This is a genomic window from Streptomyces sp. MAR4 CNX-425 (genome assembly GCF_048656465.1).
Lineage (GTDB): Bacteria > Actinomycetota > Actinomycetes > Streptomycetales > Streptomycetaceae > Streptomyces.
In genome coordinates this window covers 1-57,671 of sequence record NZ_JBMDLF010000006.1, presented here as the reverse complement: position 1 = coordinate 57,671, position 57,671 = coordinate 1, and the positions used below count along the sequence as shown (strand labels likewise).

Annotated in this window: 24 protein-coding genes and 2 pseudogenes (1 of these 26 running past the window's edge); 14 read left to right on the top strand and 12 right to left on the bottom strand. The window is 74.3% G+C overall.

Annotated features, from left to right (window positions below; all coding sequences use genetic code 11):
• From ACHZ99_RS18355 to ACHZ99_RS18340, 4 genes and pseudogenes are all read right to left on the bottom strand, one after another.
• A pseudogene (locus ACHZ99_RS18355) lies at positions 1 to 1,601 on the bottom strand (SDR family NAD(P)-dependent oxidoreductase) (its annotated part extends 15,370 nt beyond the left edge of the window); the annotation flags it as partial.
• A gap of 122 nt (positions 1,602 to 1,723) precedes the next feature.
• Positions 1,724 to 18,517, bottom strand: coding sequence for an SDR family NAD(P)-dependent oxidoreductase (locus tag ACHZ99_RS18350; RefSeq protein WP_420305710.1), 16,794 nt, complete (start codon positions 18,515 to 18,517; stop codon positions 1,724 to 1,726).
• A 64-nt stretch (positions 18,518 to 18,581) separates the two neighbouring features.
• On the bottom strand, positions 18,582 to 20,624 hold the full coding sequence (locus ACHZ99_RS18345; RefSeq protein ID WP_420305709.1) for an SDR family NAD(P)-dependent oxidoreductase: 2,043 nt from the start codon (positions 20,622 to 20,624) through the stop codon (positions 18,582 to 18,584).
• A gap of 254 nt (positions 20,625 to 20,878) precedes the next feature.
• Positions 20,879 to 33,841: pseudogene (locus ACHZ99_RS18340) on the bottom strand (SDR family NAD(P)-dependent oxidoreductase); the annotation flags it as partial.
• A gap of 384 nt (positions 33,842 to 34,225) precedes the next feature.
• Here ACHZ99_RS18340 and ACHZ99_RS18335 point away from each other — a divergent pair.
• The 4 genes from ACHZ99_RS18335 to ACHZ99_RS18320 are packed head-to-tail and all read left to right on the top strand — an operon-like array spanning position 34,226 to position 37,629.
• Positions 34,226 to 34,501, top strand: coding sequence for a phosphopantetheine-binding protein (locus ACHZ99_RS18335; protein ID WP_420305708.1), 276 nt, complete (start codon positions 34,226 to 34,228; stop codon positions 34,499 to 34,501).
• Positions 34,498 to 35,451 (top strand): thiamine pyrophosphate-dependent dehydrogenase E1 component subunit alpha, encoded by a 954-nt coding sequence (locus ACHZ99_RS18330; RefSeq protein WP_420305707.1) that lies wholly within the window; start codon positions 34,498 to 34,500, stop codon positions 35,449 to 35,451. Before ACHZ99_RS18335 ends, ACHZ99_RS18330 begins: the two co-directional genes overlap by 4 nt.
• Positions 35,442 to 36,446, top strand: coding sequence for an alpha-ketoacid dehydrogenase subunit beta (locus ACHZ99_RS18325; RefSeq protein ID WP_420305706.1), 1,005 nt, complete (start codon positions 35,442 to 35,444; stop codon positions 36,444 to 36,446). The genes ACHZ99_RS18330 and ACHZ99_RS18325 overlap by 10 nt, the downstream gene beginning before the upstream one ends.
• Positions 36,439 to 37,629, top strand: a complete 1,191-nt coding sequence (locus ACHZ99_RS18320; protein ID WP_420305705.1) for a 2-oxo acid dehydrogenase subunit E2 — start codon at positions 36,439 to 36,441, stop codon at positions 37,627 to 37,629. The genes ACHZ99_RS18325 and ACHZ99_RS18320 overlap by 8 nt, the downstream gene beginning before the upstream one ends.
• 304 nt (positions 37,630 to 37,933) lie before the next feature.
• Here ACHZ99_RS18320 and ACHZ99_RS18315 read toward each other — a convergent pair whose 3' ends face one another.
• Together ACHZ99_RS18315 and ACHZ99_RS18310 are read right to left on the bottom strand one after the other, a co-directional pair.
• On the bottom strand, positions 37,934 to 38,725 hold the full coding sequence (locus tag ACHZ99_RS18315) for a thioesterase II family protein (protein ID WP_420305704.1): 792 nt from the start codon (positions 38,723 to 38,725) through the stop codon (positions 37,934 to 37,936).
• A 187-nt stretch (positions 38,726 to 38,912) separates the two neighbouring features.
• A complete protein-coding gene (locus ACHZ99_RS18310) occupies positions 38,913 to 41,618 on the bottom strand; it encodes a LuxR C-terminal-related transcriptional regulator (protein ID WP_420305703.1) in 2,706 nt (901 codons plus the stop codon).
• Positions 41,619 to 42,038: 420 nt separating this feature from the next.
• On the opposite strand from ACHZ99_RS18310, the gene ACHZ99_RS18305 reads away from it, so the two are divergent.
• Positions 42,039 to 42,287, top strand: coding sequence for a DUF6059 family protein (locus ACHZ99_RS18305; protein WP_420305702.1), 249 nt, complete (start codon positions 42,039 to 42,041; stop codon positions 42,285 to 42,287).
• Between the two features lie 30 nt (positions 42,288 to 42,317).
• Here ACHZ99_RS18305 and ACHZ99_RS18300 read toward each other — a convergent pair whose 3' ends face one another.
• Together ACHZ99_RS18300 and ACHZ99_RS18295 are read right to left on the bottom strand one after the other, a co-directional pair.
• Complete coding sequence (locus tag ACHZ99_RS18300; RefSeq protein ID WP_420305701.1) at positions 42,318 to 43,100, bottom strand: class I SAM-dependent methyltransferase; 783 nt, start codon at positions 43,098 to 43,100, stop codon at positions 42,318 to 42,320.
• 331 nt (positions 43,101 to 43,431) lie between these two features.
• The gene (locus ACHZ99_RS18295) at positions 43,432 to 43,932 is read right to left on the bottom strand and encodes a pyridoxamine 5'-phosphate oxidase family protein (protein ID WP_420305700.1); all 501 of its coding nucleotides are present in this window, start codon (positions 43,930 to 43,932) and stop codon (positions 43,432 to 43,434) included.
• 158 nt (positions 43,933 to 44,090) lie between these two features.
• Between ACHZ99_RS18295 and ACHZ99_RS18290 the strand changes: the two genes are divergently transcribed.
• Entirely contained in the window at positions 44,091 to 46,970 is a 2,880-nt protein-coding gene (locus ACHZ99_RS18290; RefSeq protein WP_420305699.1) for an ATP-binding protein, read from the top strand.
• A gap of 10 nt (positions 46,971 to 46,980) precedes the next feature.
• Here ACHZ99_RS18290 and ACHZ99_RS18285 read toward each other — a convergent pair whose 3' ends face one another.
• The gene (locus ACHZ99_RS18285) at positions 46,981 to 47,433 is read right to left on the bottom strand and encodes an iron chaperone (RefSeq protein WP_420306052.1); all 453 of its coding nucleotides are present in this window, start codon (positions 47,431 to 47,433) and stop codon (positions 46,981 to 46,983) included.
• A 279-nt stretch (positions 47,434 to 47,712) separates the two neighbouring features.
• Between ACHZ99_RS18285 and ACHZ99_RS18280 the strand changes: the two genes are divergently transcribed.
• Positions 47,713 to 48,099: an SH3 domain-containing protein gene (locus ACHZ99_RS18280; RefSeq protein WP_420305698.1), complete on the top strand. Its 387-nt coding sequence runs from the start codon at positions 47,713 to 47,715 to the stop codon at positions 48,097 to 48,099.
• An 82-nt stretch (positions 48,100 to 48,181) separates the two neighbouring features.
• On the opposite strand, the gene ACHZ99_RS18275 is transcribed toward ACHZ99_RS18280, so the two are convergent.
• Complete coding sequence (locus ACHZ99_RS18275) at positions 48,182 to 49,207, bottom strand: squalene/phytoene synthase family protein (protein WP_420305697.1); 1,026 nt, start codon at positions 49,205 to 49,207, stop codon at positions 48,182 to 48,184.
• A 663-nt stretch (positions 49,208 to 49,870) separates the two neighbouring features.
• Between ACHZ99_RS18275 and ACHZ99_RS18270 the strand changes: the two genes are divergently transcribed.
• The 5 genes from ACHZ99_RS18270 (at position 49,871) to ACHZ99_RS18250 (ending at position 54,396) form a co-directional block, all read left to right on the top strand.
• Positions 49,871 to 50,458 (top strand): hypothetical protein, encoded by a 588-nt coding sequence (locus tag ACHZ99_RS18270; protein WP_420305696.1) that lies wholly within the window; start codon positions 49,871 to 49,873, stop codon positions 50,456 to 50,458.
• Positions 50,459 to 50,592: 134 nt separating this feature from the next.
• Positions 50,593 to 51,234 carry a superoxide dismutase family protein gene (locus ACHZ99_RS18265; RefSeq protein ID WP_420306051.1) on the top strand — a complete coding sequence of 214 codons (642 nt, stop codon included), beginning with the start codon at positions 50,593 to 50,595 and terminating at the stop codon, positions 51,232 to 51,234.
• 13 nt (positions 51,235 to 51,247) lie between these two features.
• Complete coding sequence (locus ACHZ99_RS18260) at positions 51,248 to 52,138, top strand: DUF3152 domain-containing protein (protein ID WP_420305695.1); 891 nt, start codon at positions 51,248 to 51,250, stop codon at positions 52,136 to 52,138.
• A 530-nt stretch (positions 52,139 to 52,668) separates the two neighbouring features.
• The gene (locus ACHZ99_RS18255; protein WP_420305694.1) at positions 52,669 to 53,361 is read left to right on the top strand and encodes a transglutaminase-like domain-containing protein; all 693 of its coding nucleotides are present in this window, start codon (positions 52,669 to 52,671) and stop codon (positions 53,359 to 53,361) included.
• A gap of 261 nt (positions 53,362 to 53,622) precedes the next feature.
• Positions 53,623 to 54,396: an indole-3-glycerol-phosphate synthase gene (locus tag ACHZ99_RS18250; protein ID WP_420305693.1), complete on the top strand. Its 774-nt coding sequence runs from the start codon at positions 53,623 to 53,625 to the stop codon at positions 54,394 to 54,396.
• Between the two features lie 9 nt (positions 54,397 to 54,405).
• Here ACHZ99_RS18250 and ACHZ99_RS18245 read toward each other — a convergent pair whose 3' ends face one another.
• Positions 54,406 to 54,804, bottom strand: a complete 399-nt coding sequence (locus ACHZ99_RS18245; RefSeq protein ID WP_420305692.1) for a VOC family protein — start codon at positions 54,802 to 54,804, stop codon at positions 54,406 to 54,408.
• Between the two features lie 69 nt (positions 54,805 to 54,873).
• On the opposite strand from ACHZ99_RS18245, the gene ACHZ99_RS18240 reads away from it, so the two are divergent.
• Entirely contained in the window at positions 54,874 to 55,143 is a 270-nt protein-coding gene (locus tag ACHZ99_RS18240) for a hypothetical protein (protein ID WP_420305691.1), read from the top strand.
• 42 nt (positions 55,144 to 55,185) lie between these two features.
• Here ACHZ99_RS18240 and ACHZ99_RS18235 read toward each other — a convergent pair whose 3' ends face one another.
• A complete protein-coding gene (locus ACHZ99_RS18235) occupies positions 55,186 to 57,003 on the bottom strand; it encodes an alkyl/aryl-sulfatase (RefSeq protein ID WP_420305690.1) in 1,818 nt (605 codons plus the stop codon).
• Between the two features lie 209 nt (positions 57,004 to 57,212).
• Here ACHZ99_RS18235 and ACHZ99_RS18230 point away from each other — a divergent pair, with 209 nt between their 5' ends.
• A complete protein-coding gene (locus ACHZ99_RS18230; RefSeq protein ID WP_420305689.1) occupies positions 57,213 to 57,485 on the top strand; it encodes a hypothetical protein in 273 nt (90 codons plus the stop codon).
• The last annotated feature ends 186 nt before the right edge of the window (positions 57,486 to 57,671 follow it).

The following is a 57,671-nucleotide window of genomic DNA, read 5'->3' as shown; positions in this document are numbered from 1 at the left end:
GTCTCCTCCGCCACGGCGGCGAGCCCGGCGAGCAGCTCCTCGCGGTCCCCACCGAACACCACCCCGCGGTGCGCGAGCGCGGCCCGCGTCCGCAGCAGCGCGGACCCCACGGCCCGCGCGTCGGCGTCCGGGTGCTCCGCCAGCCAGTCGCGCAGCTTCCCGGCCTGGGCGGCGAGCGCGTCCGGCGTGTGCCCCGACAGCGCCCACACCACCGGCCCCGGCACCGCCTCGGCCGCCTGCTCCTGCTCCACCGCGGCCGGCGGGCCCTCGATCACCACGTGCGCGTTCGTGCCGCTCATGCCGAACGAGGACACCGCGGCGCGCAGCGGCCGCTCCGGGTGCGACCACTCCCGCTGATCCGTCAGCAGCCGGACCGTGCCCGTGGACCAGTCGATGTGCGGCGACGGCTCGTCCACGTGCAGCGTGCGCGGCAGCACGCCCTCGTGCATCGCCATGACCATCTTGATGATGCCCGCGACCCCGGCCGCGGCCTGGGTGTGCCCGAGGTTCGACTTGACCGAGCCCAGCCACAGCGGCGCGTCGCCCGAGCGCCCCTCGCCGTACGTCGCCAGCAGCGCCTGCGCCTCGATCGGGTCGCCCAGCGTCGTACCCGTGCCGTGCGCCTCGACGACGTCGACATCGGCGGCGGTGAGCCCCGCGTTGGCGAGCGCCTCCCGGATCACCCGCTGCTGCGACGGGCCGTTCGGCGCCGTCAGCCCGTTGGAGGCCCCGTCCTGGTTCACGGCCGAGCCGCGCAGGACCGCGAGCACGGGGTGCCCGTTGCGCTGCGCGTCCGACAGCCGCTCCACCAGCAGCAGCCCGACACCCTCGGACCACCCCGTGCCGTCCGCGGCGGCGGCGAACGGCTTGCAGCGCCCGTCCGGCGCCAGCCCGCGCTGCCGGCTGAACTCCACGAACGTACCCGGCGTGGCCATCACCGTCACACCGCCGGCCAGGGCGAGCGTGCACTCGCCCTGCCGCAGCGCGTGCGCGGCCAGGTGCAGCGAGACGAGCGAGGAGGAGCAGGCCGTGTCCACGGTGACCGCGGGCCCCTCCAGGCCGAAGCTGTACGCCACCCGGCCCGAGGCGATGCTGCCCGCGCTGCCGTTGCCCACCTGCCCCTCGAACCCGGCCGGCACCTGGTGCATCAGCCGCGAGGAGTAGTCGTTGTACATCACGCCGGTGAAGACACCGGTCCGGCTGCCCTGCACCGACTGCGGGTCGATCCCGGCCCGTTCGAACGCCTCCCAGGCCGTCTCCAGCAGCAGCCGCTGCTGCGGGTCGGTGGCCAGCGCCTCGCGCGGGCTCATGTGGAACAGCTCGGCGTCGAAGTCCGCGGCCTCGTGCAGGAACCCGCCCTCCCGCACGTACGACGTGGCCGGGTGGTCCGGGTCCGGGTGGTACAGCGACTCCACGTCCCAGTCGCGGCCGGAGGGGAACTCCCCGACCGCGTCCCGGCCCTCGGCCACGAGCCGCCACAGGTCCTCCGGCGAGCGGACGTCGCCGGGGTAGCGGCAGGCCATGCCCACGATGGCGATCGGCTCGTGCTCCTGGGACTCGGCGTCGTGCAGACGCTGCCGGGTCTGGTGCAACTCGGCAATGACGCGTGCCAGGTAATCCCGCAGCTTGTCTTCGTCCGCCATCTGTCCTGCTCCCATGCCTTGCCGAGCCTTACCGATTGAAATGCCGAAGTTGATCGCGGCCCGGGCCGGGCCGTGCGGGCTCAGAGCCCGAGATCCTTCTCCACGAAGCTAAAGAGCTCCTCATTGCTCGCTTTGCGCAGCGAGTCGAGGACTTCCTCGCCGCTCTCGTCGGACGCGCCCGGGGCCGCCAGCCGGGACAGCAACGCCTCCAGCCGCTCCACGAGAACCACCCGCTCCGGGTCGTCCGACGGCCGCGCCGACAGCGTCGCGCCGAGCCGGTCGAGGTCGTCGGCGGTGACGACCCCGCCGCCCGCGCCGCGCCCGGGGGCGAGGCGCGTGGCGAGGTGGTCGGCCAGCGCCAGCGGCGTCGGATAGTCGAAGATCAGCGTCGCCGGAAGCTGCTGCCCGACCAGCGTGCCCAGCTTGTTGCGCAGCTGGACGGCGGTGAGGGAGTCGAAGCCCAGCTCCGAGAACGGCCGGTCCGCCTCGATGCCGCGCTCGCCGCTGTGCCCCAGGACCAGGGCCACCTCGCGGACCACCAGCGCCCGGACCCGCTCGGTCCGCTGATCGGGGTCGAGCCCGGCCAGCTCCGCGGTCAGTGTCGCCGCCCGGTCGGCCCCGGCGCCGCCGCCGTCCGCCGTCGGCCGGCGGGAGCCGCGTACGAGCGTGCGCAGGAGCGGCGGCGCGGACGCGGGGTCGACCCGGGTGGTGTCGAGGGCGACGGGCAGCAGGTGGGCGCGGGCGGCGGAGATGCCGGTGTCGAGGAGGGCGAGGCCCTGCTCGGTGGTCAGCGGCGTGAGACCCCCGCGGGTCAGGCGGGCGACGTCGTCGTCGCCCAGCTGCCCGGTCATGCCGGACTGTTCGGCCCACAGGCCCCAGCCGAGTGAGGTGGCGGGGAGTCCGTGGTGGTGGCGGTGGGTGGCGAGGGTGTCGAGGAAGGTGTTGGCGGTGGCGTAGTTGGCTTGGCCGGGGGCGCCGAGGGTGGCGGCGGCGGAAGAGTAGAGGACGAAGGCGTCGAGGTTGAGGTGTTCGGTCAGCTCGTGCAGGTGCCACGCCGCGTCGACCTTGGGGCGCAGGGCGGTGGTGAGGTGGTGGGGGGTGAGGTTGTGCAGGGTGGCGTCGGCGAGGGTGCCGGCGGTGTGGAAGACGGCGGTCAGGGGGTGGTCGTCGGGGATGGTGTCGAGGAGGGTGGCGAGTTGGTCGCGGTCGGCGGTGTCGCAGGCGGTGATGTGTACGTCGGCGCCGAGGGCGGTGAGTTCGTCGTGCAGCTCTGTGGCTCCGGCTGCGTCGGGTCCGGAGCGGCTGGTGAGAAGCAGGTGGCGTACGCCGTGCGCGGCGACCAGATGGCGCGCGGTGTGGGCCCCGAGGGTGCCGGTGCCTCCCGTGACCAGGACCGTGCCCTCGACGTTGAGGGAGACCGCCGGACCGGCGTCGGCGGAGTGGCGGATGAGCCGCGGTACGAGCACGTGGCCGCCGCGCAGGGCGAGCTCCGGCTCGTCCAGCGTGAGGACGGCGGGCAGGGCCGACCGGCTGTCGGGGTGCCCGTCCGTGTCGACGAGCGTGATCCGGCCCGGGTTCTCGCTCTGCGCGCTGCGCACCAGACCCCACAGCGGGGCGTGCGCCAGGTCGGCGCCCTCCTCGTCGTCGGCGGTGGCGACGGCCCCGCGGGTGAGCACGACGAGGTGCCGTTCGGCGTTCGCGTCGTCGGCCAGCCACTTCTGTACGTGCCCGAGGGCCTGCGCGGCGGCGCGGTGCACCCGCTCGGCCACCGGAAGGTCCGGGTGCTCGTCGAGGACCGCGACCACGTCCGGCGCCCCGGCACCGTCCGGCGCGACCTCCGGGACCTCCGCCCCGGCCGACAGCACGGCCCACGGCGTCGACGGGACCGCCGTTCCGGCCACGGACGCGGGCGTCCACTCCACGGCGAACAGCCGCCTGCCCTGCCCGTCCGCGCCGAGCGCCGCGAGCTGGCCGCGGTCGACCGGCCGCACCGACAGCGCCTCCACCCGGGCGACCGGCGCGCCCGCCGCGTCCGCCAGCGTGATGCGCGCCGTGTCCGCGGACTCGCGCCGCAGGTGGACCCGGAGCGCCGTGGCACCGGTGGCGTGCAGCTCCACACCGGCCCAGGCGAACGGCAGCCGGGCGTCGTCGCCCTCCTCCGCCAGCAGGCCCAGCGCGTGCAGCGCGGCGTCCAGCAGCGCCGGGTGGAGCCCGTAGCCGGTGGCGTCGGCCCCGGCGCCGAGCGAGACCTCGGCGTACACGTCGTCGCCGTCCCGCCAGGCCGCCGTCAGCCCCTGGAAAGCCGGGCCGTACCGGTAGCCGCGCACGTCGAGGTCGTCGTAGACGGAGTCGACGCCGATCGGCTCGGCCCCGGGCGGCGGCCACACGGTGAGGTCCGGCGCGGCACCGGGCTCCGTGCCCGCGGCCGTGAGCCGGCCCGTGGCGTGCAGCGTCCACGGCTCGCCCCGCCCGGTCCGCGAGTGGACGGTGACCGTGCGCCCGCCGTCGCCGTCCTCGGCCGCGACGAGCACCTGGAGGTGCACGGTGCCCTGGTCCGGCACGACGAGCGGGGCTTCCAGCGTCAGCTCCGCCAGCCGGAGCGCGCCGACCTGCTCGCCCGCGTACAGCGCGAGTTCGACGAACCCGCTCCCCGGAAGCAGCACCGTCCCGAAGACGGCGTGGTCCGCCAGCCACGGGTGCGTACGCGGCGAGAGCCGCCCGGTGAAGGTGACGGCGCCGCCGTCGGCGTGCTCCACTGCCGCGCCGAGCAGGGGGTGGTCGGCCGCCCCGAGCCCCAGCCCCTCGGCGTCCCCGGCCGCGGGCAGGGCGTCGAGCCAGTAGCGCTGGTGCTGGAAGGCGTAGGTGGGGAGGTCGCCGAGCAGCGGCGCCGCGGCGGTCGGCCAGGCCACGGGGGCGTGCACCGTGTGGACCGCGGCCAGCGCGCCGGTGAAGGCGTCGACCTGCCCCCGCTTGCGCTGCTGGGCCGCGACCGCGGTGGCGGGCGCGGTGAGGGTGTCGGCGGTGAGGGTCGTCAGGGTGGTGTCGGGGCCGAGTTCGAGGTACGCGGTGGTGCCGGCCTGCTCCAGGTGGGCCGTGACGGCGGCGTATTCGACGGTGTGCCGCAGCTGCTCCGCCCAGTAGTCGGGCGAAGCGGCCTGGTCCGGCGTGAGCGGCAGGCCGGTGCGGCCGGAGACGACCGGCAGCGCGCCGCGCCGCGCGGACGTATCGGCGACGGCCGCGCGGAACTCCGCCAGGATCGGGTCCATGTGCGCGGAGTGGAAGGCGTGGCTGACCCGCAGCCGCCGGGCCGGCACCCCGATGTCGGAGCAGCGCTCCGCGACCGTGTCCATGGCGTCGGCGTCGCCGGAGACGACCGTGGAGACGGGCGAGTTGTGCGCGGCGACCGAGGCGCCGTCGACGTCCTTCAAAACCCGGGTGACGGTGTCGCGGTCGGCGGCGACGGACAGCATGGCGCCGCCCGCGGGCAGCGTCCCCATGAGCCGCGCCCGCGTCGCGACGAGCCGCGCCGCGTCGGCGAGGCTCCATACCCCGGCGACGTGGACGGCGGTCAACTCCCCGACCGAGTGACCGGCCAGGAAGTCCGGCCGGATCCCGAACGACTCCGCCAGCCGGAAGAGGGCGACCTCGTAGGCGAACAGCGCGGGCTGCGTGTACGTGGTGTCGTTGAGCAGCCCGGCCTCGGCACTCTCGGCCGCCGCGAACAGCAGCGGCTTGAGCGGCCGCGGCAGGTGGGCGTCCAGCGCCGCGCAGGCTTCGTCCAGCGCCTCGGCGAACACCGGGTACGTCTCGTACAGCTCCGCGCCCATGCCCGCGCGCTGCGCGCCCTGGCCGCTGAACAGCACCGCCAGCTTCCCCGCCCGGTACCGCCCGGCGACCGCGCCGGGCGCGTCCTCGCCGCGCGCGACAGCGTCCAGCCCGGCGAGCAGCCGGGCGCGGTCCGTACCGAAGACCACCGCCCGGTGGTCCAGCACCGCGCGCGAACGCACCAGCGAGGCGGCCACCGCGCGCGTGTCGGCCCCGGGGTGCTCGTCGAGGTACGTCCGCAGCCGCCCGGCCTGCGCCGCCAGCGCCTCCGCCGTGTGCCCGGACACCGGCCACACCACCGGCCCCGGCACAGCCGGCGCATCGGCGGCGGCCGCGTCGTCGGCCGGCGGCTCCTCGATGATCACGTGCGCGTTGGTGCCGCTCATGCCGAACGACGACACCCCCGCCCGCCGCGGCTTCCCCGCCCGCGGCCACGGCACCTCGTCGCGCAGCAGCTCCACGGCACCCGCCGACCAGTCGACGTGCGGCGACGGCTCGTCCACGTGCAGCGTCCGGGGCAGCAGCCCGTACCGCATGGCCTGCACCATCTTGATCACACCGCCGACCCCGGCCGCGGCCTGGGTGTGGCCGATGTTGGACTTGACCGAGCCGAGCCGCAGCGGCGCGTCCGCGGGCCGGCCCTGGCCGTACGTGGCCAGCAGCGCCTGCGCCTCGATCGGGTCGCCGAGGCTCGTGCCGGTGCCGTGCGCCTCGACGGCGTCGACGTCGGCGGCCGACAGCCCCGCGCCCGCCAGCGCCTGGCGGACGACGCGCTCCTGGGACGGCCCGTTGGGCGCCGTCAGGCCGTTGGACGCGCCGTCCTGGTTGACGGCCGACCCGCGGACGACGGCGAGGACCGGATGGCCGTTGCGCCGCGCGTCCGACAGCCGCTCCACGAGCAGCAGCCCCACGCCCTCCGACCAGCCCGTGCCGTCCGCGCCCGCCGCGAAAGCCTTGCAGCGCCCGTCCGGCGCCAGCCCCCGCTGCCGGCTGAACTCCACGAACATGTTCGGGCTCGCCATCACCGACACACCGCCCACCAGGGCGAGTTCGCACTCGCCCTCGCGCAGCGCCTGGCCCGCCATGTGCAGCGCCACCAGCGACGACGAACACGCCGTGTCCACCGTGATCGCCGGGCCCTCCAGACCGAAGGCGTACGAGACGCGGCCGGACGCGACGCTGCCCGCGCTGCCGATCCCGATCTGCCCCTCGAACCCCTCCGGGATCCGGGACAGCCGCGAGTAGTAGTCCTGCGAGATGACCCCGGTGAACACGCCGGTGCGGCTGCCGTGCAGCGACCGCGGGTCGAGGCCCGCGCGCTCGAACGTCTCCCACGCGGTCTCCAGCAGCAGCCGGTGCTGCGGATCCGTCGCGGTCGCCTCCCGCGGGCTCATGCCGAAGACCGCGGGGTCGAACTGCTCGGCCTCGTACAGGAAGCCGCCCTCGCGGACGTACGACGTACCCGGATGGTCGGGGTCGGCGTCGAACAGCGCCTCGGTGTCCCAGCCGCGGTTCTCCGGGAACGCGCCGATCGCGTCGCGCCCCTCGGCCACCAGCCGCCACAGGTCCTCGGGCGAACGCACGTCGCCCGGATAGCGGCACGCCATCCCCACGATCGCGATCGGATCGCCCTCCACCCGGGCGCCGGCCGCCGGCACCACGGCCTCGGACCCGACGCCGAGCACCGTCCTGCGCAAATACTCCGCGAGCGCGGCGGGCGTGGGGTGGTCGAAGACGAGGGTGGCGGGCAGCCGCTCGCCGACCGCGGCGGACAGCCCGTTGCGCAGCTCGACCGCGGTGAGGGAGTCGATGCCGAGATCCTTGAACGAGCGGTTGACGGCCACGGCGTCCTCGCCGTGCCCCAGCACCGTCCCGACGTGGCTCGCCACGAGCCGCTCCAGCACCTCCCGCTGCTCGTCGGCCCCGAGACCCGAGAGCCGCCGCGCGAGGGCGGAGGAGCCGTCGCCGCCACCGCCCGCCGCGCCCGCCGCGGCGGCCTGGCGCCGCCGGACGGGCAGCAGGCCGCGGAACAGGGCCGGCGCCTGCGCCGCGTCGAGCCGCGCCGGGTCGACGGCGGCCGGGACGAGGAACGGCACCGCGGAGACGCAGCCCGCGTCGAGGAGGGCGAGGCCCTGCTCGGTGGTCAGCGGCGCGAGGCCGCCGCGGGAGAGGCGGGCGACGTCGGTGCCGTCCATGTGCCCCGTCATGCCGGACTGCTCGGCCCAGTAGCCCCAGGCGAGGCTGACGGCGGGCAGGCCGTGGTGGTGGCGGTGGCGGGCGAGGGCGTCCAGGAAGGTGTTGGCGGCGGCGTAGTTCGCCTGGCCCGTCGCGCCGAGGGTGGCGGCGGCGGACGAGTAGAGGACGAAGGCGCCGAGGTCGAGGTGCCGGGTCAGCTCGTGCAGGTGCCACGCCGCGTCGACCTTGGGGCGGAGCACGGTGGCCAGGTGGCCGGGGGTGAGGTTGTGCAGGGTGGCGTCGGCCAGCGCGCCGGCGGTGTGGAAGACGGCGGTCAGCGGGTGGTCGCCGGGAACGGTGCCGAGGAGCGCGGCGAGTTCGTCGCGGTCTGCGACGTCGCAGGCGGCGATGCGTACGTCCGCGCCGAGGGCCGTCAGCTCCTCGCGGAGCGCCGCCGCGTGGGGCGCGTCGGGACCGCTGCGGCTGGTGAGCAGCAGATGCCGAACGCCGTGCGCGGTCACGAGGTGGCGGGCGGTGTGCGCGCCGAGCGTGCCGGTACCGCCGGTGACCAGGACGGTGCCCCCGGGGTCGAGGGCCAGGGAGTCCCCGGCCGGGGGAGCGTACCGGGCGAGCCGGGGGACGAGAGGCTGCCCGTTGCGCACGGCGAGCTGGGGTTCGTCGAGAGCAAGGGCGGTCTCGACGTGGCCGGTGAGGTCGGCGGAAGGGTCATCGGTGTCGAGGAGGACGACGCGGCCCGGGTGCTCGCTCTGGGCGCTGCGGACCAGACCCCACAGGGGCGCGTGGACGAGGTCGGCGACGTCCTCGTCGGAGGACGCGGCGACGGCCCGCCGGGTGACGACGACGAGGCGCCGGTCGGCGTTCGCGTCGTCCGCGAGCCATTCCTGTACGAGCCCGAGGGCCTCGGCCGCGGCGTGGTGGACCTGGGCGGGCAGCGGGCCCGCCGGGTCCGCGGGCGCCACGTGCAACCGGCCCGCCGCCGACGGCACGGCGTCCGCCGGCACACCCGCGGTGAGGACGGTCCAGTCGCCAGGCGCGGCGGCGGACGCACCGGCGGCCGGCGGGGCAGCGGCGGTCCAGTCCATGCGGAAGAGCCGGTTGTGCGTGCTCGTACGGGCCTGGGCGAGCTGCCCCGGGTCGAGCGGACGCAGCACAAGCGAACCCACCGTGGCGACCGGCCGGCCCTCGACGTCGGCCAGCGCGACGGCGACCGTCGTCTCGTCGACCCGCGTGACCCGCGCCCGGACGGCGCCCGCCCCGGTCGCGTAGACGCTGACGTCGTTCCACGAGAACGGCAGGAACACGCCGCCGCTGATGGCGTCGGTGAGCCCGAGCGTGTGGAGCGCGGCGTCGAGCAGCGCCGGGTGGACGTCGAAGCCGGACGCGTCGGTCGAGGCGTCGAGGCCGACCTCGGCGTAGAGGCTGTCGCCCCCGCGCCAGGCCGCGGCGAGCCCCTGGAAGACCGGCCCGTACTCGTTGCCGCGGGCGGCGAACGCCTCGTACAGATCGCCGACCGGGACCTGCTCGGCACCGGCCGGGGGCCACGCGGCGAGGTCGTCGGCGACGGGCGGCTCGGCCGAGCGCGCGGTGAGCACGCCGACGGCGTGCAGCGTCCACGGCTCGTCGTCGGAACCCCGGGAGTGAACGCTGACCGAACGGTCCTCGCCGCCGTCGGGCGGGCCGACCGACACCTGGAGTTGGAGGGTGGTGGTGGCGGGGATGACGAGGGGGGCTTGGAGGGTGAGTTCGGCCAGGTGGGGGTGGGCGGTGTGGTCGCCGGCGTGGAGGGCGAGGTCGACGAAGGCGGTGCCGGGGAGGAGGACGGTGCCGTTGACGGCGTGGTCGGCGAGCCAGGGGTGGGTGCGGAGGCCGAGGCTGCCGGTGAACGTGACGGCGCCGTCCGCGGCGGCGTCCACAGCGGCGCCGAGGAGGGGGTGGGTGCTGGGACGGAGGCCCAGGTCGGAGGGGTCGCTGTTGGTGGCGGGGACGTCGAGCCAGTAGTGGGCGTGTTGGAAGGGGTAGGTGGGGAGGTCGGCGGGTGTGGTGGGGGTGGTGTGCCAGTCGACGGGGGCGCCGTGGGTGTGGAGGTGGGCGAGGGCGAGGCGGAGTTGGGTGGGGGAGTGTTCGTGGCGGCGGAGGGTGCCGGTGGTGAGGGCGGACGGGTCGGTGTCGGTGATGGCCGTCGTCAGTGTCGGGTGGGGGCTGGTTTCGACGTAGGTGGTGTGGCCGGTGTTGATGAGGTGGGTGAGGGTGTGGTGGAAGCGGACGGTTTCGCGGAGGTTGGTGTACCAGTAGTCGGCGGTCAGGCCGGTGGTGTCGAATTCCTCGCCGGTGACGGTGGAGTAGAACGGAATCGAGGCTGCCGCAGGCTCCAGCCCTCCGAGCGTGTCCAGAATCGTGTCGCGGAGTTCGGTGACCTGCGGTCCGTGGGAGGCGTAGTCGACGGGCAGCAGCCGGTTCCGTACACCTGCTTCCTCACATTGGGCGAGGTACTCCTTCACCGCGTCGGTGTCGCCGGAGATCACGGTGGCGGTCGGGCTGTTGACCACCGCTACGGAAAGCTTGCCGTCCCAGGCGGCGATGGCGTCCGAGACCTCGTCGTGCGGCAGTGCCACCGACGCCATGGTGCCCTTGCCGGACAGGGCCCGGATCGCCTGGCTGCGCAGGCACACGACCTTGGCCGCGTCCTCCAGCGTGAGGGCGCCGGCGATGTGGGCGGCGGCGATTTCGCCTTGGGAGTGGCCGATGACGGCGTCGGGCTGGATGCCGTGGTGCTGCCACAGCCGCGCCAGGCTGACCATCACGGCGAACAGCGCGGGCTGGACCACATCCACCCGCTCCAGCAACACCCCTTCCGGGTCGGACAGCACGTCCGTCAGCGACCAGTCGTCCGCGTAGGCCGAAAGGGCCGTCTCACACTCCGCGATGGCCTGGGCGAAGACGGGCTCGGCGTCGATCAGGTCGGCGGCCATGCCCGCCCACTGCGCACCCTGACCCGGGAAGACGAACACCGTCTTGCCTTCGGACTGCTCGCTGCTCGCGACGACGCGCGCGGAGGGCTCACCCGCCGCCACCGCCGCCAGCCCTTCCAGTAGTTCGTCCCGCTCACCACCCACGACCACCGCCCGGTAGCCGAGGGCCGAGCGCGTGGTGACCAGGCTGTGTGCCACCTGCGTCGGCGACATCTCCGGCCGCTCCGTCAGGTGGGCGTGGAGTCGTGCGGCCTGGTCGGCGAGCGCCTGCGGCGTGTGCCCGGACACCGGCCACGCCACCACGCCACCCGGCTCGACCACCTCGGCCGCGACCTCGGCCTCTTGCGCCTGCTCGATGATGATGTGGGCGTTGGTGCCGCTCATGCCGAACGACGACACCCCCGCCCGCCGCGGCCGCTCCTCATCCACCGTCCACGGCCGCTGCTCCGTGAGCAGTTGCACCGCGCCCGCGGTCCAGTCGATGTGCGACGAGGGCGCGTCGACGTGCAACGTCCGCGGGAGGACCCCTTCCCGCATCGCCATGACCATCTTGATGACGCCGCCGACACCCGCCGCGGCCTGCGTGTGCCCCAGGTTCGACTTCAGCGACCCCAGCCACAGCGGCGCGTCGTCCGGGCGCTTCTCCCCGTACGTCGCCAGCAGCGCCTGCGCCTCGATCGGGTCGCCCAGCGTCGTCCCCGTACCGTGCGCCTCCACCGCATCCACATCCGAAGTCGACAAACCCGCATTCGCCAGTGCCTGCCGGATCACCCGCTGCTGCGACGGCCCGTTCGGCGCGGTCAGGCCGTTCGACGCGCCGTCCTGGTTGACCGCCGACCCGCGCACCACCGCCAGCACCTTGTGCCCGTTGCGCCGCGCGTCCGACAGCCGCTCCACGAGCAGCAGCCCCACGCCCTCCGACCAGCCGGTGCCGTCCGCGCCGTCCGCGAACGCCTTGCACAGCCCGTCGGGCGCGAGCCCGCGCTGCCGGCTGAAGACGACGAAGGCGTGCGGCGTCGGCATCACGGTGACTCCTCCGGCCAGCGCGAGGTCGCACTCGCCCTGCCGGAGCGACTGGGCCGCCATGTGCAGTGCCACCAGCGACGACGAACACGCCGTGTCCACCGTCACCGCCGGACCTTCAAGCCCCAGCGTGTACGAGATCCGCCCCGACGCGATGCTGCCGAGCGTTCCCGTGCCCATGAAGCCCTCGTACTCGTCGGGCACGGACGGCAGACGCGTCAGGTAGTCCTGGTTGACCAGGCCGGTGAACACACCGGTCCGGCTGCCGTGCATCGACTGCGGGTCCATGCCCGCCCGCTCGAACGTCTCCCACGCCGTCTCCAGCAGCAACCGCTGCTGCGGATCCGTCGCCGTGGCCTCGCGCGGGCTGATCCGGAACAGGGCGTGGTCGAACTCGGCGGCGTCGTACAGGAAACCACCGCGTCGGACGTACGAGGTCCCGAAGCGCGACGGCTCGGGGTCGAAGATCGCGTCCAGGTCCCAGCCGCGGTCCTCGGGGAACTCCCCGATCCCGGTGCGGCCCTCGGCGAGCATCTGCCACAGGTCCTCCGGCGACCTGACGCCGCCCGGGAAGCGGCACGCCATGCCGACGATCGCGATCGGCTCGTCGTCCGCCGCGGTCGTGCGCTGTGCGGGCACGAGGGCCGCGGTGGTCGGCGCGTCGCTCTCGTCGAGGACGGTGGCGAGGAGGAAGTCCGCCAGCACCGCGGGGGTCGGGTAGTCGAAGATCAGCGTCGACGCGAGGGTGAGGCCCGTCGCGCCCGCGATGCGGTTGCGCAGCTCGACGGCGGTCAGCGAGTCGAAGCCCAGCTCCTTGAAGGGGCGGCCCGGGTTCACGGCCGCGCCGCTGCCGTGGCCGAGGACGGCGGCGACGTGGACGTTGACCAGGTTCAGCACGTGCTTGCGCCGGTCCTCCCGGCCCAGCCGGGCGAGCTGCCCGGCCAGCCCCGAGCCGCCGTCCGCGACGGCGGAGGCGGCGACCCGGCGGCCTCCGGTTCGTACCAGACCGCGGAGCAGCGGCGGCACCGTACCGCCGACGCGGCTCGCGTCCACCGCGGCGGCGACCAGCATCGGGTGGCCGCTCGCCAGCCCCTCGTCGAACAGCCGCAGGCCCAGTTCGGTGCCCAGCGGCGTCACGCCGCCGCGCGCCAGGCGGGCGAGGGCGTCGGCGTCCATGTGCCGCGTGAGCCCCGACGCCTCGGCCCAGAACCCCCACGCGAGGGAGAGCGTCGGCAGGCCGGCTCGGCGGCGCTGCGCGGCGAGGGAGTCGAGGAAGGTGTTGGCCAGCGCGTAGTTCGCCTGGCCGGGCGCGCCCATGACGGCGGCGGCCGAGGAGAACAGGACGAAGGCGTCGAGGTCGGCGTCGGCGGTCAGCTCGTGCAGGTGCCAGGCCGCGTCGGCCTTCGGGCGCAGCACGGACCGCAGCCGCTCGGGGGTGAGGTTGGCGACCGTCGCGTCGTCCAGCGCCCCCGCCGCGTGGATGACACCCCTCAGCGGGTGTTCGGCGGGGACGGTGGCGAGGAGCGCGGCGAGCTGCTCGCGGTCCGCCGTGTCGCACGCTTCGATACGGACCCGGGCGCCCAGCCCCGTCAGCTCCTCCCGCAGCTCCGCCGCCCCGCTCGCCGCCGGCCCGGAGCGGCTGACGAGCAGCAGGTCCCGTACGCCGTGCTCGGTGACCAGGTGCCGCGCGAAGTGCCCGCCCAGCACGCCCGTACCGCCCGTGACCAGCACGGTGCCGTCGGCGCGGAACGGGGCGGGCAGGGTGAGGACCACCTTGCCGATGTGCCGCGCCTGGCTGAAGTACCGCAGGGCGGTGCGCGCCTCGTGGAAGTCCCACGCCGTGACCGGCAGCGGCCGGATCGTCCCCGCCTCGCACAGCTCACGCAGCTCGGCGAGCATGACCCGAACCCGCTCCGGAGCCGCCTCACCGAGGTCGAACGCGCGGTAGGAGACGCCCGCGTGGTCCGCGGCGACCGTCTCGGCGTCGCGGATGTCCGTCTTGCCCATCTCCATGAACCGGCCGCCGTCGCCCAGCAGCCGCAGCGAGGCGTCGACGAAGTCCCCCGCGAGGGAGTTCAGTACGACGTCCACTCCCGCGCCGCCGGTCGCCGTACGGAAGTGTTCCTCGAAGTCCAGCGTGCGCGACGACGCGATGTGCGCGTCGTCCAGCCCGTACTCCCGCAGGACATGCTGCTTGCCGGGGCTCGCGGTGGCGAAGACCTCCACACCCCAGTGCCGCGCCAGCTGGAGCGTCGCCATGCCGACACCGCCGGCGCCGGCGTGCACCAGCAGCTTCTCGCCGGGCCGGATCCGCGCCAGGTCCGCCAGCCCGAGGTACGCGGTGAGGAAGACGATCGGCAGCGTCGCCGCCTCGGCGAAGCTCCACCCCTCCGGCACGGCCGTCAGCATCCGCGCGTCGGCCTTGGTCACCGGGCCCGTACCGTGGATCAGCCCCATCACGCGGTCGCCGACCGCCACATGGGTGACGTCCGGAGCCGCTTCCAGGACGACACCGGCGCCCTCGCCGCCCAGGGCGCGCGCGTCGTCCACCACGCCGAGGGCGACGGCCACGTCGCGGAAGTTCAGCCCCGCCGCGTGCAGCCGGATCCGCACCTCGCCGGGTGCGAGCGGTGCCCGGGCCGCCGGGAAGTCCACCAGACCCAGGTCCTCCAGCGTCCCGCGGCCGGTGACGCCCAGCCGCGTACCGACGCCGTCGCCCGCCGCCGCGAACCGCTCGGCCCCGGGATACCGGGTCAGCCGCGGCACGTGCACGGTGCCCTCGCGCAGGGCGATTTGCGGCTCGTCGAGGGTGAGCGCGGCGGGCAGCGCCGCAAGGCTGTCGGGGTGCCCGTCGGTGTCGACGAGGACGATGCGGCCGGGGTTCTCGCTCTGCGCGCTGCGGAGCAGCCCCCACAGGGAGGCGTGCACCAGGTCGGCGAGCGCCTCACCCGGTTGCGCGGCGACGGCGTTCCCGGTGACGACGACCAGCCGGTCCCCGGCACGCGCGTCGTCGGCCAGCCACTCCTGCACCACGGCCAGCGCGCGCTCGGCGGCGGCCTGCACCCGCGCCGGTACGGAAGCGTCCGCGTCCCCGGCGTCGAGCACGGCGTGGACCGGCCGACCGTCCAGCCACCCCGCCGGAACCCCGAGCGCCACGGCCGCCCAGCCCCCGCCGGACGCCGCCCCGGGCGTCGCCTCCGGTACGGGCACGGGCGTCCACGCGACGGAGAACAGCGAACTGTGCGGGCGGGCGACGGCGGCGGCCTTGAGCTGCGCCGGGTCCACCGGGCGCAGGGTCAGGCGGCCGACCCGGGCGACGGGCTGGCCCGCCGGGTCGGCGAGGGTCAGCTCGGCGCTGGTCGCAGAGTGGCGGACGAGTCGTACGCGCAGGGCCGTGGCGCCGGTGGCGTGCAGCTCCACGTCGCTCCACGCGAACGGCAGCAGCACCTCGCCGGTGGCGCTTCCGTCGAGGGCGAGGGTGTGCAGGGCGGCGTCGAGCAGCGCGGGGTGGACGCCGTAGCCGTCGGTGTCGGCGTCGACGCGTACCTCGGCGAAGAGGTCGTCGCCCTGGCGCCACGCCGCGGTCAGGCCACGGAAGGCGGGGCCGTAGTCGTAGCCGTGGGCGGCGAGGTCGTCGTAGAGGGTGTCCGTGGAGAGTGCCTCGGCGCCCGGGGGCGGCCAGGTGGTGAGAGCCCCGTCCGCGGCGGGCGCGGCGGGGGAGTGGGCGGCGAGAGTCCCGCGGGCGTGCGTGGTCCACGGCTCGTCGGCGTCGGCTCCCTCGGGGCGGGAGTGGACGGTGACGGTCCGCGTGCCGGGCTCATCCGTCAGCCCGGTGATCACCTGAAGCTGGAGGGTGGTGCTGGCGGGGATGACGAGGGGGGCTTGGAGGGTGAGTTCGGCCAGGTGGGGGTGGGCGGTGTGGTCGCCGGCGTGGAGGGCGAGGTCGACGAAGGCGGTGCCGGGGAGGAGGACGGTGCCGTTGACGGCGTGGTCAGAAAGCCAGGGGTGGGTGCGGAGGCTGAGGCTGCCGGTGAGGACGGTGGACTCGTCGCTGCCCTCGGCGAGTTGCAGGGTGGCGGGGAGCAGGGGGTGGTTCGTGTCCTGGAGGCCGAGGGTGGCGGGGTTGCTGTTGGTGGCGGGGACGTCGAGCCAGTAGGGCTGGTGCTGGAAGGCGTAGGTGGGGAGGTCCGCCAGGGGGGTGGGGGTGGTGTGCCAGTCGACCGGGGTGCCGTGGGTGTGGAGGTGGGCGAGGGCGAGGCGGAGTTGGGTGGGGGAGTGTTCGTGGCGGCGGAGGGTGCCGGTCACGGTCACCGGGGTTTCGGTGGGGGTGTCGGTGATGGCCGTCGTCAGCGTCGGGTGGGGGCTGGTTTCGACGTAGGTGGTGTGGCCGGTGTCGATGAGGTGGGTGAGGGTGTGGTGGAAGCGGACGGTTTCGCGGAGGTTGGTGTACCAGTAGTCGGCGGTCAGGCCGGTGGTGTCGAACTCTTCGCCGGTGACGGTGGAGTAGAACGGGATCGAGGCTGCCGCGGGCTCCAGTCCGGCCAGGACGTCGAGGAGGGTGTCGCGGAGTTCGGTGACGTGGGGGCCGTGGGAGGCGTAGTCGACGGGCAGCAGCCGGTTGCGTACGCCCGCTTCCTCGCATTGGGCGAGGTATGCCTTCACCGCGTCGGTGTCGCCGGAGATGACGGTGGCGGTGGGGCTGTTGACGACCGCGACGGACAGCTTGCCGTCCCAGGCGGCGATGGCGTCCGCGACCTCGTCGTGCGGCAGCGCCACCGACGCCATCGCGCCCTTGCCGGACAGCGCGCGGATGGCCTGGCTGCGCAGGCAGACGACCTTCGCCGCGTCCTCCAGGGTGAGGGCGCCGGCGATGTGGGCGGCGGCGATTTCGCCTTGGGAGTGGCCGATGACGGCGTCGGGCTGGATGCCGTGGTGCTGCCACAGCCGCGCCAGGCTGACCATGACGGCGAACAGCGCGGGCTGGACCACATCCACCCGCTCCAGCAACACCCCCTCGGGGTCGGCGAGCACGTCCGTCAGTGACCAGTCGCCCGCGTACACCGAAAGGGCCGTCTCGCACTCCGCGATGGCCTGCGCGAAGACGGGCTCGGCGTCGATCAGGTCGGCGGCCATGCCCGCCCACTGCGCGCCCTGCCCCGGGAAGACGAACACCGTCTTCCCCGCGGACTGGACCTCGCCGCCGACCACCCGCGCGGACGGCTCGCCAGCGGCGATCGCCGCCAGTCCCTCCAGCAGCTCGTCCCGCTCGGCCCCCACGACCACGGCCCGGTGATCAAGCGCGGTACGCGTAGCGACCAGGCTGTGCGCGGCCTGCGCCGCGCTGATCTCGCCGTGCTCACTCAGGTGCGCATGCAACCGCCCCGCCTGCGCCGCCAACGCCTCCGGCGTGTGCCCGGACACCGGCCACGCCACGACGCCACCCGGCTCGACCACCTCGGCCGCGACCTCGGCCTCTTGCGCCTGCTCGATGATGACGTGCGCGTTCGTCCCGCTCATGCCGAACGACGACACGCCCGCACGCCGCGGCCGCTCCTCCGCCACGTCCCACGGCCGCCGCTCCGTCAGCAGCTCCACCGCGCCCTCGGTCCAGTCCACGTGCGGCGACGGCTCGTCCACGTGCAACGTCTGCGGAAGGATCCCCTCCCGCATCGCCATCACCATCTTGATCACGCCCGCCACGCCGGAGGCGGCACGCGTATGCCCGAGGTTCGACTTCAGCGACCCCAGCCACAGCGGCTGCCGGTCGGCGCGGTTCTTGCCGTACGTGTCCAGCAGGGCCTGCGCCTCGATCGGGTCGCCCAGCGTGGTCCCCGTACCGTGCGCCTCCACCGCATCGACATCCGACGCCGACAGCCGCGCGCTCACGAGCGCCTGCTCGATAGCCTTGCGCTGTGCCGGACCGTTCGGCGCGGTCAGGCCGTTGGACGCCCCGTCCTGGTTGATCGCCGAGCCGCGCACCACCGCCAGCACCCGGTGCCCGTTGCGTACCGCGTCCGACAGCCGCTCCAGCAGCAGCACGCCCGCGCCCTCCGACCAGCCCGTCCCGTCGGCCCCGGCCGCGAACGGCTTGCAGCGGCCGTCGGGGGACATGGCCCGCTGCCTGCTGAAGATCACGAAGCAGGTGGGCGCCGACATGACGGTGACACCCCCGGCGAGGGCCAGCGACGACTCGCCCTTCCGCAGCGACTCGCACGCCAGGTGCATGGCCACCAGCGACGACGAACACGCCGTGTCCACCGTCACCGCCGGGCCCTCGAAGCCGAAGGTGTACGACACGCGCCCGGAGGCGACGCTCATCGAGGCGCCGGTGCCGATGAACCCCTCGTACTCCTCCGGTACGGAGTCCAGGCGGCTGATGTAGTCCTGGTCCTCGACGCCGGCGAAGACACCGACCGGACGGCCGCGCTCCGCGGCGGGGTCGATGCCCGCCCGCTCGAACGCCTCCCACGCCGTCTCCAGCAGCAGCCGCTGCTGCGGATCCGTCGCCGTGGCCTCGCGCGGGCTCATGCCGAAGAACTCGGGGTCGAACTCCGCGGCGTCGTGCAGGAAGCCGCCGTGCTTGGAGTAGCTGGTCCCGGGGTTGTCCGGGTCCGGGTGGTAGAGGGCGTCGGTGTCCCAGCCGCGGTTCGTGGGGAACTCGGAGATCGCGTCGGTGCCGTTCGCGACCAGCTGCCACAGGTCCTCGGGGGTCGTCACGCCGCCCGGCAGCCGGCAGGCCATGCCGACGATGGCGATCGGCTCGTCGCCGTCCGTTTCGAGCTGACGGAGCCGCTGGCGGGCCTGCCGCAGCTCTGCGGTGACCCACTTGAGGTGGTCGAGAAGCTTCTTCTCGTTCTCCATTAGCGCAAGCTCCTTGAGTTGTCCGGGCGGGCCGTGGGCGTGTTCGGTGCGGTGGGGAGCGCCATCACGATTTCCCGAACTCGTCACTGATCAGGTCGAAGAGCTCTTCCGCGGTCACCGCGTCGAGGTCCTCGTTCGAACGGTCGTCGTCCGCGTGGTCGGCGCCGTCGCCGCACTTGGCGAGCAGCACCTGCAGCCGCCCGGCGATCTTGCGCCGGCCGCTGTCGTCGAGCGTGAGAACGCGCAGGGTCTCGTCGAGCTTCTCCAGCTCGGCGAGGACGGCCGCCTCGCCGGCCGGGTCCGGGTCGCCGATCCCGTCCAGCAGGTTTCGGGCGAGGGCGAGGGGGGTGGGGTAGTCGTAGAGGAGGGTGGCGGAGAGCTTCAGCCCGGTGCCCGCGTTGAGGGCGTTACGGAGCTTGACGCTGCCGAGCGAGTCCAGGCCGAGGTCCCGGAACGCCTTCTCGGGCTCGACGGCGTCCGCCGTCCGGTGGCCGAGTACGGTCGCCGTCCGCTCCCGTACGAGGTCCAGCACGATCTGCTCGCGGTCGGCCCGCGAGCCCGCGCCCTGCACCCGCTGCCGCAGCGCCCCGGCCGCGGCGGCGCCGTCCGCCACCGCCGTGTCGTCCGCGGCCTGCCAGGCGGCCCGCACCTCGGGGAACTCGGCGAGCAGCGGATTGCGCCGGATCGCCTCGCCCTGCGCGGCGGAGACGAGCGGCCAGTCGAGGTCGGCGACCACGAGGTGCGTCTCGTCCCGGTCGAGGGCCTCCTGGAGGGCCGCGACGGCGGTGTCGGGGGCCAGCGGCCGGACACCGGTGTTCTGGATGTTGCGCTCCACCGCCTCGTCCGCCGCCATGCCCGCGCCGCCCCACGGGCCCCAGGCGATCGACGTCGCCGGGAGACCCGCGGCCCGCCGGTACTCGGCGAAGGCGTCGAGGTGGGCGTTGGCGGCCGCGTAGTTGGCCTGCCCCATGCCGCCGAGAACGCCGGCGACCGAGGAGAACAGGACAAAGGCGTCCAGGTCACGGTCCGCGGTCAGCTCGTGGAGGTTGATCGCGGCGTCCACCTTCGGCCGCAGCACCCGCTCCAGCCGCTCGGGCGTGAGGGCGTCCACGACGCCGTCGTCCAGCACACCGGCGGCGTGCACCACGGCGGTCAGCGGGTGCTCCGGCGGGATCGCGGCCACCGCCGCGGCCAGCGCCTCGCGGTCGGCCGCGTCGCAGGCGGCGACGGTGACGTCGGTGCCCATGGCCGCCAGCTCCGCGCACAACTCCGCAGCCCCCGGGGCCTCATCGCCCCGGCGGCTGGTGAGCAGCAGATGCCCGGCCCCCCGGTCGGCAAGCCAGCGGGCCACGTGGGCGCCGAGGGCGCCCGTACCGCCGGTGACCAGCACGGTGCCGGACGGCCGCCAGTCGCGTACGGGCGTACGGGCCGTCGCCGCCGTACGCAGCCGGCAGCCGAACGCGCCGCCCGGGCGGAGCGCCACCTGATCCTCACCGTCCCGGCCTGACAGGCACGCGGCCAGCATCCGGCCGACCCGCGCGTCCAGCGGCCCCGCGACGTCGACCAGCCCACCCCAGCGGTCCGGGTGCTCGGCCGACACCACCCTGCCCATGCCCCAGACCTGCGCCTGGCCGGGCCGGCTCACGGCCTCCGCGGGGACGGCCGCCACGGCGCCGCTGGTGAGACTCCACAGCGGGGCGTCCCAGCCGACGTCACCGAGCGCCTGGACGAGCGTCACCGCGGCGGGCAGCGCGAGGCCGTCGTCGGCCAGCGCCAGCAGGGACAGGACACCGGCCACCGGCGCACCGTCGTCGTCCGCCAGAGCGCCGAGGGCCTTGGCGAGCGCGGTCCGGTCCGCGGCGGCGACGTCCACCGGCAGCGTGACGGCCTCGGCACCCGCGCCGCGCAGCGCGTCGGCACACCACGCCGCCCAACCGTCCGGCTCGGTCGAACCGGTCAGCGACTCCGGTACGACGACGAGCCAGCGGCCGGCGAGCGTGACGGACGCGGGTTCGGCCAGCGGCGCCCAGCCGAGCCGGTAGCGGGCGGTGGAGACGGCCGACAGCTCCGCCTGCCGCCTGCGCCACGAGGACAGCACCGGCAGCACGGGCGAGAGAACGGCCTCCGGATCCTGGTCCGCCGTGCCCCCGAAGCCGAGGGTCGCGGCGAGCGAGTCGAGGTCGCCCTGCTCGACGGCCTGCCAGAACTCCTCCTCGACCGCATCCCAGCCCTGCGGGGCGGTTGAGCGGTCCGGAGAGTCGTGGAGCCAGTAGGTGTGGTGTTGGAAGGGGTAGGTGGGGAGGTGGGTGGTGTGGGTGGTGGTGGGCCAGGTGAGGGGGTGTGGGTGGTGTGGAGGGTGGCGAGGGCGGTGGTGAAGGCCTGGGCTTGTCCGTGGTCGCGGTGTTGGGCGGCGACCGTTGTGGCGGGGGTGGTGAGGGTGTCGGTGGTGAGGGTGGTCAGGGTGGTGTCGGGGCCGAGTTCGAGGTAGGCGGTGGTCCCGGACTCTTCGAGACAGCCGGTCACGGCCGTGTACTCGACGGTGTGCCGCAACTGCCCGGCCCAGTAGTCGGGGGACGCGGCCTGCTCTGCGGTAAGCGGCTGTCCGGTGCGGTTGGAGATGACCGGCAGGGCGGGTGTCTGGGTGGGGGTGTCGGCGAGGGCTTGGCGGAAGTCGTCGAGGATGGGGTCCATGTGGGCGGAGTGGAAGGCGTGGCTGACCCGCAGCCTGCGTGCCCGCAGCCCCGCGTCCTCACACCGCGACGCCACCACCTCGATCGCCTCGACCGCGCCGGTGAGAACGGTGTGGGTGGGGCTGTTGGCTGCGGCGATCTCCACGCCGGTGCCGTCGGTCAGGGGGGTGAGGGTGTCGACGGGTGCGGTGACCGACAGCATCGCCCCACCCGCGGGCAGGGCGCCCATCAGCCGCCCGCGGGTGGCGACCAGCCGCGCGGCGTCTGCCAGGGTCCATACCCCGGCCAGGTGCGCGGCGGTGAGTTCCCCGATGGAGTGACCGGCCAGGAAGTCCGGCCGCACCCCGAACGACTCCGCCAGCCGGAACAGCGCCACCTCGTACGCGAACAGCGCAGGCTGCGTGTACGTCGTGTCGTCCAGCAGCTCCGCCTCGTCCGTGCCCGCCTCGGCGAACATCAGGGGCCTCAGCGGTCGGGGCAGGTGCGCGTCCAGGGCCGCGCAGGCTTCGTCCAGTGCTTCGGCGAACACCGGGTACGTCTCGTACAGCTCGGCGCCCATGCCGGGGCGTTGGGCGCCCTGGCCGGTGAACAGCACCGCCAGCTTCCCCGCCCGGTACCGCCCGGCGACCGTGCCGGGCGCGTCCTCGCCGTGGGCGACGGCCTCCAGCCCGGCCAGCAGCTCGTCACGGTCCGCGCCGATGACCACCGCACGGTGATCCAGCACGGCACGGGAGCGGACCAGCGAGGCGGCCACGGCGTGCAGGTCGGTCTCGGGGTGCTCGCTCAGGTGTGCCCGCAGTTGCCCGGCCTGTGCGGCCAGCGCTTCCGGGGTGTGCCCGGACACCGGCCACACCACCGGGCCCGGGACCGCCTCCGGGGCGTTGGGCGTACGCTCGTCCGCCGCCGGGCCCTGCTCGATGATCACGTGCGCGTTCGTGCCGCTGATCCCGAACGACGACACCGCCGCCCGCCGCGGACGCGCCCCGTCCACCACCCACGGCCGCTGCTCGGTCAGCAACTCCACCGCACCCGCGGACCAGTCCACATGCGGCGACGGCTCATCCACATGCAACGTCCGCGGCAGCACCTCGTGCCGCATCGCCTCCACCATCTTGATCACACCCGCGACACCCGCCGCCGCCTGCGTGTGCCCCAGGTTCGACTTCAACGACCCCAGCCACAACGGCGCACCCTCAACCCGCCCCTGCCCGTACACGTCGAGCAGGGCTTGGGCCTCGATGGGGTCGCCGAGCGTCGTACCGGTGCCGTGGGCTTCCACGGCGTCGACGTCCGATGTCGACAAACCGGCATTGGCCAGTGCCTGGCGGATGACGCGCTGCTGCGACGGTCCGTTCGGCGCGGTCAGGCCGTTCGACGCGCCGTCCTGGTTCACCGCCGACCCGCGCACCACCGCCAGCACCTCGTGCCCGTTGCGCCGCGCGTCCGACAGCCGCTCCACCAGCAGCAGCCCCACACCCTCCGACCAGCCGGTCCCATCGGCCGCGCCCGCGAACGGCTTGCAGCGCCCGTCTGGTGCCAGCCCACGCTGGCGGCTGAACTCCACGAACGTGCTCGGTGTCGCCATGACCGTGACTCCGCCGGCCAGCGCGAGCGTGGACTCCCCGCTGCGCACCGACTGGGCCGCCAGGTGCAGCGCCACCAGCGACGACGAACACGCCGTGTCCACCGTCACCGCCGGACCCTCCAGCCCGAACGCGTACGCCACCCGACCCGACGCCACACTCGGCGCACTTCCGTTGCCGATCTGCCCCTCGTACCCCTCGGGGGCGTTCGGAAGGAACCGCGCCGCGTAGTCGCTGTACATGACGCCCGCGAAGACACCGGTCCGGCTGCCCTGCACCGAGCGTGGGTCGATCCCGGCCCGCTCGAACGTCTCCCAGGCCGTCTCCAGCAGCAGCCGCTGCTGCGGGTCCATCGCCGTGGCCTCGCGCGGGCTCATGCCGAACACCGCGGGGTCGAACTGCCCCGCGTCGTGTAGGAACCCGCCTTCGCGGACGTACGACGTACCCGGCCGGTCCGGGTCCGGGTCGTACAGCGCCTCAAGGTCCCAGCCGCGGTTCGCGGGGAAGCCGCTGATCGCGTCCCGCCCGTCGGCGAGGAGCCGCCACAGGTCGTCGGGGGAGGTGACGCCGCCGGGGTAGCGGCAGGCCATGCCGACGATGACGACGGGGTCGTCGTCCTGGCGCTGTTCCCGGGCGGTGGTCCGCGCGGTGTCCGGGCCGGTGAACCTGCTGTTCAGGTAGGCGGCAAGGGCCTCCTGCGTCGGGTAGTCGAAGATCAGCGTGGACGGCAGCCGGAGGCCGGTGGCGGCGGTGAGCTGGTTGCGCAGCTCCACGGCGGTCATCGAGTCGAAGCCGAGGTCGCCGAAGGTCTGTCCGGGGTCGAGCGAACGGCCGTCCGCGTGCCCGAGGACAGCGCTCACCCGGGCGGCGACCAGCTCGGTCAGCCGCACGAGGCGGGTCTCGGGGGTCAGCGCGTCCAGCCCGGCGGCCCCGTCCCCGTCGCCGTTCCCGGCCGCGGACGCGGGCGTACGACCCGACGCCGCGGCGCCGACCGCGCGGCGCCGCCGTACGAGCCCCCGCAGCAGCGGCGGGAGGGCATCCGGCGCCGGGGCGGCGGCGTCCACGGCGACCGGGAGCAGGTGCGCGGGCGCGTCCGCGGCGGCGAGCGCGGCGTCGAACAGCTCCAGCGCCCGTTCCGGCGCCAGCGGGACCACCCCGTGACGCACCAGCCGCGCCCGCTGCGCCTCGTCGAGCCCGCCGGTCATCCCCGCGTCCTCGGCGAGGAAACCCCACGCGAGGGAGACGGCGGGCAGACCGAGGCCGCGCCGGTGCGCGGCGAGGGCGTCGAGGAAGGCGTTGGCGGCGGCGTAGTTGGCCTGACCGGGCGTCCCCAGCGTGGCGGCACCGGCCGAGACCAGCACGAACGCGTCCAGGTCGAGGTGCTGGGTCAGCTCGTGGAGGTGCCATGCCGCGTCGGCCTTCGGCCGCAGCACGCGCGCCAGCTGCTCGGGGGTGAGGGAGTCCACGAGGCCGTCGTCCAGCACCCCCGCCGCGTGCACGACGGCGGACAGCGGGCGCTCGGCGGGGATCGCGTCGAGGAGTGCGCCGAGGCTCTCGCGGTCGCCGGCGTCGCAGGCGACGACGGTGGCCTCGGCGCCCAGCTCGGCCAGTTCGCGGCGTACGGCGGCGGCCCGCTCGGTGTCCGGCCCCGACCGGGAGGCGAGCACCAGGTGACGTACCCCGTGCGCGCTCACCAGGTGCCGGGCGAGGCGGGAACCGAACGCACCGGTACCGCCGGTGACCAGGACGGTGCCGTCCGCTCGGAACGCCACCGGCCGCTCGCCGGACGGCTCGTACCGGCTCAGACGGGGGACCAGCGGTACGCCGGCCCGGATCGCCACCTGCGACTCCCCCCGGGCGACCGCCGCGGCGACCGCGACGGGCAGCGCGCCGGCCGACGCCGGATCGTCGTCCACGTCCACGAGGAGGATGCGGTGCGGGTGCTCGCTCTGGGCGCTGCGCAGCAGCCCCCACAGCGGCGCGTGTACCAGGTCGACGTCCCCGGACGGGCCGGTGGTGACGGCGTGTCGGGTGACGACCGCGTACGTCTCGGTGGCGTCGTCCGCCGCCAGCCGTTCCCGTACGACCCGCAGGGCGTGCCCGGCGACAGCGGAGACCCGCTCGTCGAGCGGCATCCCGGGCTCGACGGGAGGCAGCAGCGGCTCGGCCGGTACGGGAAGATCCTGCGCGTCCGGCCCGGCGGCGAAGACGCGCACCGCCGGTGTCGCGGCGGCGTCCGCGTGCTCCAGCTCCGACCACTCGACGGCGAACAGCCGGCCACCCCGGTCGGTGGCGGCCCCGGCCCGTAGCCGCTGCGGGTCGACGGCGCGCAGCGTCAGCACGTCGATGTCCAGCAGGGGCCGACCCGAGGCGTCGAACAGCGCCACGGTCGCCGTCGTCGGGCTCGTCGGCGTCAGCCGCACGCGGGCCGCCGACGCACCGGTGGCGTGCAGCCGGGCACCGGACACGGTGTACGGCAGCTTGACCTCGTCAGCGGTGTGGCCGGCGGTGACGGGGTCGAGCGCGAGCGTGTGCAACGCCGCGTCGAGGAGCGCGGGGTGGACGCCGAAGCCGTCCACGTCCGCGGCGGCGTCGAGGTCGATCTCGGCCCACACGCAGCCGTCGCCGCGCCAGGCGGCGGTGAGGCCCTGGAACCCGGGACCGTAGGCGTAGCCCTGGGCGGCGAAGCCGTCGTAGAGACCGGAGACGTCGAGCGGCTCGGCGTCGGCCGGCGGCCAGGTCTCCACGGGGGCGGGCACGGACCGGGCGGCGTCCGTCTCGGGCTCCAGCAGCCCGGTGGCGTGCTCGGTCCAGGGCTCCTCGGTGCCTTCCGCGCGCGAGTGGACGGTGACGCTCCGGGCCCCGGAGGCACCGGGGCCGTCCTGCGCCACCGCCGTGACCTGCACCTGAACGGCGCCGCGCGCGGGCAGCACGAGCGGGGCCGCGAGGGTGAGGTCGGCAAGCGCCGGACACCCGAGGTGCAGGCCCGCGTGCAGCGCGAGATCGACAAAGGCGGTCGCGGGGAGGAGGGCGCGGCCGGCGATGGCGTGGTCGGCGAGCCACGGGTGCGTACGGAGGCTGAGGCTGCCGGTGAACACGGCGGTGTCGCCACGGGCCAGGTCCACGGCTGCGCTGAGGAGGGGGTGTTCGGTGGGGGTGAGTCCGGTGGCGGTGAGGTTGGGGGTGGGGGTGTCGTGGAGCCAGTAGGTGTGGTGTTGGAAGGGGTAGGTGGGGAGGTGGGTGGTGTGGGTGGTGGTGGGCCAGGTGAGGGGGGTGTGGGTGGTGTGGAGGGTGGCGAGGGCGGTGGTGAAGGCGTGGGCTTGTCCGTGGTCGCGGTGTTGTGCGGCGACGGCGGTGGCGGGGGTGGTGAGGGTGTCGGTGGTGAGGGTGGTCAGGGTGGTGTCGGGGCCGAGTTCGAGGTAGGCGGTGGTCCCGGACTCTTCGAGGCAGCCGGTCACGGCCGCGTACCCGACGGTGTGGCGGAGTTGTTCGGCCCAGTAGTCGGGGGAGGCGGCCTGCTCGGGGGTGAGGGGTTGTCCGGTGCGGTTGGAGATGACCGGCAGGGCGGGGGCCTGGGTGGGGGTGTCGGCGACGGCTTGGCGGAAGTCGTCGAGGATGGGGTCCATGTGGGCGGAGTGGAAGGCGTGGCTGACCCGCAGCCTGCGCGCCCGCAGCCCCGCGTCCTGACACCGTGAGGCGACAGTGTCGATGGCATCGGCCGCGCCCGTAAGAACGGTGTGCGTCGGGCTGTTGGCTGCGGCGATCTCCACGCCGGTGCCGTCGGTCAGGGGGGTGAGGGTGTCGACGGGGGCGGTGGCCGACAGCATCGCCCCACCGGCGGGCAGGGCGCCCATCAGCCGCCCGCGGGTGGCGACCAGCCGCGCGGCGTCTGCCAGGGTCCATACCCCGGCCAGGTGGGCGGCGGTGAGTTCTCCGATGGAGTGCCCGGCCAGGAAGTCCGGCCGTACCCCGAAGGATTCCGCCAGCCGGAACAGGGCCACCTCGTAGGCGAACAGCGCGGGCTGGGTGTAGGTGGTGTCGTCCAGCAGTTCGGCGTCCTGCCCGAACATCAGGGGCTTGAGCGGCCGCGGCAGGTGGGTATCCAGGGCCGCGCAGGCTTGGTCCAGCGCTTCGGCGAACACGGGGTACGTGTCGTAGAGTTCGGCGCCCATGCCGGGGCGTTGGGCGCCCTGGCCGGTGAACAGCACCGCGAGCTTGCCCGCCCGGTACCGCCCCACCACCGCCCGGTCCGAGCCCTCGCCGTGGGCGACGGCCTCCAGCCCGGCCAGCAGCTCCTCACGGTCGGCGCCGATGACCACCGCCCGGTGATCCAGCACCGCACGCGAACGCACCAGCGAGGCGGCCACCGCACGCACGTCGGTCTCCGGGTGCTCGCTCAGGTGTGCCCGCAGCTGCCCGGCCTGTGCGGCCAGCGCTTCCGGGGTGTGCCCGGACACCGGCCACACCACCGGACCGGCAGCCACCGGCGACGTACCGTCCGCCGCGGCGACGGACGACGCCTCCTCGGGCTCGGCGTCACGCTCCAGAATCATGTGGACGTTCGTGCCGCTGATCCCGAACGACGAGATCCCCGCCCGGCGCGGCCCCGCCGTCTCCGGCCACGCGACGTGCTCGGTGAGGAGGCGCATCGAACCGGCGGACCAGTCGATGTGCGGCGAGGGCTCGTCCACGTGCAGCGTCTTGGGCAGGACGCCCTCTTGGAGCGCCATGACCATCTTGATGACGCTTGCCACGCCGGCGGCGGCCTGGGTGTGGCCGATGTTGGACTTCACGGAGCCCAGCCACAGCGGCGCGTCCGCAGCCCTGTCCTGCCCGTACGTGGCCAGCAGCGCCTGCGCCTCGATCGGGTCGCCCAGTGTCGTCCCCGTACCGTGCGCCTCCACGGCATCGACGTCCGATGCCGACAAACCCGCATTGGCGACCGCCTGCCGGATGACGCGCTGCTGCGACGGGCCGTTCGGCGCGGTCAGCCCGTTCGAGGCCCCGTCCTGGTTCACCGCCGAACCGCGAAGGACGGCCAGTACCTTGTGCCCGTTGCGCCGCGCGTCCGACAGCCGCTCCACCAGCAGCAGACCGACACCCTCCGACCAGCCGGTCCCATCGGCCGCGCCCGCGAACGGCTTGCAGCGTCCGTCCGGTGCCAGCCCACGCTGCCGGCTGAACTCCACGAACAGGTCCGGGCTCGCCATGAGCGACACCCCTCCCGTCAGCGCGAGGTCGCACTCGCCCTGGCGGAGGGACTGGGCCGCCAGGTGCAGCGCCACCAGCGACGATGAACACGCCGTGTCCACCGTCACCGCCGGACCCTCCAGCCCGAACGCGTACGCCACCCGACCCGACGCCACACTCGGCGCCGTACCGATGCGCCGGTAGCCCTCGAACTCCTCCGGGACCGAGGAGAGCCGGCTCAGGTAGTCGTGGTTGACCACGCCGGTGAACACGCCCGTGCCCGTACCGCGCATCGACTGCGGGTCGATGCCCGCGCGCTCGAAGGTCTCCCAGGCCGTCTCCAGCAGCAGTCGCTGCTGCGGATCCGTGGCCAGGGCCTCGCGCGGGCTCATGTGGAACAGCTCGGCGTCGAAGTCCGCGGCCTCGTGGAGGAACGCGCCCCTGCGGACGTACGAGGTCCCGGGGTGGTCCGGGTCCGGGTGGTACAGCGACTCCAGGTCCCAGCCGCGGTTGACCGGGAAATCGCCCACCGCGTCGCCACCGTCGAGAAGCAGCCGCCACAGGTCCTCGGGCGAGCGAACCTCGCCCGGGAAGCGGCAGGCCATGCCCACGATGGCGACCGGCTCGTCGTCCACTACCCGCGCGGCCGCCATCGCCCGCTGCGGCGCGGCGCCGGTGAGGTGCAGCGTCTCGCGCAGGTGGTCGGCGAGGGCGTGGGGCGTCGGGTAGTCGAACACGACGGTCGTCTCCAGCGCCACGCCCAGCGCCTTGGCGAGGCGGTTGCGCAGTTCGACGGCCGTGAGAGAAGCGAAGCCCAACTCGCGGAAGGGCCGGTGCGGATCCAGCGAGGCGCTGCTCGCGTGCCCGAGGGCGACTGCCGCGTGGGAGACGACGAGGTCCAGCAGCCGGTCCCGCTGCTCCGACTCCGACAGCCCGCGCAACTGCTCCGCGAAGCCGCCCCCCGCGCCCACCGCCGTGGCCGCGGTGCGCCGCCGGCGGGCGAGCCCGCGCAGCACCGCCGGTGCGACGTCCGGGTCGATGGCCGCCGTGTTGAGGGCGATGGGCAGAAGGTGGACGGAGGCGGACGTGAGGGCGGTGTCGAGGAGGGCGAGGCCCTGCTCGGTGGTCAGCGGCGTGAGGCCGCTGCGGGTCAGGCGGGCGACGTCGGTGTCGTCGAGCCCGCCGGTCAGGCCGCTGGTCTCGGCCCACAGGCCCCAGCCGAGTGAGGTGGCGGGGAGTCCGTGGTGGTGGCGGTGGGTGGCGAGGGTGTCGAGGAAGGTGTTGGCGGTGGCGTAGTTGGCCTGGCCGGGGGCGCCGAGGGTGGCGGCGGCGGAGGAGTAGAGGACGAAGGCGTCGAGGTTGAGGTGTTCGGTCAGCTCGTGCAGGTGCCAGGCGGCGTCGACTTTGGGGCGCAGGGCGGTGGTGAGGTGGTCGGGGGTGAGGTTGTGCAGGGTGGCGTCGGCGAGGGTGCCGGCGGTGTGGAAGACGGCGGTCAGGGGGTGGTCGTCGGGGATGGTGGCCAGGAGTGTGGCGAGTTGGTCGCGGTCGGCGGTGTCGCAGGCGGTGATGCGTACGTCGGCACCGAGGGCGGTGAGTTCGTCGTGCAGCTCTGTGGCTCCGGCCGCGTCGGGTCCGGAGCGGCTGGTGAGAAGCAGGTGGCGTACGCCGTGCGCGGCGACCAGATGGCGCGCGGTGTGGGCCCCGAGCGTGCCGGTGCCTCCCGTGACCAGGACCGTGCCCTCGGTGTCGAGTGTGAGGTCCTGAGCGGCAGGCGTGTGGCGGACGAGCCGGGGGGCGTACGCGTCGCCTTCACGCAGGGCGAGCTGCGGCTCGTCGAGGGTGAGGGCGGCGGGCAGGGCGGACCGGCTGTCGGGGTGCCCGTCCGTGTCGACGAGGACGATACGACCGGGGTTCTCGCTCTGCGCGCTCCGGACCAGGCCCCACAGCGGGGCGTGCACCGGATCGGTGACGTCATCGTCGTCGGTGATGGCCATGGCCTGCCGAGTCACGACGACGAGACGGCGATCCGCGTTCGCCTCGTCCGCCAGCCACTCCTGTACGAAGCCGAGGGCCTGTCCGGCGACGTGGTGGACCTGGGCGGGCAGCGGGCTGTCCGGGTCGACGGCCTCCAGAGCCGACAGGCTCCCCGACGACGGTACGGCGTCCGCCGCCGCGCCGACGGGAAGAACCGTCCACGTCGACGGAATGGCGTCGACGGCGGACGGCCGCGAGGCGGGCGACCACTCCACCGCGAAGAGGCGGTTGCGGACACCGGTGTCGGTGGCCGACAGCCGTGCCGTGTCGACTTCGCCGAGGGCGACGCGCTCGACCTCCGCGACCGCGCGCCCCGCGGCGTCGGCCAGCAGGAGGGACGCCGTACCGGGGCCGGTCGGGCGGAGCCGTACGCGCAGGGATGTGGCGTCGGCGGCGTGCAGGCTGACGCCCTGCCAGCTCACCGGCAGCCGCACACCGTTGCCGCCAGCGGTGCGCGGGGCGGCACCGAAGACCTGGAGGGCGGCCTCCAGCAGGGCCGGGTGCAGGCCGTACCCCTGCGGCGCGGTGTCGGCGTCCAGACGCACGTCGGCGTACAGGTCCTCGCCCGCGCGCCATGCCGCCGTCACCCCCTGGAAGGCGGGCCCGTACTCGATGCCCCGCGCCGCCAGTTCGGCGTAGACGTCGGCAACCGCGAGCTGCTGCGCATCGGCGGGCGGCCAGGCGGCGAGCTCGTCGGTGGGGACGGGAACGGCGGGAGTCAGCGAGCCGGTCGCGTGGAGAACCCACGGCTCGTCGGCATCTTCGCGCGCGTGGACGGTGACGCGGCGCTCCGCGGTGTCGGGCAGCGGGGCCGTCATCACCTGGAGCTGTACGCCGCGCTGCTCGGCCAGCGGCAGCGGGCGGTGGATCTCCAGCGCGGAAAGGTGCTGGTGGCCCGTGTGGTAGCCCGCGTGCAGGGCGAGGTCGACGAACGCGCCCGCCGGGAGGACGACCGTTCCGCCGACCTGGAGGTCGGCGAGCCAGGGGTGGGTGCGGAGGCTGAGGCTGCCGGTGAAGACGGTGGACCGGCTGGTGTCGTCGGCGAGTTGGATGGTCGCGCCGAGAAGCGCGTGGTCGGTGCTCTGGAGGCCGAGGGCGGCGGGGTCGCCGTCAGCGGTGGGGACGTCGAGCCAGAAGCGCTGGTGCTGGAAGGGGTAGGTGGGGAGGTCGGCGGGTGTGGTGGGGGTGGTGTGCCAGTCGACGGGGGCGCCGTGGGCGTACACGTGCCCGAGGGCGAGGTGGAGTTGGGTGGGGGAGTGTTCGTTGCGCCGGAGGGTGCCGGTGGCGGTGACCGAAGTGTCGGTGTCGGTGATGGCCGTCGTCAGTGTCGGGTGGGGGCTGGTCTCGACGTAGGTGGTGTGGCCGGTGTCGATGAGGTGGGTGAGGGTGTCGTGGAAGCGGACGGTCTCGCGGAGGTTGGTGTACCAGTAGTCGGCGGTCAGGCCGGTGGTGTCGAACTCCCCGCCGGTGACGGTCGAGTAGAACGGAATCGACGCCGCCGCAGGCGCCAGCCCTCCGAGCGCGTCCAGAATCGTGTCGCGGAGTTCGGTGACGTGGGGGCCGTGGGAGGCGTAGTCGACGGGCAGCAGCCGGTTGCGTACGCCCGCTTCCTCGCACTGGGCGAGGTATGCCTGTACGGCGTCGGTGTCGCCGGAGATGACGGTGGCGGTGGGGCTGTTGACGACCGCGACGGACAGCTTGCCGTCCCAGGCGGCGATGGCGTCCGCGACCTCGTCGTGCGGCAGCGCGACGGACGCCATCGCGCCCTTGCCGGACAGCGCGCGGATGGCCTGGCTGCGCAGGCAGACGACCTTCGCGGCGTCGTCGAGGGTGAGGGCGCCGGCGATGTGGGCGGCGGCGATTTCGCCTTGGGAGTGGCCGATGACGGCGTCGGGCTGGATGCCGTGGTGCTGCCACAGCCGCGCCAGGCTGACCATGACGGCGAACAGCGCGGGCTGGACCACATCCACCCGCTCCAGCAACACCCCCTCGGGGTCGGCGAGCACGTCCGTCAGCGACCAGTCGCCCGCGTACACCGACAGCGCCGTCTCACACTCCGCGATGGCCTGGGCGAACACGGGCTCGGCGTCGACCAGGTCCGCGGCCATGCCCGCCCACTGCGCACCCTGACCCGGGAAGACGAACACCGTCTTCCCACCCGGCTGCACACTGCCGCCGACCACCCGCGCCGACGGCTCACCCGCCGCCACCGCCGCCAGTCCCTCCAGCAGCTCGTCCCGCTCGGCGCCCACGACCACGGCCCGGTGATCAAGCGCGGAACGCGTAGCGACGAGGCTGTGCGCGGCCTGCGCCGCGCTGATCTCGCCGTGCTCACTCAGGTGCGCATGCAACCGCCCCGCCTGCGCCGCCAACGCCTCCGGCGTACGACCGGACACCGGCCACGCCACCACACCACCCGGCTCAACCGCATCCGCCGCGGTCTCGGCGGCCTCCGCGCCCGGCGCCTGCTCCACGATCACGTGGACGTTCGTCCCGCTGATCCCGAACGCCGACACCGCCGCCCGCCGCGGCCGTTCCGCCGCCTCCGGCCAGTCCGTGGGCTCGGTGAGCAGCCGTACCGCATCCGTGGACCAGTCGATGTGCGACGACGGCTCGTCCACGTGCAGCGTCCGGGGCAGTACCCCGTGCCGCATGGCCTGCACCATCTTGATGACACCGGCGACCCCGGCGGCGGCCTGCGTGTGCCCGATGTTCGACTTGACCGACCCCAGCCACAGCGGCGCGCCGTCCGCCCGCTCCTGCCCGTACGTCGCGAGCAGCGCCTGCGCCTCGATCGGGTCGCCCAGCGTCGTCCCCGTACCGTGCGCCTCGACCGCGTCCACGTTCGAGGTCGACAGACCCGCATTGGTCAGCGCCTGCCGGATCACCCGCTGCTGCGACGGGCCGTTCGGCGCGGACAGCCCGTTGGACGCCCCGTCCTGGTTGATCGCCGAGCCGCGCACCACCGCCAGCACCCGGTGCCCGTTGCGTACCGCGTCCGACAGCCGCTCGACCAGCAGGATCCCGGCGCCCTCCGCGAGCCCCGTGCCGTCCGCGGCCTCCGCGAACGCCTTGCAGCGGCCGTCCGGGGCGAGCCCGCCCTGGTGTTCGAAGTCGACCAGCATGCCCGGCGTCGGCATCAGCGTGACGCCGCCCGCCAGGGCGAGGTTGCACTCCTTCTGGCGCAGCGACTGGCACGCCAGGTGCAGCGCCGAGAGCGAGGACGAGCACGCCGTGTCGACGCTCAGCGCCGGGCCCTCCAGGCCCAGCGCGAAGGCGACCCGGCCGGAGATCACGCTCGGCAGCGAGCCGGTCATGAGCTGGCCCTCGACGCCCTCGGCGGGGTCGCTGAGCCGCGGGCCGTAGTCCTGGTGGGTGGCGCCGATGAAGACGCCGGTGGAGCTGCCGCGCAGCGAGCCGGGGGCGAGCCGGCCGTGTTCGAGCGCTTCCCAGGCGATCTCCATGATCACCCGCTGCTGCGGGTCCATGGCCAGCGCCTCGCGCGGGGAGATGCTGAAGAAGTCGGCGTCGAAGCCGGCGATGTCGTCGAGGAAGAAGCCCTGGGGGTCGCGGCCCTCGGGCAGTAGCGTCTCGGAGCTGCCGAGGGCGCGCTCGATGTTCCAGCCGCGGTCGGTGGGGAAGGCGGAGGCGGTGTCCTCGCCCTCCCGGACCACGCGCCAGAGGTCGTCGGCGGAGGCGACCCCGCCGGGGTAGCGGCAGGCCATGCCGATGATCGCGACCGGCTCCTGCTCGCCGGAGACGGCGGCGTCGAGCCGCTGCCGGGTGCGGCGGAGGTCCGCGGTGACGCGCTTCAGGTAGTCGCGAAGCTTGTCTTCGGTGCTCATGCTCATCCGCTACCGTCAGCCCTTTCACAGCGTTCGCGGGCCCGATCCCGAGCCGCGCAGAGATCGGTCCGCGCCGCCTGCGTGGTCCGTACGGGGACCGGCGCGTGACGGCGAGCGGAGTCCCGGTACGCAGGAGAGCGCTACTTGATCCATGGAAGCGGCTCGACGCTAAGCACGGTCACTAAAGCCCAGCTAAGCCCCGTCCGAGGCGGTTCGCGGAGCTACGGGTGGTCTTAGCTGGGCTTTAGTGCGCGCGGCCACGCTGAGGCCGGCGTGGCGCCCGCCGTCGTGGCGTGGTCGTGGCGTGTGCGAACGAGCCCGTCGTACGAATCCGACTGATCCGACTGAGCACAGGAAGTCCTCACGATGACCAGCACCCTCACGCCCGTGCCGCTGTCCGAGCGGCTGCTCGCCATCTGGCGGGATGTCCTGGAGACACATCAGGTGGACGTCGGCGGGCTGAGCGTCGACGGCGATCTGCCCGACCTCGGCACCCGCTCGATCCTGATCATCGAGATCGCGATGCGCATCCAGCGCGACATAGGCGTGGACGTGCCGCTGGAGACCTTCATCGAGACGCAGTCCATCGCCGACCTGGCCCGGGCGATCGTCGAGATCGACCCGGCGGCGGCCACGCGATGACCGCACCACCGGCCGCCCCCCGCGCCACCGCGGCGGCGCCTCCGCCGCCGCTCACCGAGGCGGCCGACGAGGACCTCGAACTCCTGCTGCTCATCCGGCACTTCGAGCGCAAGCTGCTCGACCTCTTCGGGCAGGGCGCCCTCAACGGCACCACGCACACCTGCCTGGGCCAGGAGTACGTGCCGGTGTCGCTGCGCCCGCTGCTGGACGAGCGGGACTACGTCTTCAGCAACCACCGCGGGCACGGCCACTACCTCGCCCGCTACCGCGACCCGGCCGGGCTGCTGGCCGAGATCATGGGCCGGCAGGGCGCGGTCTGCTCCGGCGTCGGCGGCAGCCAGCACATCCTGCGCGACCGCTACCTGTCCACCGGCGTGCAGGGCGAGAGCCTCCCGGTGGCCGTGGGCGTCGGACTGCACCAGGTACGGGCCGACCCGGGCGCGCTCGTCTGCGCGTTCATCGGCGACGGCACCTGGGGCGAGGGCTCCGTGTACGAGGCGCTGAACATGGCCCAGCTGTGGCGTGTGCCGCTGCTCGTGGCCGTCGAGCACAACGGCATCGCCCAGTCCACACCCGCCGAGACGAACATGGCCGGCACGGTCGCCGGCCGCGCCGCCGCCTTCGGCGTGCGCCACTACCGGGTGGAGTCGGCCGACGTCAACGTCATCCGGACCGGTCTGGCGCCGCTGCTCGCGCAGGTGCGGGCGGAACGCGCCCCGCTGGTCGTCGAGTTCGCCACGCACCGGGTCGGCCCGCACAGCAAGGGCGACGACACCCGGACGCGCGCGCAGGTGGACCGGGCGCGTGAACACGACTGGTACGGGCGCTACCGGGCCGCGTTCCCCGAGCAGTTCGAGCGGTGGGACGCCAAGATACGCGCCGAGGTGGACGAGATCGCGCGGGACGTGGCCGGCCGGCCGCCCGCGGTGTGGAGCGGTTCGTGCGAGTAGCGGAGAACATCAACCGGTCGCTGCACCGGCTCCTGGCGACCGTGCCCGAGGCGTACGTACTCGGCGAGGACATCGCCGACCCGTACGGCGGCGCGTTCAAGGTCACCAAGGGCCTGAGCGACAGCCACCCCGACCGGGTCCTGACCACCCCCATCAGCGAGTCGGGCATCGTCGGCGCGGGCGCCGGCCTCGCGCTCGCCGGCGACGTGGCCGTCGTCGAGATCATGTTCGGCGACTTCGTCGCCCTGGCCTTCGACCAGATCGTCAACTTCGCCAGCAAGTCGGTCTCCATGTACGGCCGCCGCGTGCCGATGCCGCTGGTGGTGCGCTGCCCGATGGGCGGCCGCCGCGGCTACGGCGCCACCCACAGCCAGAGCCTGCAGAAGCACTTCATCGGCGCCCCCGGCCTGTCGCTGTACGAGATGTCGCCCTTCCACGACTCGTACGAGCTGCTGACCCGCATCGTGGCGCAGGCCGAACCGGCCATGCTCTTCGAGGACAAGGTGCTCTACACCCGGCAGATGTTCGAGGACGGGGTCGTCGACGACCTCCTCTCCTACGACCGGCACCCCGACGCGCCCGACGTCACCCGCGTGTACGTCGACGACCCGGACACGTACGACGTGGTCCTGATCGCGCCCGGCGGCATGGCGCACCGGGCCTGCGAGGCCGTCCGCGACCTGCTGGTCGAGGAGGAGATCACCGCGCTGCTCCTCGTGCCCACCCGCCTGTACCCGTTCGACCTCGGCCCGCTGCTCGGCACCCTCGGCGCGGCGCCGGCGGTCTGCGTGGCGGAGGAGAGCACCGCGGGCGGCACCTGGGGCGCGGAGGTGGCGCAGCAGGTGCACCGCCGGCTGTGGGGGAAGCTGCCCCGGCCGGTGACCCTCGTGCACTCCGAGGACAGCATCATCCCCAGCGCCGCGCACCTGGAGGAGCAGGTGCTGGTGTCCGGGGACACGATTCGGCGAGCGGTAGTGGAGGCTCTGCGTGACTGAGATCCGGGTGCCCAAACTGAACAACAACGACACCGACTACACGCTCGTCGACTGGCTGGTCGAGGAGGGCAAGCCGGTCGCCGAGGGCGACCCGGTGGTCGTGGTCGAAACCTCCAAGGCCGCCGAGGAGCTGGAGTGCCCGGCGGAGGGCACCCTGCACCGGGCGGCGCCCACCGGTACGACCTGCGCCCCCGGCGACGTCATCGGCCACGTCCTCGCCCCCGGGGAGAGCCCGGCACCCGCGTCGGCCCCCGCGGCGGCGGCCACGGCCGACGCCGCGGTCACCGTCACCAACCCCGCGCGGGCACTCATGACCGAACTCGGGGTGCCCGAGGACCGGGTCCTGGCCCTCGGCGTGAAGGTCGTCCGGCGCACCGACGTCGAGCAGCTCGCGGCCCGTATCCGGGAGGAGGAGCGGTCCGGCGCCGGACCGGCCGGGCCCGACGACACCGCCGTCGGCAGCGGCGTCGACCCGGCGCTGGCCCACGCGCTGCCGCCCGTGCAGCAGGCCGTCGGCCGCTCCGTGGTCCGCTCGCAGCAGACGATCCCCGCCGCGTACACCGTGGTGAAGGTGGACGTCGGCGAAGCCCAGCGGCGCGCCTCGGCGGCCGCCCGGCGGATGCGCCGGCTGATCGGCCTGCCGGAGCTGCTGCTGACCGCGGTCTCCCGCGCGCACGAATCGTTCCCGCTGTTCTTCGCGCGGCTGGCGGACGACCGTACGGCCGTGAAGTCCGAGGCCGCGCACGTCGGGGTGACGATGGACGTGGGCAAGGGCCTGTTCGTACCGGTGGTCCGACGCGCCTCGGAGCTGGCCTTCGAGGAGATCGTGGAAGCCGTCTCCGGCTACCGGCGCACCGCGATGACCGGCACCTTCCGCGAGTCCGAACTGTCCGGCGGCAACATCACCGTCACCCTGCACAACGACGCGGACGTGGTGGCGGCGGTGCCGTTCGTGTTCCCCGGCCAGGTGTGCGCGCTGGCGCTCGCGGGGCCGCAGCAGGAACTCGTCCAGGACGCGGACGCCACGGTCCGGGCCCGTACCGTGGCCAACCTCGGCGTCGCCTACGACCACCGGCTCCTCAACGGCCGCGACGCGCTGCTGTTCCTGCAGCGGCTCAAGGCCCAGCTGGAGGCCCCGGAGAAGCTGTTCGGCCCCCGGGACGCCGAGGACCCGTCGGCCTGACGTCCGGGCCGCACGACGAGGGCCGGCCGGCGTTCCCGCTCTGGACGCCCGGCCGGCCCTCCCCCCTCAGGCCCGCCACCGGGGCGCGGTACTCGATCCCACGTCGGCAGCTGCCCGCTGCCCCGCCGGGCCGGATGCCCGACGCGACTTCGCGCCCTCCCCGGAGGAACGCGCCGACGGCACCTCTGAACTGCCTGCAACCACGAGCGGCGGGCCACCGCCGTCCCGGTCGGCCCCGCGACCACCGGCAGCCCACCAGACCATCCGGCCCGCGGCCGTACGTCCCCTCCCGCCGTACGCCCGGTCAGTGGGCCGGAGCGGTGCCCGCGGAGGTGAACGCCCGGACGTCGCGCATGAGGGCCGCGGCCACCGCCGGCTCCGCGCCGTCGAGGTAGAAGTGGCCGCCGGCGAACCGCTCGACGCGGAACGCGCCCGTGGTCAGCGACTCCCAGGCCGCCGCCTCCTGCGCCGAGACCCGGGGGTCGGCGGAGCCGGTGAACACGGAGACCGGGCAGCGCAGCACGAAGCTCTCGTCGTAGCGGTAGTTCTCCACGGCCGTGTAGTCGGCGCGCAGCGCCGGCAGGATCATCGCCCGCATGTCGGGATCGGCCAGGACCTGCGGGTCGGTGCCGCTGAGCGCGGTGATCTCGGCGATGAGCCCGTCGTCGTCGCGCAGGTGTACGTTCTCGGCGCGGGGCGTCGCGGGGGAGTGCCGGCCCGAGGCGACCAGCCCGGCGGGCGCGTTGGCGCCGTCCTTCTCCAGCCGGGCGGCGGTCTCGAAGCCGACGACCGCGCCCATGCTGTGCCCGAAGAGCACCAGCGGCAGGTCGGTCAGCGGCCGGAGGACCTCGGCCACCCGGTCGGCGAGGGCGTGGATGTCGCTCAGCGGCTGCTCCTGCCGGCGCTCGTGCCGTCCCGGGTACTGCACGGCGACGAAGTCGACGGACGGGGGCAGCGCCCGCTGCAAGGGGAAGAACGTCGTGGCGGCGCCGCCCGCGTGGGGCAGGCAGACGAGCCGTACGCTCGGCCGGTCGGCCGCGCCGAAGCGGCGCAGCCACGTCTCGTCGATCGGGATCTGTGTGGGCACCGTGGCCATGCCTTCCCGCGCTCTCCCGGATGCGACGAGAGGGCGGCACACGCGGGAAAGCGCACCTTGAGCACTCCGACTCGTTTGTCACCCCCGAGGCTAGCGGGGGCGGTTGAGACCAGACAAAGGGCCGCTAAAGGAGTGAGGGGGTGGGTAGGGGCGCGGGGGAGTGGTCCCGCGCCCCTACCCGACGGGGTCAGGCCGGCATGTTCTTCAGCCGCTTGCCGATGTCGGCGCGCCGGGAGATGCCGAGCTTCTGGTAGATGCGGGTGAGGTGCTGCTCGACCGTGCTCACGGTGATGTGCAGCCGCCCGGCGACCTGACGGTTGGTCAGCCCCTTCGCCACCAGCGCCGCCACCCGGTGCTCGGCGCGCGTCAGCAGCTTCTGGCCCTCCGGCGGCTCCGGCGCGGACCGGTCCGCCCGCTCCGGCGCCGGAGCCCGCGCCACGGCCTGATCGGGCAGGCAGGCGCGGGCGATGTGCACCGCCGCGCCCTGCGCCCTGGCGGCCCAGGACCCGTGGCCGAGGTCGCGCAGCGCCGTCGCGAGTTCGTGCAGGGTACGCGCCTGGTCCAACCGGTCGCCGGTGGTGAGGAGTTCGTCGACCGCCCGGAACAGCAGGCCGGGCCGCTCGTGCGGCGGCGCCATCCGCGCCCGCAGCCGCAGCACCATGGCGTGATGGTGGCCGCCGTGGCCGGGGGTGCGCGCCGTGTGCTCGTCCAGCATGCGGGCAGACATCTTCTTGTCACCCAGGTGCAGCCACGCCTGGGCGACGTAGAGCCGCCACGGCACGATCGAGGGGTGGTCGACGAGGGCGTGCTCGGCCACCTTCCCGATGCGCAGGAAATCGGAGAGCGCCGAGTGCGGCCGGTTGGTGGCGAGATGGAAGCTGCCGCGGACGCACAGATAGCTGAGCCAGTAGATGCTCTTCTCCCACGCGGGCGGAATCGGCTTGGCGAATACCCGCGCCGCCTCGTCGTAGCGCCCCATCTCCATGTGCAGGGAGGCGAGTACGGTCTCGGCCGCGCAGGCGTAGCCCGTGCTGCGCTCGGTGATGACGCTCTCCACCACCCGGATGCACTCCATGCTGGCCGCCAGCTTCCCCTGCCGCAGCGCGATCATCGACTGCTGGAGCGAGAAGATGGCCTGCCAGCCGGGTGCGTCCCGGCTCGCGGACTCCTTGACCAGCCACTCGCACCACTGCCAGGCCGCGTCGAGCCGGTCGGCGATCACCAGGGCCTTGACCGCGCAGGTCAGCGACCAGACGGTCGAGTCGGAGAGCGTCGAGACCTCCAGCAGGTTCTCGGCCGCGGCGGCCCAGTCGGTCCGGTCGCCGTACAGGAACGAGCCCTCGAAGGTCTTGAACAGCGAGGTCGCCGGTGAGTACGGGCCCGCCCCGCCGGCTTCGCCGGGCGGCGGCGGGGGCCGGCCGTCCTCCCGGCGCTCGCCCGAGTGGTTGCTGTACCACCCCCACAGCCACGCGACGCTGGGATGGTCGCTGGCGCGGACGTCGGCCCCGGTCGACTCGGCGCCCTGCCGCCGGAGGACGGTGAACGCCTCCTCAATTTTGCCGTAGCTGAAAAGCAGGTCCGCGAGTCCGTCGTACGCCGTGCTGGGCATTTTGTCCGCGTGGAACGCGCCGAGCAATGCCGTCAGATGCCGGATTTCGGTGGCCGCGGGGCTGATGCGTTGCGTGACGAGCGCCAGCCGCAGATATATCTCGATACGATCCGGGCCGCTCGGGCTGTTTTCCAGCGCCAGTTCGAGATACCTGACGGCCAGCCGGATGTTTTCCTGCCCTATGGCCGTCTCCGCGGCGTCGCGCAGCGCGGACCGCTGCCACGGTTCCGCCGCGTGCTGGGCGGCGAGAAGATGGTGCGCCACGTCCGTGGTGGGACTGCCCGAATTATTGAGCACGACGGCCGCGCGCCGGTGCAGTTCGTTTCGCTGCAAGGTCCCCAGATCCGCAAGAATTTCCCGCGGCGCGCTCCCGTGCCGAAAATTCACGCCGTCCAGGACGCCGGCGACGCGCAGCGCCTCCAGCTGCTGGTCCAGCACGGCCGGCGACATGCGGGTCATGCGCGACAGCAGCTCGGGCGACGCGGACTCCCCGAGAACGGAGATCAGCCGCCCCAGCTCCACCGCGGTGGCGCCGCTGCGGTAGAGGCAGGAGACGACCGCGCGCCCGTACATCCCCAGCTCCGCGGACGACTCCGCGCCCGTGGGCCGCGTCTCCATGTCCTCCTCCCGGAGGTCTTCGAGGAGCGCGCGCAGCAGAAGCGGGCTGCCGCCGCTGAGGTGGTGCAGCACCTCGATCCACTGCTCGTGCGGGCGGTTGACGCGGGTGGCGACCGCCGCCCGCACCCCCCGCTCGTCCAGCGGCCGCAGGTGGATGCGCTGCGCGTTCGGCCGCCGCAGCAGCTCCGTCTTCACCGGCTGGTCGCGATGGCGCAGGTGCGGGCAGTGGGAGAGCAGGACGAGGGTGCGCCGGCTGCGGTGCCAGCTGACCGCCTGGAGCAGGAAGTCCAGCTCCGACCAGGGGATGTCCTGTACGTCGTCGACGCTGATGACCACCGCGCCGTTCTCCGCGACATGCGGCAGCGCGGCGCTGAACTGCAGGGCGGGAGTGGCCCCCGGGGGACCGGCGCCGGCCGGCGGGGCCGGCACCTGCGCGACGAGCTGCTGGAAGAGGGAGATGGGCGGGTGCGCCGACACGCTTCTGCCCTGGATGCTGAGGACCGTCGCGCCCATGTCGGCCGCGTGTTCGGTGATGGCGTGCAACAGGGCGCTCTTGCCGCAGCCCACGCCGCCTTCGATCAGAATGGTGCGCGACATTCCGTGGAGACAGCGAGAAAAAGCAGCCCGCAGTGCCTCGAATTCGGCCGCACGGATGACGAAAGCCATACCGGATTACTCACCTCCCGTTGGTGCAATTCATTCACCGTGTGAAGGAGTGCACCTGAGCAAGTCCAGGTCATACGGCGCTCAGGGGAAGCGCCGTACCGCATATTCGGTTGATTGTTTCACAGGTTGGGTTTGGTTGTGCAAGACAGGGTTTTCTCGGCCGGCAAGGCGATGTCCAGGTCTGTTTTGCATCGTTCATCCCGGACTGCTGTGGTGCTGCGGAGTATACATCCCCTGAGACAATCGCATCTGTACATGATCGCTGTCGCCCGCTCACGGGAGCGGGGAAGGGCGTACGGACGGCGCGCGAGCCGGGCGGCACGCCCCCGGGCACCCCGCCGCGGCGCTGCCGGCCCGCCGGACCGGCCTCGACCAGCCGGACTTTGGCGGGGCTTTGGCGCCGCACAACACCCTGCCCGGATGGTTGCTGCCCTTGCCTGGCTGCTGCGCGTGCTGCAGGAAGCCTTCATCGCCCTCGGCCGGGTGTGGTTGTTCATCCCCGTGTCCCTCCCCGACCCGCCGCCGTCCCCGTCGGGACCCGTACCGGGACACCCCGAGCGGCTCTGCCCGGACGTGCCGCTGTCCGCGCAGGAGGAGGCCCTGCGGCGGGAGTTGGACGACATCGCGCTCCCCGACACCATCGGCGAGGAGAAGGGCCCGGGCACGTAGGGCGCGGCGGCCGGGGCGCGCCCGCCCGGGTCAGGGCGCGGGGACGGCGCGTACGAGGACGAGGGAGCCGTGGTAGGCGGGCCGGTCGCGCAGCGCGCCGTGCCGCTCGTCCCAGGCGCCCGAGGCGAGATCACGGCGCAGGTGGTCCGCGTACCGCTGCCGCACCTCCGGCGCCACGAAGCTCCACGCGGAGCACGCCCGCCGCGCGCCGGGGTCGAGGATGCGCTCCGGGCGCGCGAAGTACGCCTCGTTGAAGCCGTCGGTGCAGTCCGCGGGGACCGGCACCGGCGTCACCGAAGCCCGGCCGCCGAGCAGGTCCGTGATCTCGGCGACCCCCGGATACCGCCGGGCCTCCGCGTCCAGCACCAGCGGGGCGTACTCGTACAGCCAGAAGTCCCGTACGAGGGCGGGGTCGCAGGTGAGGACGACGACCGGGCCGCGGGCGACGCGCCGCATCTCCCGCAGGCCGCCGGCGAGATCGCTCCACTGGTGCGCGCTGAAGGTCGTCATCGCGCCGTCGAAGGCGTCGTCGGCGAACGGCAGGTCCTCGGCCACCGCGTCGACGGCGGGCGGCAGGGCGGCGGGCCGCTGGGCGCGCATGGCCGCCGAGGGCTCGACCGCGGTCACGCGGAAGCTCCCCGACTCGTACGCGCCGGCCCCCGCGCCCACGTTGACCACCGTGCGGCAGCCGCCGAGCGCCGCGGCGACGGCCGCCGCGATACGCGCGTCGGGCCGCCGGTACTCCGTGTAGCCGGAGCCGATCGCCCCGTAGTCCGCGTCCCCCGCGCTGCCGTCCCCGCTGCGTTCACGCATACCCCGAGCCTACGACCGATCGCGAGGATCCCCGCCGTGCCGCCTCCCACTTCGGCCGCGCGGTGCACGGCGCCGGACAGGCGGAAGCCCCGGCCGGAGGGGGGATCCGACCGGGGCTGACCAGAGGTGGATACGGAGGGCGGTCGCCTCGCGGCGAAAGGCTCCGTGGGGCTTCAGCCGAACGATCTTCCCCACGGGCGGGAGGTGAGGCCCGGGGACACTGTTCCCTCCGTACCCACAGCCCCTTCAACGGGAGGGATCCTCCGGTTGTTCCACGGCACCGCCCCGGGCGGTGTGAGGCGCGACACACGGTGTGCCTGCCGCGGCGGCGTCACTCCAGCCAGCGGCCGTCGCGCATCAGCTCGCGGCCGGGCAGCTCGTTCGCCTCGCGCCAGGCCTGAATCCGCCGCGGGGTGATCCGGAACCAGCGGTACCGGGCGCCCTGACGGCGCGGGTCGAAGCCGGAGCTCGCCGCGAACCGGTCGCCGTGCTCCCGCGGCAGCGCATCGAGGTCGAAGACCTCGACCGCCCCGTCGATCACCGTCACGTCCCGCGTCCGCCCCAGCGCCAGCCGCGCGACGCCGGTCCCGGCGAGGTTCAGGCCGGTCGGGCTCTCCGCCGGGGTGGACACCCACACCGCCTCGCCGTCCCAGAAGAACGACAGCGGCACGAGGTACGGCGTGCCGTCCGGCGCCGCGCTGGCCACCCAGAGGTCGACGTCGTGTTCCAGCCGGTGCTCCGTGTCGGCGCGGCGGCGCCCGCGGCTGCGGGGTCCGGCGGCCGCCGGCTCCGCGGCGGAGGTCGCGCCGGCGGCGTCCGGGACTGCGGTCATGGTCGCTCCAATCGTCGTGAGGCCCCGCGACCGGGCCGGGTCCGCCGATGTCCGGCCCCCGCCCCGGTCGCCGTCGTCCACAGCCTCGCCCCGCCCGGCTCCGTACCGCCTCCGTGCTGACCACGGAGAGCACCTCGGATCATGCGGATAATGAGGTGATGTCCACGCCGCCCGTGTCCGCCCGCGAAGCCGAGGTGCTCGCGCTCCTCGGCGAGCACCTGAGCAACGCCGAGATCGCCGGGCGCCTCTTCATCTCCGTACGCACCGTCGAATCGCACGTCTCCTCGCTGCTGCGCAAGCTGCTCCTGCCCGACCGCCGCGCCCTCGCCCGGCACGCCGGCGCGTCCGCCCGCGCCGACCGGGCGGCCGGACCGGTGCCCGCGCTGCCCGCGCCGCTGACGCCGTTCGTCGGCCGTACGCGCGAGCGCGCCGAGCTGGCCGCGGCGGTACGGGCCCACCGGCAGGTGACCGCGGTCGGCCCCGGCGGGGTGGGCAAGACGCGGCTCGCGCTCGCGGTGGCCGGCGACCTGGCCGGCGAGTTCCCCGACGGGGTGTGGTTCGCCGACCTGGTCCCGGTCACCGACCCGGCCCGGGTGGGCGCCGCCGTCGCCGCCGCCGTGGGCGCCGGCGAGCAGCCCGGGCGCGACGTGGACGACGCCGTACCGGCCGCCCTCGCGGACCACGACGCCCTGCTCGTACTCGACAACTGCGAGCACGTACGCGACGGGGTGGCGCCGTTCCTGGAGCGGCTGCTCGCGGCCTGCCCGCGGCTGCGCGTGCTCACCACCAGCCGCGCCCGCCTCATGGTGCCCTTCGAACGGGCCGTGCCCGTGCCGCCGCTGTCCCGCGACGGCGGCGACGAGTCGGACGCGGTGGCCCTGTTCATGGACCGGGCCGCGGCGGTCGGCTTCCCGCCGGGGCCGGGGGCGAGCGCCGGCGTCCTGGCCGTCTGCGAGCGGCTCGACGGCATGGCGCTGGCGATCGAGCTGGCGGCGGCGCGCTGGTCCACGCTCGGCCTCGACGGCCTCGTCGGCGGCCTCGGCGACCAGCTGCAGATCCTCAGCGGCGGCGCCCGCGCCGACGACCGCCACCGCTCGGTGCGCGCGGTGCTCGACTGGAGCCACGACCTGCTGGCGCCCGAGGACCAGGCGCTGCTGCGCCGGGTGTCGGTGTTCGCCGCGCCGTTCACCGCCGCGGCGGCGGCCGAGGTCGCCGGCCACGGCCCGGAGGGCACCGCCGCCGTCGCCGACGGCCTCGGCCGGCTCGCCGAGCAGAGCCTGCTGTCCGTCACCCCGGCCGCGGCCGGCACCCGCTACCAGGCGCTGGAGATCATCCGCCAGTACGGGGCCGACCGGCTCGCCGCCGCCGGCGAGCTGCCGGCCGTACGGGCCCGCCACCTCGGCTGGTGCACGGCCGCCGGCGCCGAACTGGCCGGCGACGCGGGCCCGGACTGGCGCGCCCGGTTCGACGACCTCGCCGAGGACCTGCGGGTCGCGCTCAACTGGGCCGCCGGACAGCCGGAGCGGCGCGCGGACGCCCACCGGCTCGCCCTGACGCTGGCCGGTCTCGCGCTCACCCGCAACCTGCTCGGCGAGGCCCAGCAGCGGTACGAACAGGCCGCCGCCCTCGCCGACGAAACCGCCCTCGCCGACGAAACCGCCACCGCCGACGCCCCCGACGACGCACCCGGCACCCCCGGCGCCGCGGCCGCCGCCTCGGCGCTCCGGCACGCCGCGGCGGTGGCCGGCCTCCGCCGCCTCGGCGACGACCTGTACCGCCTCCACCGCGCCGCCGCCGACGCCGCCCGCCGGGCCGGCGACGCCCCCGGCGCCGGCCGCGACCTCGCCGAGGCCGCCACCGCCGCGTACCGCTTCTCCACCTCCTTCACCCGGCTCCCCGCCGCCGCCGAGGTCACGGAGCTGCTCGCCCGCGCCCGCGAGCTGGCCGGCGAGGACCCGCGCGCCGTGGCGGCCGTGGCACTCGCCGAAGCGGCGGTTCTCACCGACGCGTACGGCGCGTTGCAGGGAGCCGCGGACAACGAGGCGGACGCGACGATCGAGCGCGTCGAATGCGCCGTCGAACTGGCCCGGCGCGCGGACGACCCGGTGACGGAGTCCGCCGCCCTCGACGCGCTGTCCGGCGCCCTCAGCTGGGCCGGCGACGCCTTCGCCACCGCCTCCGCGACCCGCCGCCGCTACGAGGTCCTGGCGCCCCTGCCGCCCACCCCCGCCGTCGTCCACGAGCGGATGGACGCCCTGGCCATGTCCGCCGCCACCGCCGTCGGCGCCGGCGAACTGGACCTGGCCCGCCGCCGGGGCGGGGAACTCGCCGATCACCCCCTGCTCGCCGAGGCCGGCCACCACGCCACCACCTGGCTGCTCGTCGCCGACGCCCTCGCCGGCCACGCCGACGAGGCGCTCGCCCACGCCGTCCGGTTCCGCGACTCCCTGGAGCAGAGCGGCCGGCAGCAGTCGCTGTCCCTCGGCGCCGCCGCCGCGTCGGTGGCGATGGTCCACGGGCTGCGCGGCGACCACGAAGCCCGCGCGGACTGGCTCGCCGTCGTCGACCGCGCGGACACCACGCCCGAGCACCGGCACGGCTACGGCGCCGTCTTCGACGCCACCGTCCTGCTCCACCACGGCGACGCGCAGGCGGCGCTGGCGCGGGTCGCGCCCCCGCCCGAGGACGTGTGGAAGTGGGTGTGCTGGGTCTGGCTGCACTGGTACGCCGCGCTGCGCGCGGAGACGGCGGTGCTCGCCGGCCACCCGGACGCCCGGAAGCGGATCGACGCGGCCCGCGCCGTCGTCGCCGGGAACCCGGTCGCCGCCGTCCAGGTCGACCGCGCGGAGGCGCTGCTCGACGGCGACCTGCCGCGGCTGCCGGCCCTCGCGGCGGCGTTCGGCGCGGCGGGCAGCCCGTACCAGCAGGCGCGCACGCTGCTCCTCGCCGGCGGCCGCGAGCACACCGCCGTCGGCGAGGCCGCGCTCGCCGCGCTCGGCCTGGCGCCGCAGGCCGCCGGCCGCCCCCGCGGCGGATAGCCCGTCGGCCTTAGCCGACCGCCTGCTTCACCAGCGCGGCGATCCGCGCCTCCACCTCGTCCGTCACCCCGGTCAGCGCGAACGCCGCCGGCCACATCGTGCCCTCGTCCAGCTTCGCCTGGTCGCTGAACCCGAGCGTCGCGTAGCGGGCGTTGAACTTCCCCGCGCTCTGGAAGAAGCACAGGACCTTGCCGTCCAGCGCGTACGCGGGCATGCCGTACCAGGTCCGCGGCGCCAGCTCCGGGGCCGTGGCCGTGACCACCGCGTGAACGCGCTCGGCCATGACCCGGTCCGAGTCCTCCATCTCCGCGATCTTCGCGAGCACGTCCCGCAGCGCCTCCGCCGCCTTGTCCGCCCGCGTACCGCGCCGCGCCGCCTTCTTCTGCTCCCGGGCGTGCTCCTTCATCGCGGCCCGCTCCTCGTCCGAGAACCCCGCGTACGCGCCCGTCTCGCTCTTGCCCATGTCCACTCCCGTGCTCTCGGCTCCCACCGCCCGGTCCTTCACCGGGCCGGTTTCCGTGCCCACAGCCTCGCCCCGCGGCGCCACGGAACGCCTCCGTGCCGGCCACGGAAACCACCACGGACACCCGCTCCCGCGCGCCCGTACCGCTGCCCGGATTGGGCTGGACGGGGGGCAGTTGGGTGTGTCTGTACGCAATGCGGCGGTACCGCCACCGGCTTCTCCTACGGTTCTCACGTTCCTCCCGGCTCTGGTGCGCTGCACCGCGAAAGGAGATCCCCGATGTCGATCCGCAAGGCCGCCGCCGGCCTGGTGGCCACCGCCGCCCTCACCCTGGGCGCCCTCGCCGCGACGCCCCCGCCCGCCGCCGCCGACTCCGAGGGGCAGAAGGCGGAGGCGGCGCAGGCCGCCGACGGGCGGCACTACCCGTACCGGGGCAGGGTGCTCGGCAACAACGGCGTCAACAAGCGCGCCGAGCCGACCACGCGCAGCAGGATCGTCGGCTGGGCGGGATCCGGGTCGATCGTCCGCATCCAGTGCAAGGTGATCGGGCAGAACGTGCTGGGCAACAACAGGTGGTACCGCGTGCCGGTGCGCGGCGGCGGCCACGGCTACATGTCCGCCCGCTACGTGGTGAACCTGGACCAGATTCCCTTCTGCCGGCGGTGACCCCGCCGGGCCCGCCCCGCTGCCACGCCCGCCCGGCCGGTCCACCCGGCCGGGCGTTCGCGCGCCGCGCGGCCGCGGCCCGTCAGGCGGGGCCGTCCCCGCCGGCCCGCTGCGCGGGGACGCGGGGGAGGCGGTGGGGGTGGGCGCGGCGGTGCCGGAGCGTGCGGAGGTACGAGCGGGCCGTGCTGCCCCCGGCCCGGGCGGACCACAGCAGGCGGGTGCTGCGGCGCCGGCGGAAGACGTCGTAATCGTCGCGGACCAGGTCGGCCAGCACCGTACGGCCCAGCTCCAAATACTGCCGCGGCAGCTCCTGGCCGGACGGGTGCACCCGGCGGTGCCAGCCGTCCGCGAGCCGGAAGAAGCGCCGGACGCGGTCGGCCTCGAACCGGACCGCCGCCTTCAGCGGCGCCGTCATACGCCGCCGCGCGGCCGCGGCGACGAGGTCGTCGCGGCTCAGCCCGTGGCGCCGGAGGTCGGCGAGGGGCAGGTAGACGCGGCCCAGGGCCGCGTCCGCCGCGATGTCGTCGAGGAAGTCCAGCATGGAGATGCCGTAGCCCAGGGCGACGGCCTTCACCGTGGCCTCGTCGTCCACGGGCTCCAGCAGCGTGTTGACCCAGATGCTCATGTCCCCGCTGACGGAGCGCAGATACAGCTCCAGGTCCTCGAACGTCGCGTACGAACTGGTGTCCAGGTCCGTGCGCAGCGTACGCAGAAAGCGCCGGACCCCCTCCGGATCCATGTCCCAGGTGCGGACCGTGTGGGCCAGCGCCCGGCAGATCAGCACCGCCTCCGCGGTCACCGGCCCGGCACCCGTGCCGAAGGCACCGGCGGAACTCCGGTCGATGCGGCGCAGCGCCTCGTGCCGGAGCGCGTCGAACCGCTCGCCCCGGTCGCGGAAGCTGAGCTCGGTGGTGTCGAGAACATCGTCGGCGTACCCGCAGAACGCGAGCATCGCGTCGTAGTACGGGCGCTTACCGGGCGGCAGCAGAAAGCGCGCCACCGGAAAGGACGCGGTGTTGCGGCGCCGCAGGTACCGGCCGCAGGCGCCGTACGCGGCCTCGGCCCGCGTGCCGCGCAGCCCGGCGGCGGACAGCTCGTGGGCGAACACCCTGCACCTCCCCTTCCGCCGGCGCCGCGCCGGCCGCGAACCCCCCGGGGCCCTCCGCCGCGCGTGCACCCACGGGCCGACTCTGCTTTGGTTACCCATAGCATCATCACGAACACCGAAAGTGAGAGACGGGTGCACCAAAGCGCCCCCACGACGCCCCCGCGCCCCCTGACCGCGCCGCCGTCGGGCCGCCGCCGCCCCCCGGCTGCTTCACCCGGACGGGCCACCCCCTCCACCAGCCGTACCTCCCCGCCCACGTCGACCCTGAGCTGCGCCGATGCCCCTACCGGCAGCCGGCGGGGGCCGCGCCTTGGGGTGCGGCACGCCGCATGGGCCGTTCTCCTCGAAGCAGCGGCAAGCCCCCGCCGGTACGCCCGGATGCCGCACCCGGCACCGCCCTTGGAGGCCCCCATGCCCTGCATATCCGCCGCGGCCGCGGTCGCGGCCGCGCTCGCCGAGCCGGGGTGAAGCCCTCCGTGCGGCACCCGCCGGGCTTGACCCCTCCGTGGGCACGAGCGCCGACACCGGTGGGTGCCGCGCGGAGTTCCTGGGCCAATGCGGTGACGCACGCCGTGGCGCGGCCAGGTAACAGCCCTGGATAACGCACGCGAAAAGTATGTTATGCACCTAATCGTCCACTCTGCGCATGCGAGCGATGGGGCCATGAAGAAACTCACGAAAATCCTTGATCTGCCGCTGGTTCAGCGGTTCCTGGGCAACCGCTGGGCGATCGGAGCGGCGTGCGCCCTCATGGTGGTCACGGGGGTGGTGGCCGCCATGCTGACGGCCGGCGGACCCGAACCGGCGAGCGACGCCAAGCCCTCCGTACGCGACGAAGCCGCCCAGGGCGCCAAGCCCGGCAAGCAGGCGAACCAGAAGGAGGCCGCCGCCGGGGGGCAGCGGCAGGACTCGGCGAAGGCCGGCGGGCGGGCCCCGGCGAATTCCGCCGGCAAGCACCACCCGCAGCGCCGGCCGTCCCACGGCGGACCCCGGCTCGGCACGTCGTTCGACAACGGCACGGTCTTCGTCGGCGGCGCCGTCGCGCCCGGCACGTACGCGACGCAGGGCTCCAACGGCGACCCCGGCGGCTGCGAGTGGTCGCGGCTGGCGGACAACGGCGGCGAGCTGGTACCGATCATGAGCGGCTCCACCTGGGGCCCGGCGCACCTCACGGTCCACGACGGCGAGTACGTCCGCAGCAGCGGCTGCCAGACCTGGAAGCGCACCCACTCCACCGGCACGCACAAGTAGCAGGCGCCCCGCCCCGCCCCGCCGCTCCCGCGTCACCCGGACGCCACGCGCGTACGACGCGACCGCCACCGCCCTCGCCGCCAGTGTGGAGGCGTACGTACAGGCGCGCGGAGCGGCGGCGAGGAGTGGTGACGATGCGGACGGTGGCGGGCGGCGCGGCGAGAACGGCGAAGGCGGTGACGCGACGCCGGACCCGGGCGGCGCTGGCCGCCGTGCCCGCGGCGGTGGCGCTGCTGGCGACCGGGACGCCCGGCGCCGCGCCCGCGGCGGCCGCGCCGGGCGACGTCCCCGACGTCGTCGCGCGGGAGGCGCACTTCGTGCCGCCGCGGCACGCCGAACCGGGCGACGGCCTGACGTACGACACGACACTGGTGCCCGCGGGCGCCGGCATCACCGTCGTGGAGGTCGCGCGGGAAGGTACGACGAGCGTCCGGCTCGGCCTCAGCGGCCTGCGGCCCGGCCGAACCTACGGGGCACACGTCCACACCGCGCCCTGCGGCCCCGACCCCGCCGCCGCCGGACCGCACTACCAGAACAGGCCGGACCCCGAGCCGCCGTCCGCCGACCCGGAGTACGCCAACCCCGAGAACGAGGTGTGGCTCGACTTCACCACCGACGACCGCGGGAGTGCGTACGTCTCGGCGCGGCAGGACTGGCGGTTCCGGGCGGGCGAGGCACGGTCGGTCGTGGTGCACGAGCACGCCACGATGACCCACCCGGGCGCGGCGGGCATGGCGGGCGCGCGGCTGGCGTGCCTGTCCGTGCCGTTCGAGTAGCGGGGGGCCAGGGGTGACCGGCGCCACCCGCTCGATGACGCGCCTCGCGGCGGTCGCGGCGGCGCTCGCGCTCCTCGGCGCCGCCGCGACCGCGGCCTGGCTCTTCGCGCTCCCCCCGGACCTCGTCCCCGACGCCCTGCGCCCCCACGCGCCACGGGACGCGACCGCCGACGCCGAACCGCCGCCGGTGGACCGGCAGGCGTCCGGCTTCCACGTGCCGTACCGCCCGCCGGAGTCGGGGCTCCGGCACAGCTCCGGCTTCGCCGCCGGCGGCTCGGCCGAGATGCCCGACCTCGGTGACCTGCGCTACCGGCGGCGGATGGGGGAGACGTTCCCGATCCCCGCCCGCCTGCACGGCCCCGGCACCTTCGAGACCGTCCCCGGCCGCGACCCGGCCCCGGGCGCCGGCCCCGTCGTGCGCTACCGCGTCGACGTCGAGGACGGCGTGCCCCTGGACGGCCGGCTGTTCGCCCGGGCCGTACACGACACCCTCAACGACCCCCGGAGCTGGGGCGGGAACGGAAAGCGGACCTTCGAACGCGTCCCGGCCGGACCCGCCGACTTCGCCGTCACCCTGGCCAGCCCCGGCACCACCGCGGACTGGTGCGCCAGGTCGGGCTTCGACACCACCGTCGACAACGTCTCGTGCGACTCGGGCCTCACCGAGCGCGTCCTGATCAACGCCTTCCGCTGGGCCCAGGGCTCCAGCACGTACGGCGACGACATCCGCGGCTACCGCCGCATGCTCCTCAACCACGAGGTCGGCCACCGCCTGGGGCAGTTTCACGACTACTGCGTACGGGACGGCGCGCGCGCCTCCGTCATGATGCAGCAGACGCTCACCCTCACCACCGGCGGGGCGACGTGCGAGACGAACCCCTGGCCCTACCCCGACCGGGGCTGACCGCAGGCCCGCCCTCGACCACCGTGGAGCGAGCCGAAGACCGGCTACCGGCCACCCGGACAGCGCCGTTCGAGATGCGGCCCACCGCCATCCGTTCCCATCCTGAGTACGGGCGGACAACTCGTCGGACAGGAACACGGAGGACTCCCGCATGGCTCTCCCGCTCGCCGAACGAATAGCGACGGCCGCGCGGCGCCACCCGGAGAACCCCCGTCGTCGTCGCCGCGAAGTCGCCCGAGACCGCCGCCGACCTGCTCGCCTGCCTGCCGTATCGAACGCCCGGAGCTGGTGCCCGCCGCCGACGTGGCGGACAAGCCGCTGCACCGGCGCCCTCGTACTGTCCGACCCGCGTGCCCTCACCGCGGGCCTGCCCCTCCGCCCCCGTGCACGTCTGGGGCGGCAACGGCTCCACGGCCGCGTACGGCCTCGACCAGGAGCCGCGCGGCGCCGTCGCCGGACACAGAGACCCCGTACAACCGGATGGCCGCGACGCCCGGCCTGGGCCGTGCCGCCCGACGCGGAGGGACACGATGACGACGACTGACCTGGAAAGCGCGCTCGCCCCCACCGAGTTCCTCGACTCCGACGCCCCCGAAGTCCGCGACTTCGTCCGCCGCACGCTGCCGGAGGACGGCCTGGACAGCAGGGACACGGCGGTACGCCTTTACTACGCGGTGCGCGACGTCATCAACTACGAGGTCTACGGGGTGGACCTGTCCCGCACCGGCGTCAGCGCCGCCCACGTGGCCCGTACCGGCAAGGGCATGTGCGTCCACAAGTCCGTCCTGTACGCCGCCGCCCTGCGCGCCGCGGGCATCCCCGCGCGGCTTGTCCTCACCGACGTGCGTAACCACCTGTCCTCACCCGCGCTGCGCAAGCTCGTCGGCGGGGACGTCTTCACCTACCACACCTTCACCACCGTCCACCTCGACGGCACCTGGGTGCGCGCGACCCCCGTCTTCAACCGGCTGCTGTGCCGGCTGTACGGCATGCGCCCGCTGGAGTTCGACGGCACCGCCGACAGCGTCCACCACCCCTACGACGACGACGGCACGCGGTACCTGGAAGTCGTCCGCGAACACGGGGAGTTCGACGACCTGCCGTACGAGAGGCTCATCGACGGCATGCGCGGCGCCCACCCCGGCATCTTCGACGGCCCCGAAAGCACCCGGCTGGTCACCGGTTCGCTGCACGCCGACGCCGCCACCCGGCGGAAGGGCTGAACATGTGCGGTTCAAGCTGTGTGGGGCATCACCACGGTCGCCAAAGCGCGGATGCCGGCCGGGGGCCCCTGGCACGGGGCACCTTCCGGCCCGTACGACCTCCCGCTCGGCGACGTAAGGATGCTCACCGCCGCCCGCTTCGAACCCGTCCTCGTCACCCTGCTCAACGCCCCCGCACAGGCTCGCCGCCGTCGCCGGACCCGCCGGGACAGTCCAGCCGCACGGCTGCCTCACCCCCGCCCGGCTCGCAGGAGGAACAGCATGCCCCACCACGCTGACACGACCGGCAGGAACGCCGCCGCCCAGCGCTTCGGCGACGCCCTGGCGGTGGCGGAGCTTCCCGTGATCATGGAGATCAAGCAGTCCGGGGCGGACGGCGACGACCTGCTCCAGGGCCGTACCACCGCCGATCTCGTGCGCCGCTACGAGGACCTGGGCGCGCCCGCGCTGTCCGTCGTCACCGGCACCTGGTTCGGCGGCACCGCCCGGCTCCTCGACGAGACGGTCGCCGCGACCGCGCTGCCCGTGCTCGTCAAGGACTTCTTCACCAAGGAGAAGCAGATCAGACGGGCCGCCGAGGCCGGCGCGGCGGCCGTGCTCCTCACCGCCACCATCCTGCCGAGCCGGCTCATGACGACGCTGGTCGACGCCTGCCTGGACCACGGCCTCACGCCGTTCGTCGAGATCACCGCCGCCGCCGAGCTGTCCGCCCTCACCCGCGCCGAGACCTGCGTCGTCGCCGTGCACGACAAGGACATCCATCGCCCCGAGAGCGACGACCCCGACCTGAGCCGCAGCCACGACCTGCTGCCCCACGTCCGGGCCACCGGCACCCCCCTCCCCGTCAGCGCCGGCGGCATCGCCACCCCCGCGGAAGCCGCCGCCCTGCTCGCGGCCGGCTACCGCGGCCTCCTCATCGGCACCGGACTTCTCCGCACGGAGGACCTCGACGCGTGGCTCGGCGAACTGCGCGCACTGCTGCCCGCCGCCGACCCGGCACGGCCGGCCACACTCGACGTACCCACCGCCGGCTAGCCGCGCCCCTCAGTCGCCCGCGCCCTCCGACAACGACCGCACCCGGGACCGCAGCAGACAGAACTCGTTCCCCTCGGGGTCGGCCAGCGTGTGCCAGCCCTCCTCACCGGTCTGGCCGATGTCCACGTGCCGGGCGCCGAGCGCCAGCAGCCGCTCCAACTCGGCCTCCTGGTCGCGGTCGGTGGCGTTGACGTCGATGTGCAGCGGCAGCTTTCCCCTGCGCGGGTCGCTCGTCCGGCTCAGCACCAGGGTGGGCTGAGGCCCGCCGAAGCCGGCGTCGGGCGGCCCGATCTCGATGGTGTCGTCGTCCCGTTCGAGTTCCACGTATCCGAGGACCTCGCTCCAGAACGCGGCGAGCCGCTCCGGGTCGGCGGCGTCGATGACCAGCTCAGTGATACGGCATGCCATGCCCGCCAGCTTACGGGCCGCACCGCCGCCGGCCCCGGATTGTCGGTGGCGGCTGAGAGGCTGGGGGACATGGACAGGGACGAGGAGCTGCTGCGCGGCCGGGTCTACGGTACGGATCACGACGACCCGCACCCGGGACCCCGCCCGGGCCGGGACTACGCCGAACTCGTCGGCGGCCCCCTTGACGGGCTGCTGCTCGACATCACCGGCTGGAGTGCGCAGGAGACCGCCGCCGGAGCGGCCCTGCCCACCGAGTTGGGACGCTTCGGCGCCGGCGGCCGCGCCACCTACGCCCCAGGCGCCGGAGGACGCTGGACCTGGACCGGCGACATAGCCTGAGCACCGTACCCGCGACGGGTCCGGCCCGCCGAGCCCACGCCCTCAGGGAGTGACGACGGCGAAGTCCGGATCGGGCCGGTCGAGAACGGCCAGCAGGGTACGCAGCACGCCCAGGTCGCCCATGTGCTCGATGTCCTCGGGATCCTCACCCGCCAGCAGCGCGAGCAACTGCCCCTTCACCAGGGTCAGCGACACGTCGGCCGGCTCGGCGGGCGGGCCGTCGAGGCGGTGGTGGGTGAAGGCGCCGTGGGAGAGCGTGGCGCGGTGGCGCTCCCCGACATCGGTGACGTGCCAGTCCAGAGTGAGGCGCAGGTCCCACGCCCGAGGGCCGTCGACGAGGATCGCGACCGAGTCGAGCAGCTGCTCGACGCTGAGAGCGGCCATCATGGTGCCCGCGGCGAGCTCGGTGTGGCGGACGCCTTCGCGCAGCTCCCGGGCGCCGACGAGGTAGCAGTTGCGCCAGGTGGCGCACTCGGCACCGTGGCCGAGCCGCTCGAAGACGTCGGCGAGCGCGTTCCTGGCCCCGGTGTGGTCGGGGTCGGCGAAGACGGCGTGCTTGAGAAGTTGAGCGGCGAAACGCAGGTCGCCGCCGTCGGCGTAGGTCCCGGCCTTGGCCACCACGGCGTCGACGCCGCCCATGCAGTCGGCATAGCGCCGGGCCGACTCGGCGGGCGGGTGTTCCCACAGCGACGCCGGGTGACCGTCGTACCAGCCGAGATAGCGCTGATAAACGGCTTTGACGTTGTGGCTGACGGTGCCGTAGTAGCCGCGGGTGTGCCACGCCGCCGCCAGCGACGGCGGCATCTCGATGATCTCGGCGATCTCGGTGCCCGTGTGCCCCTGGTTGGCCAGGCGCAGCGTCTGGTCGTGCAGGTAGGCGTACAGGTCACGCTGTTCGGTCAGGAAGCCGCGCATCGCCTCCTGCCCCCAGGTCGGCCAGTGGTGGGAGGCGAAGAGCACATCGGCCCGGGCGGCGAAGAGCCGCAGCGCCTCGTCGAGATAGCGCGACCAGACCCGCGCGTCGCGGACGAGCGCGCCGCGTAGCGTCAGGATGTTGTGCAGGTTGTGGGTGGCGTTCTCGGCCATGCACAGCGCGCGGTGGTCCGGCAGGAGGAAGTTCATCTCCGACGGCGCCTCGGTACCGGGCGTCATCTGGAAGACGAACCGCACCCCGTCGACCGTCTCGGTCTGCCCGGTGTGGGTGACGTCCCGGGTGGCGGGCAGCAGCGCGGGGGTACCGGTGGAGGCGGTGAAGCCCAGCCCCATGCCCACCAGCCCCGCGGGCCCGCGCTCCAGGTTCATCCCGCCGTAGTAGAAGCCGCGGCGCAGCATCGCCGTGCCCGCGTAGACGTTCTCCGCCACCGCATGCCCCAGGTATCCGGCCGGGGCGAGCACCGGCACGTCCGCGTCCGGATCCAGCACGCCGAGGACACCGCCGAAGTGGTCGATGTGCGAGTGCGTGATGACCACACCGGTGACGGGCCGCTCCCCGCGCTGCGCACGGTACAGCTCCAGCGCCGCGGCGGCGGTCTCCCGCGAGATCAGCGGATCCACCACGACGACCCCCCGGTCGCCCTCGACCAGCGTCATGTTCGACAGGTCGTACCCCCGCACCTGCAGCACGCCCTCGGCCACCTCGTACAACCCGGCCCGCGCGCACAGCTTCGCCTGCCGCCACAGGCTGGCGTCGACGGTGTCGGGATGACCACCGTCGGGAAACGCGTCGAGGAACCGGGTGTCGTCGAAGTCCCACACCACCCGCCCGTCCGCGGCCCGGACCTGCCGCTCGGCAGGCCCGGCAAGGAATCCGCGGTCGGCGGCCTCGAAGTCCGCGCGGTCGCCGAGATCGGGTGTGGCCATACGCGTCCTCCCACGGGTGAGCGCCCTGCCCCCAGCCTCAGCCCGCGGCACACCGCCGACCTCCCGGCCGCGCCGTCCGGGTGACACCTGACGGTCCGAATCCTTGTGGTCCTGTCCCGGTCATGTCACCAAACAGTCACACCGCGGGACACCGATGGCCGGAGTCCGACAAGATTCACCGGTCCGAACACGTATTTGCTAGGGGAATCATGCACAAGCGCATTGCCCGTGCCTCCGTTCTCGCTGCGGCCGCGGCGGCCCTGACCTTCGCCGTATCCGGATGCAGCGACAGCGGGGGGGATGAGGCGGCCTGCAAGGAGGCCATCGCCGAGGAGTTCAAGAAGGCTCAGGCGGGCAAGGATGTCAGCGACGACCGCCCGAGCGAGTGCGAGGGCATCAGTGACGAGACCGGCGAGCGCCTGGTCGAGGAGGTCACTAAGGAAGAGATGAAGGGCCTCGAGGACTCCCTCGACGCTCCCTGATCGTGATCGGAGCCCGTCTGGCGCGGAGGGCACGCATGCCCTTCGCGCCGGGCGGGCGTCTGCGTCGCCCTTCGTCTGTCCGGCGGAGGTGCCTGACTCGTTCGGGCGGATCCGCACCCCGGGACGCATGATCACAACCCCGGTGCGAGCCTCCGTGCATGACCAAGATCGCCCGCAGCCAGCCGC

Bases quoted from the DNA above. Each gene is read 5' to 3' on its own strand.
- ACHZ99_RS18350 (WP_420305710.1), bottom strand. From the start codon at position 18,517: ATGGAGAACGAGAAGAAGCTTCTCGACCACCTCAAGTGGGTCACCGCA.
- ACHZ99_RS18335 (WP_420305708.1), top strand. From the start codon at position 34,226: ATGACCAGCACCCTCACGCCCGTGCCGCTGTCCGAGCGGCTGCTCGCC.
- ACHZ99_RS18330 (WP_420305707.1), top strand. From the start codon at position 34,498: ATGACCGCACCACCGGCCGCCCCCCGCGCCACCGCGGCGGCGCCTCCG.
- ACHZ99_RS18315 (WP_420305704.1), bottom strand. From the start codon at position 38,725: ATGGCCACGGTGCCCACACAGATCCCGATCGACGAGACGTGGCTGCGC.
- ACHZ99_RS18310 (WP_420305703.1), bottom strand. From the start codon at position 41,618: ATGGCTTTCGTCATCCGTGCGGCCGAATTCGAGGCACTGCGGGCTGCT.
- ACHZ99_RS18305 (WP_420305702.1), top strand. From the start codon at position 42,039: ATGGTTGCTGCCCTTGCCTGGCTGCTGCGCGTGCTGCAGGAAGCCTTC.
- ACHZ99_RS18300 (WP_420305701.1), bottom strand. From the start codon at position 43,100: ATGCGTGAACGCAGCGGGGACGGCAGCGCGGGGGACGCGGACTACGGG.
- ACHZ99_RS18295 (WP_420305700.1), bottom strand. From the start codon at position 43,932: ATGACCGCAGTCCCGGACGCCGCCGGCGCGACCTCCGCCGCGGAGCCG.
- ACHZ99_RS18290 (WP_420305699.1), top strand. From the start codon at position 44,091: ATGTCCACGCCGCCCGTGTCCGCCCGCGAAGCCGAGGTGCTCGCGCTC.
- ACHZ99_RS18285 (WP_420306052.1), bottom strand. From the start codon at position 47,433: ATGGGCAAGAGCGAGACGGGCGCGTACGCGGGGTTCTCGGACGAGGAG.
- ACHZ99_RS18280 (WP_420305698.1), top strand. From the start codon at position 47,713: ATGTCGATCCGCAAGGCCGCCGCCGGCCTGGTGGCCACCGCCGCCCTC.
- ACHZ99_RS18270 (WP_420305696.1), top strand. From the start codon at position 49,871: ATGAAGAAACTCACGAAAATCCTTGATCTGCCGCTGGTTCAGCGGTTC.
- ACHZ99_RS18265 (WP_420306051.1), top strand. From the start codon at position 50,593: ATGCGGACGGTGGCGGGCGGCGCGGCGAGAACGGCGAAGGCGGTGACG.
- ACHZ99_RS18255 (WP_420305694.1), top strand. From the start codon at position 52,669: ATGACGACGACTGACCTGGAAAGCGCGCTCGCCCCCACCGAGTTCCTC.
- ACHZ99_RS18250 (WP_420305693.1), top strand. From the start codon at position 53,623: ATGCCCCACCACGCTGACACGACCGGCAGGAACGCCGCCGCCCAGCGC.
- ACHZ99_RS18245 (WP_420305692.1), bottom strand. From the start codon at position 54,804: ATGGCATGCCGTATCACTGAGCTGGTCATCGACGCCGCCGACCCGGAG.
- ACHZ99_RS18240 (WP_420305691.1), top strand. From the start codon at position 54,874: ATGGACAGGGACGAGGAGCTGCTGCGCGGCCGGGTCTACGGTACGGAT.
- ACHZ99_RS18235 (WP_420305690.1), bottom strand. From the start codon at position 57,003: ATGGCCACACCCGATCTCGGCGACCGCGCGGACTTCGAGGCCGCCGAC.
- ACHZ99_RS18230 (WP_420305689.1), top strand. From the start codon at position 57,213: ATGCACAAGCGCATTGCCCGTGCCTCCGTTCTCGCTGCGGCCGCGGCG.